Raw genomic sequence first — 57,671 nt, forward strand, 5'->3', positions numbered from 1 at the left:
TGAAATTTCTGATGATGCTCTTTTCGCACAAGCAGTAAGTGAGTTAGAGGGATACGATTTTGTATTGTCTGATGCTACTTCCTATCCTAACGATTCGGGTACTAAACAAAAAATAGGGTTTGTGTATAAAACTGCTACCGTTACACCCAAAAAAACAAAGGCATTATTAAAAACTATTCATCCGTATTACAATGGAGGGGATACTTCTTATTTAACCGATTATCCTGCTGAAGCAGATCGTTTTTATGCGAGTGGGCGACTCCCATTTTTGATGACTGCCGATGTAACGGTTAACGGTGCTTCCGAAGAAATAAATATTATAGCTTTACACGCTCGCGCTAACAGTAGTAATGGTCCGCAGTTGCGTTACGATATGCGTAAGTATGATATGGAGGTGCTTAAAGATTCGTTGGATGTTATGTTTCCAGATACAAATCTTATTTTAGCGGGCGATTATAATGACGATTTAGATGAAACAGTAGCAGATGGAATTAATACAACGGTTTCTTCTTTTGAAGCCTTTATTAATGATCCTGATGAATATTTTTTAGCTACCTTATCTCTCAGCGAAGCAGGCTACAGGTCGTATGCATTTAGAGAAAATATGATAGATCATATTTCGCTTTCTAATGAGCTCCAAGATAATTTTATTGAAAATTCAGCAGCCGTACATTATGAATTTTACGATAGTGATTATACAAATACCGTTTCCGATCATTTTCCTGTTTCAGTAAGATTAATGCTCGAAGAAGTGGCTCCACTTGTTGTTGAGGAACTTGTAACAACTAATATTACGTGTGCCGAAGCAGATAATGGAACTGCTGTTGTTACGGTAAGTGGTGGAGTAGCACCCTATGAATATTTGTGGAGTAATGGAGAAACTTCCGACAGTGTATCAAATTTAATTCCTGGAGATTATAATGTTATTGTTTATGATGCTAATGAGAATTCAATAACCGAATATTTTACAATATTAGAACCAGAAGCTATCGAAATAACAATGCCAGAGCTTGATAAAATGTATGTAGGTTATGGAGAAAGTAACTGTATTACTATTGCTCCTGAAATGATTTCGGGAGGAACAGGTAATTATTTATATGAATGGAATACAGGAGAAATATCAGAATCTATTTCTGTATGTCCCGAAGAAACTACTACCTATACATTAACAGTAACAGATGCTAACGGTTGTATACAAACTGAAACCATTACTGTAATTGTAGAAGATGTAAATTGTGGGAATAATCCATGGATTGAGAAAGTTGCTGTATGCTATAAAGGGCGCTCATTATGCGTGTCTAAATATGCGGTTCCAAATTTATTAAGGTTAGGAGCTGTTTTAGGAAGCTGTTCTGATGAACCTGATGAGATTTCAATTGCCAGTGTCTATTTAGTGCCAAATCCTGTTCGTTATGCTGCGGCTTTGGTGGTTAATAGTAATAAAAAAACTAAATTGGAACTACATGTCTACAATTTAAACGGACAGTTAAAACAACACGTTAAGAATGTTAAAGTTAATGTGGGATACAATTTAAAAACTATTAATTTTTCTAGACTTTCTAGAGGAATTTATATACTGAAAGTTTTAGAAAACGGACAAGAAGTAAAAGATATCCGAATGCTTAAAAAGTAATATTTTTATAATTTTAATAAGAGAGCTCCTTGATATTTCAAGGAGCTTTTTTTTGATACTTTTGTTAGATGATAGATGTTTTTGCGTCAAAAAAATATCGATAGATTTAATTTTTTAAAAGAATTCCAAAACTTATAAATGAAGTACGCAATAATAGATGTGGAGACCACTGGTTTGAGTGGCAGTGGAAATAAGATTACCGAAATTGCCATTGCTGTGTTTGATGGGGAAAGAGTAGTGGACGAATTTCACTCTTTAGTAAATCCACAGGCATTAATTTCTAGTCATGTTATTGGATTAACAGGAATTGATAATGCTATGGTTGCTAATGCACCAACCTTTAGTGAGATTGCTCCAGAGGTACTTAGCTATACAGAAGATAAGGTTTTTGTAGCACACAATGTTAACTTTGATTATAATGTTATAAGAAATGAGTTTAAAGAACTCGGAATTGATTTTAGTAGAAAAAAATTATGTACTGTCCGACTTTCAAAAAAAATATTTCCTGGGTTGCGCTCCTATAGTTTAGGGAAATTATGCAGTTCTTTAGAAATTCCTTTAATAAATCGTCACCGAGCAAAGGGAGATACAGATGCCACTGTTATTCTTTTTGAAAAGCTTTTAGCAAATGACAAAAATGAAGAACTTAAAAAACAATTAAATCCTAAAAATGGAGAGGTAGCACTTCCTGCTTTATTGGCAAAAGAAACCTATGATAATCTCCCGCATACACCTGGGATTTATTACTTTAGAGATAAGGACGGGAAGATTATTTATATAGGAAAAGCTATCAATATAAAAAAACGCGTTTTAGGTCATTTTTACGATAAAAAAGCAAAGGAAATTGCGTTGTGTAGAGAAACTTCGCATATAGATTTTGAAGAATCTGGTTCGGAATTAGTGGCTCTGTTAATGGAATCTGAGGCTATAAAACATTATTATCCTAAATATAATCGTGCCCAAAAACGTACCAATAAGGGGTATGGAATCTTAGCATACACAAACAGAAAAGGGATAATGCAATTGGGGTATAATAAAACAAATTTGGTGCCCAATCCTATTAGCGTGTTTTATACTGTTAATGAGTGTATTCAGTTTTTAGAATCATTAACAGAGACTTTTCAATTGTGTCCAAAATATACACAGTTAATTCCAAGTGGGAGTGTTGTAGGAAAGTGTAATCACTATAAATTATCAAATTGTAAGGGAGTTTGTGTACAAGAAGAAAGTGCTTCAGATTATAATAAAAGAGTTCTTAAAGCTATAAATTCAGTAAAAATAACTTCAAAAAGTTTTGCCGTTATTACTGCTGGAAAAACTTCAGAAGAAAAAGGAATTGTTTTAGTTGAGGATGGTATTTACAAGGGATATGGATTTTTAGATGAAAGTACTACCATTGAAGATTTTGATACTTTTAAAAATTACATTCAATTACAAAACAGCAACAGCGATGTTATGAGAATAATACAAAACCATATACTTCAACATGAAAATGCAACCATTGTTAATAAACCTGAAGTTTAAATGTTTTAGTGTTTTTAAAGATAGGTTTAGATTAAAAACTTATAAGTAAAAATAGCCTGTTTTAATCTGTTTTTTTTCTTATCTTTAGAGGAATAAAATAGATCTCCTTCATCTACAGTATTAACAGTTAATGTGTTGATATATAATAAGTTTGTAATTTTTATTTCTTCCCTTCCTACAATACAAAACTCATTTAAAATTTTTAGTTATGAAAAAAAGTATTGTACTCTCAGTTGCATTTTTGCTAGTTACTTTTATTGGTTCTGCTCAAATAAGAAATAAGAATATAAGGGATAATGTAGGTTGGCAAAAAATAGGCGAAGTAAAAGCCAATTATGGAAACGACCACGATGCCATAAATGTTGATGGTTCTTTTAACGATTTTAGAACTTTAAAATTTAATGTGGGCAATGCCGATGTTAATATGGATCGAATGGAGATTACTTATGATAGTGGTGCAAAAGAAAGAGTTCCATTGCGTTTGGAGATTAGAAAAGGAGATGATAGTAGAAATATTAACTTACCCGGAGGGAAAAGGCGAGTTCATAAAATAGAGTTTTGGTACAATACTAAAGGAATGTTTAGTGGGAAAGCCCGTATTACTGTATACGGAAAACGATAAGGGAGTTATGTTTTTAAAATTTACATTTTTTTACTTTCCTTATTTTGTTGTAGTTAAGAGAATGTTTAAAAGTTAAATATTTACTTGATGTATTATTGATGTAGCGTATTCTTTGGTTATAGCTATAGCTTTTCTGTAGTTTCGAATTTCATAAAATAAATACTTCCAGATTATGATTTTCAGTAAAATAGAAAAATTGTTTTTTTCTGTATTGAGCTTAGGGATTTTTTTTAATCTTCAAGCGCAACAAACCTTATCCAAAGAAGAATATAAAACCTATTGTAATCCTATAGACATAGATTATACTTACATGTCGCATTACCGAGGTAGGAGCGATGTTTCTTACCGTTCTGGTGCAGATCCTGCAATTGTAAATTTCAAAGGGAAATATTATCTTTTTGTAACTCGTTCTCATGGTTATTGGACTTCTGATGATATGAGTAACTGGAAATTCATCAAACCTCAAGGATGGTATTTTAATGGAAGTAATGCTCCAGCTGCAGCCGTTAGAAACGGAAAGATTTTGGTGCTAGGAGATCCGTCTGGAAGAGGTGCCGTTATAGAAACCGATAATCCAGATTTAGGAAATTGGCAAACAAACTATGCGGTAATAAATGTTCCAAACGGAGTACAAGATCCTAATATTTTTGTAGACGACGATAATAGCGTGTATTTGTACGAAGAGTCTTCTAATAAATGGCCAATTCATGGAGTAGAACTAGATACTGCCAATTATTATATTCCGAAAGGGGAGCAAAAAGATCTTTTTAATTTACAACCAGAACAGCATGGTTGGGAGCGTTTTGGTCAAGACCATAAGTCTGATATAAAACCTTTTATAGAAGGGCCTTGGATGGTAAAACATAACGATACTTATTATTTAGAATATGGGGCGCCAGGAACACAATGGAATGTTTATGCCGACGGGGTTTATACCAGTAAAAGTCCGCTAGGACCTTTTACTTATGCACCATACAATCCAATTTCTTATAAACCAGGTGGTTTTTTAAAAGGTTCTGGGCATGGAAGTACCGTACAAGATAATAACGGAAACTATTGGCATTATTCCACCATGGCGATTTCTGTGAATTTTAAATTTGAAAGACGATTGGGAATGTATCCTGCTGGCTTTGAAGACAACGGACAAATGTACGTAAATACTGCCTATGGAGACTATCCACATTATCTTCCCGGAACAGAAGTTAAAAATCATAAAGAGCGTTTTACAGGGTGGATGTTACTTTCTTATAATAAACCAGTTACTACAAATTCTCCTTTAGTTGAGGGAGAAAATAAAGTAGTTGATGAAAGTGATAAAGGGTATATGCAAGAGCAGATACATGGTTTTGAAATCGATAAAATTAATGATGAAGAAATTCGTTCTTATTGGGTTTCAGCAAAAAATAACGATTCTATTTATGTGCAAGTAGATCTGCAAAAACCAATGGATGTAAAAGCCATACAAATTAATTTTCAAGATTATAAAAGTACAGTTTTTGGCCGCCCAGATACATTAAGGCAACAATTTACAATTGAAGGATCTTTAGATGGGAAAAATTGGAAAACAATAGCAGATTATAGTAAAAATAAAAAAGACATACCGCATGCATATATTGAGTTGGCAAAAGATGCCGAAGCGAGATATATTAGATATAACCACGTGTATTGTACCAATAAATATTTGGCAATTTCTGAGTTTAGAGTTTTTGGAAAAGGTAAGGAGAAAGCTCCAAAAACACCAAATCATTTCAAAGCAGAAAGGCAAGACGACAGAAGAAACACCATGTTAACTTGGGATGCAGTAAAAGACGCAACGGGGTATGTAGTTTATTGGGGAATTGAAAAGGATAAATTAAACCTTTCCGCTCTAATGTACGATAAACCTAATTATGAGTTAAGAGCTTTAAATACAGACCAAGCTTATTATTATCAAGTTGAAGCGTTTAATGAAAACGGAATTTCTAAAAAAAGTAAAATTTTATATACTGAATAAAATACAAGACCGCTTTGCTGTAAGAAAACAGAACAAAGATAAAAGTTTATAAAGTAAAAAGTTAATGAGCTAATAAGTTAAAGAAGAGGAAGCATGTACACAAAAAACAGCGTTAATGGCTAGCGTAGCTAAAACCCTTATCCGTAGAATAGTGACCGAAAGCTCTGAGATCAGGAGTGTAGCGACGCAGAGTTTCGGTTACGGTTTTTCGACCCCGTTGTCGAAAAAAATCATTGGATAAGGCGCCTTTTTCTTTGTTTCGTTTCTTTTGGGCGAGCAAAAGAAATGAAAAGCATGAAGTCACTGGTATTTGGATTGGTATCAGAGCTAAAAAATAATCAACGCAATTTTAAACTAGAGCCTTTATATCTACTGTTTTTATATGGAAAAACCAATTCGTTTTTTTAGTTTTAAGAATGTTTTGGATTTTTACTGAATTTTATTTTGTTTACTTTCTAAAATAATGAGGAGGTCTATTTTAAAAAACTTCGCTTAGCTCTTGAAATGGATGAAGTGTAATAAATTCTATCTACTTTTATTAGACAACAATAAAATAGAAAAAGAGATAGCGAAATAGGATTGTAGAGTTACTAATACCTTTTCGCTATTTTCTTTTCACTAATTCTAGTATCTTTGATCCTTAATAAAAGTTTATTCCTTGAAAAATACTGCATACATACTTTTACTCGGGTTGTGTTTTATTATAACGAGTTGTGGAGACAAAGAAAATAAAGAAGACAATTCTGCTTCTCAAGATACAGCAGTTGCTTCTTATAAGCAGTTGCCAGAAATAAAACCCATCAGTAACGAAAAGTTGACTGAAATAAATAAATGGAAAAAATTTAAAGAGTTAAGCAACTTGATGGAGAAATTTCAAGATCAAAATAGTGGGGATCTTACCTATTTTGCTGAAGAGTTTATCCGTTTAGATACTGAAATTGAAAAAGATTCTTTATTTCCTGAAAAATTCAATGTTCCAGATGTAAAAAGTAGATTGGTTGTTTTCAAAACTTTCAGCAACCAATTCAAAACACGTTTAGATGAAAATGCTCCTATAGATTCCATAAATGTATCTAGAGAGAAGCTTTTAGTAACCTATAATGCCATCCGTCAGCAGTTATCAGAGACTTTGAAAAGTAAGATTTATCAAGATTTTATTAAAGAAAAGTAGGTCTCGTTATCAAAATAGAATTTTTTTCTTAAAGAATTGTTAATTAAAATCTAATAACTTATTAAGAATCACAATTTATTATAAATTGCAACGATTCATAACAAAACTAATTAGATATGAAATTTACTTTTAATCAGCCTGTTATCTATGGGCTTGCTTCAGTTGTATTGCTGGCTTCATGCAAAACTGAAGAAAAAAAGGAGGTTGCAACGGTAGAAAAAATACCTGGAATTAACCTTCAATATATGGACACTACTGCGAGTCCGAATAACAATTTCTTTAGATTCGTAAACGGTAAATGGTTAGATGAAACTGAGATTCCTGCGGACAAAACAACCTGGGGGAGCTTCAATGAGTTGAGAGAAAACACTGACGACGATGCGCTTTCGATATTAAATGCTGCAAAAGATAACCCTAGCTTAGATAAAAACTCAGATCAGGCAAAAGCTGTTCGTATGTTTGAATCTATTATGGATACTGCTTCTAGAGATGAGCAAGGGGTAACGCCTTTAAAGCCTTATTTAGAAAAAATTGATGCAATTTCTAATAAAACAGACCTTCAAACATATCTTACTGAAATGACTCCATCTACAGGAGCTACATTTTTTAGATTTGGAGTGGGTGCAGATGCAAAAGATAGTAACAAAAATGTTGCTTCTTTAGGTTCTGGAAGATTAGGATTGCCAGATAGAGATTATTACTTGGATCAAGACGATGAGTCTAAAGAAATCCGAGAAAAATATGTAGCTCATATTACACGGATGCTTCAGTTTGTAGGTTATGATGAGGCTGCTGCCGCAAAACAAGCAGATCAAATTTTAGCACTTGAAACTAAGTTGGCTGAAAAAATGCTTGACAAAGTGGAAAGACGTGATCCTAAAACTACATACAATCCAACTGCGGTTGCCGATTTACAGAAAATGGTTCCTTCTTTTGATTGGAAAGCTTATTTAGATGCAATTGGTGCTTCAAGTGTAGATACTATAGATGTTAGTCAGGTTGCATACACAAAATCTTTAGAAACAGTTTTTAGTTCTGGAGATGTAGAGGCTTGGAAATCATATTTGCGTTGGTCTTTGGTTAATAGTGCAGCCAATAGATTAACACAAGAAATGGATAAAGCAGATTGGGAGTTTTACAGTAAAGAGCTTAGAGGAGCAAAAGAGCAAGAGCCTTTAGAAAAAAGAGCTTTACAAACTGTAAATTGGTCTGTTGGAGAAGCATTAGGAAAACTATATGTTGATGAAAAGTTCCCACCAGAAGCAAAAGCACAAGCTAAAGAAATGATAGCTAATGTAATTAAAGCATACGAAGTACGTATAAATGCTTTGCCATGGATGGATGCTGAAACAAAGAAAAAAGCTGTTGAGAAATTGGAGAAAACAACTATTAAAGTTGGATATCCAGACGAATGGAAAGATTACAGTTCATTAGCTATTAAAACAGCTGCAGATGGAGGGTCTTATTTTCAAAACTCTTTAAATGTTTCTCAATGGGATTTTGCTGAAACCATTGATAAATTAGGAAAGCCAGTAGATAAATCAGAATGGTATATGTCGCCTCAAACTGTAAATGCTTATTACAACCCTTCTTATAATGAGATTGTATTTCCAGCAGCAATTTTACAGCCACCTTTCTTTAATTTCACAGCAGATGCTGCAGTAAATTACGGTGGGATTGGAGCAGTAATTGGACATGAAATTTCTCATGGTTTTGATGATAGCGGTGCAGATTTTGATGCCGACGGGAATTTAGTAAACTGGTGGACAGAAAAAGATTTAACACAGTTTAATGCACTTGGAGATTCTTTGGCTGCTCAATATAGCAGAATTGAAGTTTTACCAGAAGTGTTTATAAACGGGAAGTTTACTTTAGGTGAGAATATTGGTGACTTAGGGGGTGTAAATGCTGCTTATGATGGTTTACAAATGCATTTAAAAGAGCATGGTAACCCAGGAGAAATAGATGGATTTACTCCAGAACAACGCTTCTTTATGTCGTGGGCAACTGTTTGGAGAACTAAAATGCGTGATGAAGCACTTAAAAACAGAATTAAAACCGATCCACATTCGCCAGGAATGTATAGAGCTACACAGCCACTTTTAAATATTGATGCTTTTTACAAAGCGTTTGATATTAAAGAAGGAGATGGAATGTATCTTGCACCAGAAGAGCGAATCAAAATTTGGTAATTTTATAAGAGAATTTTAATTTAATTAGAGCGTCATAAATTTATGACGCTCTTTTTTTATTCTACATATTCTAAAATATCTGCTGGCTGGCAATCTAAAACTTTACAAATAGAGGCTAAAGTAGAAAACCTAATTGCCCTAGCTTTTCCAGTTTTTAATATAGATAGGTTAGCGGTAGTAATACCAATTTTTTCGGCAAGATCATTACTTTGCATTTTTCGTTTAGCAAGCATGATATCTAGGTTAACAATAATCGGCATAATTAAATTGTTAAATCGTTTTCATTTTTAATAAAACTACCTTCTTTAATTATATAAGAAATTAACAATATAAAAATTGCCGGGACTATAATTGGAAATAAAAGTCCAATAATTCGTCCTGTAAATAAGCCTAAATTATACCCGCTTCTATAGGCATTATCTTTGGCTCCCAATACTTCATATAGGTTATGGTAGGGTAACGATAATATAGTTATAATTAAAATAGCAAGACATATAAATAAGAGACCTATTGCTACTTTTTTAAGTTGCTTTCCGTTTTCTTTATTAAAAATTAAACGCTGATTAAAATCAAGAATTACATTTCTAAATATATTGATTAAATAACATAAAAAAATCATTAATAATAAAGTAATACCGAAGATTATTAACCTTGATGTAGAGGAGGTTTCTTCTGATAAGTGGATACCAAAGAATGGATTTGTCTCTACACTATCAAATTTCATGAAGAAGTGTGTTGTTTTTGCAATTATAATACTAATGATAAATAATTGAAAAGCAATCAATAAAAGATGTAGAATATTTGAAATTTTTTTCATGGAGTTAAGAGTTTATATACAACGCTAAATTATATTAAATTATTGATAATCGATAATTTATTATTTAATAATAATAAATTAAAAAGATTAATTAAGCCCTAGTAATAATAATTGCTAGGGCTTAATTAATCTTTTTAATTTCAAATATTTACTGCTTCAGCCAAGCTTCGCGGTGTTTTTCTACTCTTCTTTTTGCTTTTTCATTTAAAGAAATGGTGTAAGTTGGGTCGCTAGTTAATGTTAGCTTCGTTTCTTTTTCTACACCAAATCTGCTGTAGGTAACAGTAATAACATCGCCTACTTTTTTATCAGCAAGAACTTTTTCAACTGTATTATCATTGTTTAATTTTTTAGCGTCGATTGCTAAAATAATATCTCCAGCATCCAATCCTGCTTTATACGCTGGACTTCCTTTTTTTACATTTCGGGTAATTTCATTATTAGAGTTGGTATTAAAACCAGTATAAATTTTTTCTTCATCTTGAGAATAATCAAAACCTACACTTTCAAAAAGGGTTGCGTAATCTGGCATTTCGCTTTTATAGATATATTTATTAAAGAAATTATCGGCAAATGGCTTTCCAGCATATAAACTTAAAGTAAAATGTAAATCGTCTATTGTATATGGATTTTCTTTTTTGCCTTGTTCCTGCCAAAGTTTCTTCATATAATCGTCTAGATTGAGTCCGTTTTGACGCAGCGATAAGTCTAATGCCAATCCGAGTACACTTCCGTAGGAATAATAAGAAATAAAAGTATTTTCTCTATTTACAGGGTCTACAGAGGTTGCAGCATCTACAAAAGGCGCTTGATAGCTCATTTCAATCGGGTTAAAATAGTTGCGTGCTGGAGAGTTCCAAACATAATTAAAAGTGCTATTTATGCTTTTAGCATATTCTTCTGGAGTAATAACACCTGCTCTGCATAAAATAAGGTTGGTATAATAGCTTGTAAAACCTTCTGCAAACCATAAGCAACCACTCATGTTAGCTCTAGAAAAATCAAAAGGCTCTAAAGATTTTGGTCGCAAGCGCTCTACATTCCAAGAGTGAAAATATTCATGAGAAACAGTTCCGATATTATTTTTCATACCTCCATTTTCCAAGCCTTCAGAGTCGGTTAGAATTGTGGAGTTTCGGTGTTCCATTCCATCACCGCTAGCATTTTCAACATAGCATGCCAAGAAGGTATATTTACCATAATCATAGTCTGGAAGTTCACCAAAAACATCTTTTTCAGCCAAAACAATACGTTTAACTTTTTCAAAATATTGATCTAATAATTCATCCGAAGCCGTGTCGTGCAATACAAATTCTATGGTATAATCTTTTCCGTTAGAATTCACCGTAAAAGAGCGTATTTTATAATCGCTAATTTCTGTAGGACTATCAAAAAAATATTGAAAATTAGGAGCAGAATACGTATTGTCATTTTCTTTTTTGAGCTGTGTAGCTACTTTCCAGTTGAGGTCTTTTCTTACGTCAAAAGTAATTTTTACAGGAGATTCCAGCATTTGAGTGGCATACATAAAAGTAGCTGGCATATTTAAATGCGCATGAGACTCGTCAATCTGACTATAAGTTCCATCTCCACGATTTCCAAACAAGGTGTAATGTACAGTAGTTGCTCCTTTTGGATTTGCAATAATCCATTCATATGGGTTATTGCGAATAATCTTTAAGGTATCCCCCTCATCATTTACAGCGCTTACACCATAAACATTTTTTGCAAATTCATGCAGCGCATACCTGCCAGGAGAGCTCCTGCTCATCCTAATATGTAGAGAATCGTTAGTTGTATTTGGAAATACAGCTGTAATTTGAGCCTCATGGTGTACGGCATTCTCAAATGAAATTGTATAATTTACGGGAGTTTGAGCTTTCATTAATAAGGAAAGCATCAAAAAACTTGTGAAACAAAATGCTCTTTTCAAAGTATTTAGGTTTAATGTTAGTTTTATTGAAAGGACAAGATACCAATTTTTAATTTTTGAGCTAAAAAAGTAATCGCATTTTCTTTTTAGGGTTTGCGGTAACTTGAACGTTTATGTACTTTTACTTACTAAATGAGTTTTTATAGCTTTAAAGTCTGTTCTGAGTTGCCAAAGGGCTTGTGTTGAATTGTTTTTATAGAGTTTTCCCTAACGCCTTGAAGACTTAACCAACTTGTAAGATGTAGACATTTAGATGTTAATTTTACTTGTTCCTAAATATAACTTAAAGTAGCATTGGAATGACCAATTTTCCTAAGAAATTATCTAAAAAGCTAGCGACAAGAAAGCTTGAAAATGCATTTAGGGTTTTACCTGAAGCATCTAATTTAATAGATTTTTCATCTAATGATTATTTAGGGTTTTCTAATGCTGAGCTAATTTTTTCTGAGACACAAAACATTCTGAAAGAACGTAGCATTTATTCAAATGGAGCTACTGGATCTAGGTTAATAAGTGGAAATTCTTTGTTTTATACTGAAGTTGAAAAAGAAATTAGCACTTTTCATAATAGTGAAGAAGCGCTTGTTTTTAACTCGGGTTATGATGCCAATCTAGGGTTCTTTTCTTCTGTGCCACAGCGAGGGGATATTGTTTTGTTTGATGAGTACATTCATGCCAGTATTCGAGATGGAATTAGGTTGAGTACTGCTAAGGCTTTTAAGTTTAAGCATAACGATTTAAAAAATTTAAAAGAGCAGCTTTTGAAGTTTTCTTCGGAAGATAATGAAGTTTTTGTGGTTACTGAAGCTGTGTTTTCTATGGATGGCGATAGTCCTAATTTAGTATTGCTATCCGATATATGTGAAGCCTATCAAGCTCATTTAATTGTAGATGAAGCGCATGCCGTTGGAGTTTTTGGAACAAATGGAGAAGGATTGGTACAAAGTTTAGGGTTAGAAAATAAAGTTTTTGCTCGGATAATTACTTTTGGGAAGGCTTTTGGATGCCATGGAGCAGCTATATTAGGAGCTTCAGAATTAGTTAGTTATCTAGTCAATTTTGCAAGAAGCTTTATTTATACTACAGGTTTACCTCCGCATTCTTTAGCGGCTATAATGAGCGTTTACAAGCAATTAAAGGAAAATAATAAGCAATCTCTTTTCAGAAGTAATTCAGAAAAGCTTAAAAATAATATTGATTATTTTAAAACTACTTTTAAAGCGAATAAGAGTGCGTGTAATTTGTCTTTAAAATATATTGAAAGTGATTCTCCAATTCAATGTTTTATAATTCAGGGAAATGAAACTGTAAAATTAATTGCAGAAAAAATAAAGGGAAAAGGTTATAATGTAAAACCTATACTGTCTCCTACAGTTCCAAAAGGGGAAGAGCGATTACGGTTTTGTATTCATAGCTTTAATTCTTTTAACGAAATTTCTGAAGTTTTAAGCTTATTTTTCGCTCAATATAAAAACTGATTTTGTAATTTTAGCTATTATACTAATAATAAATACTACCCTATGAAGTCTTGTTATTTTGTAACAGGTATTTCCACAGAAGTTGGAAAGACTATTGCTTCGGCAATTATTGTAGAGGCCTTGCAAGCAGATTATTGGAAACCTATTCAATCTGGAGATTTAGACAATTCGGACACTAGAAAAGTTCATACTTTAATCTCTAATACAGAAACTAAATTTCATCCTAATAGCTATTCCTTAAAAGTGCCTATTAGTCCGCATGCTGCTGCAGCTATTGATAACGTAGAAATAGATATTACTAAAATTAAAGTACCAGAAACCAATAACAAGCTTGTTATTGAAGGAGCAGGAGGAATCTTGGTGCCTTTAAATAATAAGCATACTATTATGGATATTATCAGTCCTAAATATAAAATTATTGTAGTTTCTCGGCATTATTTAGGAAGTATAAATCATACATTACTTACCGTAAATCTTCTTAAAGAGCATGGTTTTGATGTGTCTATTTTGTTTAGTGGGAAGGAACATCCTACTACAGAAGAAATTATTCATAAAATGACTAATGTGCCTGTAATTGGACGAATTGATGAGGAAAAAGAATTTACCAAAGAGGTGATTCTAAAGTATGCCAAAAAATTTAAACCTGTATTAGAAAAACTATAGTATTTATGCTGTACATTTACTCGCTAAATGAAATTTAAATACTAAGATGTTGGTGTTGATTGCTTTTTAGAGTAACCTTCTTATGTCTTGCGGCTTTTCCCTGAACTAGTATTATTTCAAGCAATAAACATATTATAAGGCGAAAAGGATGTTTACAGTTCTACAAATTCAAGACGCACACTCAAAGGTAGAGAGTGGAGCAGATTTTCCAAAGTATATTCAGGATATTAAAGCGCTTGGAGTAGAGGCGTTTGAAACCTTTGTAGCAGATAGTCATACCGATTATTTTGGTAAAAACAATTATAAAACTAGTTCTTTAGCTGTTTATGATACTCTAAATATTTCAGAAGAAAGTAATAAAGAACGCTTTATTGCATGTATAAAAGCGCATCAAAAAGGAGCAACAGATTATGTTACTTTTTGTAAAGATTGTGCTGATAATGGTATTGAAAAATGGATTGTGGACCTCGGGAAAATGACTTGTATTTACTACGATAAAAAAGGAAATGAAATTCTTGTTGAAAATATTCCGAGTGTCTAAAAAGTGTATTCTTTTCATTTTAAAATATTGTTGTCCGATAAAAGTTAACGGAATTTATTGGACTCCACTTATATCAAGGTTTAAATGAGGTATTCAAAATAAGATCCCTTGCTATTAATAAAATGAATGAAAAGAATATTTTAGTAATGTTATTTCTTTAAACTACTTATTTTATGATAGTTAATATTTAGTCTTTGCTCTTTTTTCTTATAGCGAAGCGGTCTTGTATTTTTTCTCGGACAACAATATTTTAAAATATAAAAGAATCCGCATCTTTGTAGTGTAATTGTTGATATACAAAAACACTATTTATGACACTTTCAGAAAGAGATAAAAAGCATCTTTGGCATCCTTTAACCCAACATAAATTACACCCAGAATCTATTGCGATTACGCATGCAAAAGGAGCTGTTTTGTATAGTGAAGAGGGAAAAGAATATATAGACGGAATAGCTTCTTGGTACACCTCTGCATATGGACATTGCCATCCATATATTGTTGAGCGAGTAAAAAAGCAAGTGGAAACACTAGATCAAGTTGTTTTTGCAGGACTTACACATGAGCCTGCAGTTAAGCTTTCTGAGGAATTAATAAAGATACTTCCAGGTAACCAAAATAAATTATTTTTTTCTGATAGTGGTTCTACCTCTGTAGAAGTAGCTATAAAAATGTCATTGCAATATCATTTTAATAGAGGGGAGAAACGCAATGTATTAATAGCCTTTGAAGAAGGTTTTCATGGAGATACTTTCGGCGCTATGTCGGTTTCTGGTTTATCGGTTTATAATGGTCCGTTTGAAGAGTTTTTTCTTTCCGTAGAGAGGATTCCAGTACCAAATGGACAGAATAATCAAGAGGTATTAAAGCAATTACAAACTATTATTGCTGAAAATAAGGTAGCTAGTTTTATATACGAACCTTTAGTGCAAGGAGCTGCAGCTATGAAAATGCACGATGCAGAAGGGTTAGAACTACTAATAAAAGAATGTAAAAATAGTGAGGTTATTACTATTGCCGACGAAGTGATGACTGGTTTTGGGAAAACTGGAAAAAACTTTGCCTCACTTCATTTAGAAACATATCCAGATATTATTTGCATGAGTAAAGCGCTTACGGCTGGAATGGTGCCAATGGCTATTACAAGTTGTACCGAAGAAGTGTATCAGGCATTTTATAGTGACGATATTGGGAAAGGCCTATTTCACGGGCATACCTATAGCGCCAATCCAATTGCTTGTGCTGCAGCACTTGCAGGAATAGAATTACTCCAAACCGAAGAAATGCAAGCTAACATTCAGCGAGTTATAAAACTGCACGAAAATTTTGATAAGTACATTAAAAATCATCCTAAAATAGCGAGCACTAGACAGTGTGGGATTATTTATGCAATAGATTTGAATGTAGAAATGGAACGTTATGGAAATCTGCGAGATAAATTGTTGAATTTCTTTTTAGATAACGAATTGTTTATGAGGCCTTTGGGTTCTACGCTCTATATTTCTGCGGCTTATGTAATTACCGATAAACAATTGCAGAAAATTTATGATAAGATTGAGTTTTTGATTGAAAAAATACTATAAATTAGCATTAGAAACATAAACTTATTAGCGTATCATTCAATGATTCATCCGCATACCGAGCTGCGATTTATTTCTGATGAAATAGGTCATGGCGTTGTGGCTACAAAATTGATTCCAAAAGGAACAATTACATGGGTTCAAGACCAATTAGATTTGGTGCTTACTCCAGACCAAGTTGCTAACATGAGCAACGATTATCAACAAATTATTGATTATTTTACCTTTAGAAACAATAAAGGAGAGTATGTACTTTGCTGGGATATGGCAAAATATGTAAATCACAGTTTTAAAAGTAATTGCTTAACTACCCCTTATGATTTTGAAATAGCAATCCGAGATATTTTCCTGGAGAAGAGCTAACAGACGATTATGGGTATTTAAATATAGCAAAACCTTTTAAGGCTAAAGACGAGGGAACCCGCCGTAAAACTGTATATCCCGACGATTTACTTAAATATCATTCGGTTTGGGATAAACATTTAAAAGAAGCTTTTCAGGATATTAGTTCGGTAAATCAACCGCTAAAAACATTTTTAAATCCTAAAATGAAGCGTAAAGTAGAAAAAATAGATAAGGGAGAAGCTGTGTTAGATTCTATCCTTACTTGTTATTACGCAGATAAATAGTATTAGCATTAAGGAGAGGTCTAAAAAGTAATTCATAGTAGTCAAATTGATTTCGTCGAATAGTTGTCAAACTGAGCTTGTCGAAGTTTCAAACAACTAACCCTCAGTAAAATCCTTCGACAAGCTCAGTTTGACATTTAGAGTTTAGATACTTTTTAGACCTCTTTATTATGTTTTATACTTTGTAAGGAGCGCAACCTTTTTCTTATCACTATCTTTGTTGTCTTTATATAGTATACATTAAAATTTAGCTATAATGAGTGATAAAGCTCCTTCAAAACAAGAGCAACCGAACAATCCATTACATGGAGTTAAGTTGGTAGATATTCTGGAAGAATTAGTAGCTACCTATGGCTGGAAGGAAATGTCTGAGCGCGTAAATATTAATTGCTTTAAAAGTGATCCTTCCATAAAATCAAGTCTTAAATTTTTACGAAGAACGCCATGGGCCAGAGAAAAAGTAGAACAAATGTATTTGTATATGAATGGAAGGAAAAAGTAGGTTACTCGAGAATCGAGATTTGAAGGCTCCTTACTGAAATATTTTTAGTTTTTCCTTTTAGTACCCCGTAAGCATGCTCCGAGGGAGTTTGCTTTTATAAATTATTAAGAAGTAAAAGTCAATTTCTATGTAAACTTTAGCTTAATTTACCCTGAAATTAAGGTTTTATTCAGAGTTTATTCTCTCCATCTGATTTAAATAAAAAGCCAAGGATTCTATATAAAGTCCTCGGCTTTTAGCAACGGCAAAAATATGATGGATTATTTTATTACATGCGGTTTCTCATTCATTTAGTTTTTTCTAGTGGCTCGTCCTGTTTTACAGGATAGAAAGTTTTAAATTGACTGATGTATTGTTTTTCAGATCCCTTTGTAAATGGAATCATGTAAAAACTGTAGGTGTGTGTTTTATCACCTTTTATTAAATATTCATCTTGTGGTTTAGCACCCCAAGAATCATCTCCTGCCACCCCACGTTGTGCCATATCTATATTTAATTGAACAAGGTCTTTTTCTACAATGTCAGTGGTGTGTTTACTGATATTTACTTGTGGCATTCCATCACTATAAGTGTCATCATTTACAAAGTGTTCTTCAGAGTTCTTTTTTTCTTGATTGTATGAGATTCCTGAAGTAGCATCAAAATCTTTATTTAGCATATGTAAAGCGCTTATCCCAATATTTTTTTCATTTTCTTCAGAAGAAACAATTAGTAATCCTTCCTGACTTTCAGCAGTCAGAGCTACCCAACGAATCTCTGTTTTATAACCGTTTTCTTGCGGACGGATATAAGGTACATATTGAGCTTTTACAGTTGATTTGTACAGATCTACAAAAGCTGAGGCATTTCTATCTTGATAATTTTCCCACGGACCACGTCCAAAATAAGTCAATTGTTCATACTTTTTTGGGAGCTGCATCTGCATTCCAACTCTTGGAATATCTGCACTATAAGTCGTTTTATTTAACTTGTTATCTATCTTTACTACACCGTTTCCATATATTGTATAGGTAGTTTCAAGTGTAGTATTTACGCCAGGTAATGCGTATACAACCATTACTTTATAAGAGTTATCTTCAATCTTTTTTTCTTTAAAAGAACTCACATTTGCATGAAGTGAAGCGCGTTTCCACTCTATATTTTTTTCGTGCATCCTATTTCCAAAGTCATTATCGGTAGGAGCTCTCCAAAAGTTTGGTTTTGGTCCATTTCCATCTTTTATCAGTTCATTGCCTTTGTATATATACGAAGAAATAATTCCATCTTTTTTGTTGAATTTTAATTCAAAATCATCATTATAAAGGGAGAGTATCTCTTTGGTGTCATTTTTATTTATTGCTTTATTATTTTTAAAAGCGGTAGAATTCCATTTAATTTTATTGTCTAATCTTATCTGTTCATGTGCAACTTCATGCCCTTTTTTTAGTATGCCGTTGTCCCAATTCAGTTTTGCTGAAACTTCAACAAAATATTCAGTATTTGGTTGGAATTGAATTCCGTCTAAAGGAATACGTATTAATTTTCCAGTATGTGGAGCTATGTTTAACTGATCCATAGAAATTGTTTTCAGAATTTCCCCATCAGCTTTGACATTTGCTGTAATAGCAAACCAATCGAGGCCTATAAAATCATACAAGTTCTCCACCAAAATTCTAACAGCATTATCTCTATTAATCCCCTTGTATTTAAAATTGATAAATTCGTGTGCTTTTTTAACTTCATGTAGGGCAGGTTGCGGAGTTCTATCAGGAAAAATAATTCCGTTATTTAAAAAGCTGTTATCTGTAGGCATATTTTCACCAAAGTCTCCTCCATATGCATAAAATTTCTGTCCTCCTTCATTAACTTTCCAAATAGACTGATCTACCCAATCCCATATAAAACCTCCTTGGAGATTATCGTGTTGTTCAATAACGTCCCAATAATCTTGAAAATTTCCGGTACTATTGCCCATGGAATGTGCGTATTCGCTAGGTATAAAAGGCCTATCGGTTAATGAAGTTCCAACTGCTTCAAAAGTTGCAGGAGAGGGGTATTGAGGAACAATAATATCTGTATTGGTATCCATATCAAATAAATTACCGTCTTCAGGTTTATAAGCTCTTTCGTATTGCACGGGACGCTTCTGCGGATCGAGATTTTTAATCTCCTCATAAGCTTTGAAAAAATTAACTCCATTCCCAGCTTCATTTCCCATTGACCAAATGATAACCGAAGGATGGTTTTTATCACGAGCAACCATTCTTAACATTCTGTCTATATGTGCTTTTTCCCATTCAGGTTTTTTTGCAAGCGAATGCTCTCCGTAATACATTCCATGAGATTCTATATTAGCCTCATCAACCACATAAATTCCATAGCGATCGCACAGCTCATAAAACTTTTCTGATTGTGGATAATGGCTTAGACGCACTGCATTAATATTATTTTCTTTCCAAAGTTTAATATCTTTTAGAATTTGTTCTTCACTCACTACATGTCCAGTTTCTGGGTTATGTTCTTGTGTGTTTACTCCTTTTAAGGTAATTGTTTGTCCATTCAGTTTTAATAATCCACCAGATATTTCAACAGTTCTGAAGCCAACATCATTAGAAATTACTTCAAGAAGATCGCCTCTTTTTTCTTTAGTAGAAACAATCACTTTGTATAGATTTGGAGTCTCTGCAGTCCAAAGCATTGCTCCTATTACATAAGCCGAAAAATCTACTGCGACATCTTTTTGAGGTTCAAGAGTGAACTCTTGTATATCATTAGCTACCAAAACATCATTTTGGTCAAATATTTTATAGGCTATTTCTAGTTTTTTTCTCTTGGTCGCTTTATTTTCTATTGCTACAGTTAAATCAAGAACACCATCGCTGTAACTTTGATCTGTAGTAGCCGTTATTTCAACATCTTTAATACGAGTTTTAGGCTGTGCATAGAGATATACACTTCTTTCAATTCCGCTTATTCTCCAAAAATCCTGACATTCTAGATAAGAACCGTCCGTCCATCTAAATATTTGCAGAGCAATAGTGTTTTTGCCAGAATGTAGGTATTTAGAAATATTAAATTCGGCTGGTAATTTACTTCCTTGAGAATAACCTACGTATTTGCCGTTTATCCAAACAAAACCACCAGATTTCATGGCTCCAATATGAAGGAATACTTCTTTATTGCTCCAATTTTGGTCGATTACAAATTCTCTTCTATAGGATCCTACGGGATTGTAATCATGAGGAACTTTCCCTGGGTTAGCAGGGTAGACCCCGTCTATAAATGTTATTTCTTTAGAAATTGGAGCTTTATAGTCTGCAAATTCGTATTGGTGATTTACATAGATAGGTGTTCCAAATCCTTCGATTTCCCAATTAGCGGGCACTTTTATGTTAGCCCAGTTATCTACACTAGTTGTTGGATCTATAAAATTTTGTGGTCTGTCTGTAGGTTTTTTTACCCATTTAAATTTCCATGTACCATCTAAAGAAAGATAATTTTTAGAAGTTTTCCAGTTGTTATTCTTTGCATTTTCTTCTGAAGAAAAAGAATAAAAAGTTGCATGCGCATCTTCTTTATTTTCTGAAATAACCTTAGGGTTCTCTATATAATATTCCAGACTGTTAGGAATTTCCTGAGAAAAAGAAAAAGTATAGTTTAGCAGGAATATAATTCCTATGAATTTTAATTGCTTCATTTATAATTTGTTTTAGTATTATATCTTTTCCTGAAAAAAAATCATTCAAAAGAAAAAATAGGATTTGGGGTATGTGCTATTTTCATGATGGAGTCCATTTGTTTTACAATCTCTGGATGTTGATCGGCAATATTTTTAGACTCCGAAGGATCTTTAGCTAAATTATATAATTCAATAGGCTCCTCTCTGTTTTTATTTACTTCCAAACGTATAGCTTTCCATTGATTTTTACGCACTGCTTGCTTTCCTCCGCCTTCAAAAAACTCCCAATAGAGATATTTATGGGTTTTTTGTGTTCCTTTACCAAATAACTCATTCACAAATGAAATTCCATTACTTTTTGCAGATGGAGCTTTCACTCCAGATAACTCTGTAAGTGTTGGCGTAATATCCCAAAAAGCTGCTATATGGTTACTGGTCTGTCCTGCTTTAATTTTTTCTGGCCAACTAGCTATAAAAGGTTCGCGGATACCGCCTTCATAGAGGTCTCTCTTTACACCTTTATATATACTACTGCTTTTAAAAAATTCCACATCTTCTATAGTTCTGCCCCCTTCTATATGAGTGCCGTTATCACTGGTGAAAACCACTAAAGTATTCTCATCAAAACCTTTGCTTTTTATTACTTCCATTACACGACCTATATATGCGTCCATACTGGTTACTAAAGCAGCATAGGCAGCTTTAGGGTATTTTTGCTTTCCGTAATGTCTTCCAGATGGCCATGCCTTCTCTGGCATAAATATACTTTGCCCTTGATCGTTTTTGTATAATTTTAAATACTTATTGGGTACAACCAATTCTGCATGAGGAACCGTAAAAGAGAGGTATAGGAAAAAGGGATTTTCTTTTGTTTGATTTTCAATGAAACCTACAGCTTTATCAGTAAAAATTTCATTTGCGTAACTATTTGGTGGGGTAGCAATCTGTGCCATCTCTCCTTTTTTAATAGTCCATAATGAATCAGGTTGTTGAAAATGAGCATCTACATGATGTAAATGTCCTGTGAAATAATCCCAGCCTTTTTTCTCCGGAGACCCCTCTGTTGTTTCTGTACCTAATCCCCATTTCCCAAACATAGCTGTAGTATAGCCTCTTTTTTTGAGTATTTGAGAAATTATAGTGTCTTTAGTTCTTAGTGGGAACTCTCCATTTCCGCGTATGTAGCTTATTCCAGTATGTTGCCCTGTCATTAAACTAGCCCTAGAAGGAGCACAAACAGTGCTTCCAGCATAGAAATTGGTAAACTTCATTCCTGTAGAAGCTAATTTATCTATGTTTGGAGTTTGAATATACTGTTGTCCATAACATCCTAAATCTCCAATTCCCATATCATCAGCAATAATAAAAACAATATTTGGTTTTTGAGAATGATTAGATATTGTTACTGTTTCATTTTTCTTATTGTCTTTTCCTTTACATGAAGCAGAAAATAATAATCCTGTAAAAACCAATATTAGAAAGTAATATCGTAATTCCATTATTTGTATTTGATTCTTATACTGTTTAAAAACTTTATTTAACCCATATTAAATGAGGTTTAATGTCTGAAAAAATCTTAAGCTACTATGTAATAAAACTTTAAGCTTGATAAGTCTACTTTATAAAGTTACTTACCAAACTTAAAGTTAATGTATCAAAAAATTCTATTATTTAATACCCCTTGGTTTCTTGAGCTTCTTTTAGGTTTGGATTTCTATCTATAGCTGTTTGAGGGTATGGAAATCTTATAAATCTAGGCTCCCATCTTCTTTCCTGAGCCAAACTGTTGTCAATACTATATATAGAGTTCATTACCTCACTACTTATTCCCCATCTACGGATATCATCCCATCTAAATCCTTCTCCTGCTAATTCAATACGTCTTTCATTTCTTATAAGCGCTCTCAAAGCAGGTTTTGAATTTACCACATTCCTGTCAATTACTGGCATTCCTGCTCTTTTTCTTATTAAATCAATTGCATCATAAATGGTTGCGTCAGGTCCAGAGGCTTCGTTTTTAGCTTCTGCATATGTTAGCAGAATCTCCGCATAACGAATAACGGGAAAGTTTTGTGGTCCTTTCCATTGCCCACTTTGAGCACTTTCACTAGGATCGGTCATTTTACGGTAGTTGTATCCTGTTTTAGAAATATTGCTTCCTCCTTTATTCCAAGAAAATATCAATTCTGGAACTAAAGAATTCCATGGCGCTCCTGGAAATAATATAGATGCATACAAGCGTGTGTCTCTGTTTCTAAATTCATCTAAATATGCTTCGTCATAAGCTCCAGCATTATATCGAGCTGCTCTTTCACCAGGAGAAGGTGCTGTAAATTCATTTCCCTGCTGTGTCCAATATGCATTCACCATGGATTGAGTAGGAGTAATAGAGCTCCATCCTCCACCAGCATTGTCGGCAAGGTATAAGGTATTAATTCCACTGGAATATTCATACGCACTCTCAGGGATATACTCAACTTCCATAATTACTTCTGAATTATTTTCGTTTTGCTCCCAAAAAAGTTGCTCATAACTTCTTAAGCCTTTATAAAACTTTTCTTTTTCTTGATCAGAAGCAAAATCAACTAAGAAGGAATAATCATCAATCATATCTTCCTCAGTTATTGAGGCGAGTTCAAAAAGTTGATACCCAAGTCCCATTATCTCATGAGCGCTTGATGCAGCTTCACTCCATTCTTTATTAAATAAATGTATGCGAGCTTTAAGTGCTAAAGCAGCACCTTTTGATACTCTACTCTTATATACATTTTCTACAGGAAGGTTTGCAATAGCATCAGTTAATTCACTTTTTGCAAACTCCATTACTTCGACTTCAGACGTAGGGGCAATAGCTACTTCTTCTCCTTCTAATGAAAAGTTCTTTATTAAAGGAACTGCACCAAATTTCTTAGCCAAATTATAATATGCCCATGCCCTTAAAACTCTTACTTCACTTTTGTATTGTGTCTTAATGGTTTCGGCTAAAGGTGCTTTGTCTACATTGTCCAAAAAGTAATTAAACCTTCGAATTCCGCTGTAACTATAACCATCGTTCATATCTGCATTAATAGTTCCAGCACTTATAATTGTGGCATTACTTTCCCATGGGTATTGGCAATAAGAATTATCTGTATAGCCATCTACATATGCTTCATAAACGCTTGCTTCCACATATTGATAGCATCCATTTAAAGCCAACTCTACATCTGATTCCGATTTCCAAAAGGTCTCACTAGAGATCTGATCTTGAGGTACTCGGTCTAAAAAATCATCACTGCAACTCCCAAGGATTGTAACCATCAAAATTGGCAGTATTTTATATTTTTTTATTAGTTTCATCTCTTAAATATTTTCAATTAAAAATTAACGTTTAGTCCAAACGAGTATACTTTTATAACGGGATAACTCCCTCTTGAGGAAGAAAACTCCGGATCAAAATCGTCCAATCTGTCATCGCTTCTAGTAGTAAAGAGATTTGTTCCAGATATATAAAAGCGTATTTTATCTACGCCAAATTTTTGAGTAGCTTCTGTTGGGATTGTATATCCTAGCACCAGATTTTTAATTCTGAAATAAGAAGCATTGTACAGCCAAAAAGAAGATAATCTTTGGTTGTGCTGGTTTTCTCCGCTAGGCAATAATCTAGGGTAGGCAGCATTTGGATTTGGATTGTCTATTGTCCATCTTTTTAAATGATATTCTTTTGCGCCAGCTCCATTAAAGAAAGCTTGAGAAGCTTCGCTATCTAAATAAACCATCACATCTGCAACTCCCTGTCCTTGTACTGTTAAATCAAAACCTTTGTAAGAAGCATTGAAATTCATTCCATAAGTGAAATATGGAACATCATTTCCAACAATAGTTCTGTCCTCTCCGTCTATTACTCCATCTTCATTAATATCTTTATATCTAATGTCTCCAGGGCTAGTAGCTGCGTCTTGAGTAGCATGTGCGTCTATCTCGGCCTGATCTACAAATAAACCATCTGCTTCATACATATAAAAAGAACCGATAGCTTCGCCTACTCTGTTGATCCAATAGCTATTTATCTGATCGTCCATTCCATTAAGATCTGTTACTTCATTCCAGATTTTAGAGAAGTTTCCTGTTAAGCTATATTTAAAGTCTTTGATTTCACCACGGTAAGTCAGCATAAATTCTAGCCCTTTATTAGATACTTCTCCTGCATTTGCCGAAATAATATTCCCGTCATCTCCTTCCTCGAGGCCTAACTCTAAAGGTTGAGGTACTTCTAACAAAATGTCTTCTGTTACTTTGTTAAACACGTCCACTTGAACACTCAAAGCATTACGAAAGAATCCAGCATCCAAACCTATATTGCTCATTACCACGGTTTCCCAGCCTAAATTTGGATTAGCCTGCTTATAAGGCCATACTCCATCTACTCTGGTATTTCCCATAATAGTAGCCGTACCTGTTCCTAAAGCATCATAATAATCATAATAACCAACGTTATTTACATTTCCTAGTTCTCCCCAAGAAGCTCTCAACTTTAAATTGTTTAACCAAGTTAAATTTTCCATAAAAGATTCTTGTGAAATCCTCCAAGCGGCTGAAAAAGAAGGGAAAACTCCTGATCTGTTATCTGAGCTAAATCTTGAAGATTGATCATGCCGAATATTAGCTTCAAACAAATATTTATCGTTATAGCTATAATTAATTCTTCCAAATTCCGACATAAAAGCTTCTTCTTCAACCAAACCTGCATTACCTAAATTTTCTGCTGCATTAGAACCTCCGTTAATGGCTCCCAACTCATTGGAAGGGAATTCTTTTCTTGATGCTTCTAAGTACTTATATGTTGAAGCTTCATATTGAAACCCTGCCATTGCTTTTAAATAGTGCTTTCCAAAATCTCTTTCATAGGTTGCAAAGCCCTGTAGCATAAGGGTGTTGTTTTTATTCCAACGTACCGTCATATTATTTGGGGTTACAGCTGTAGAATTTATAGGTTCTTTGGTGACAAAGTTAACAACTGGTGCTACTTCATTGTTAAAAGTGTTTTCTTCATGGGTGAACGATTTATAAGACCCAATTCCTCTTAAATTGAAATGATCTGTTATGTTTAATGTAGCATTAACAGAACCAATAAATGTTTCTCTTTGTCTGTTTTGTCTTCCATATTCTGCAATCTTACGCAACGGATTATTCTCTGCCAATACACTACTTACTTTTCCTCCAGTAACACTCCCCCAACTACCATCAGAATGGTTTGCCACAGTTAGAGGTGTCATTCTGTTTAAATCGGTAATAGAAAAATTACCTGCTCTTTCAATGTCTTCTCTTATATAAGAAATGTTAGTTCCCAATGTGAAAATATCTCCAAAGTCTCTTTCTGTATTAGCTCGAAAACTATAACGTTCCAATTCTGTATCTGGTACCAATGAGCTTTGATCAAAAAATGTTCCACTCACAAAGTAACGTGTATCACCGCCTCCTGAAACACTAAAGTTGTGTTCGGTCATTGGAGCTGATGAACGGTAAACCAAATCATACCAATCATTATCAGGATATAAATCTGGCTGAATCCCATTTTTTATAATAGCTAGTTCTTCTTCTGAATAAATAGCAGTTTTTCCTGCATTTATATTGGCTTCATTTAACAAATTAGCATAATCTTCAGATCCAAGTATTTTAGGTAAAACTGTAGGAGTCTGCACTCCGTAATAAGTGTTGTAGCTAAATCTAGCCTTGCCATCAGTACCTTTTTTGGTGGTTACCAAAAGCACCCCAAATGCTGCTCTTGAACCGTAAATTGAAGCCGCTGCTGCATCCTTAAGTACGCTAATGCTTTCAACATCCGAAGGGTTTATACGTTGAAAGTCGGATGCACTAACAGGAATACCATCCACTACGTATAATGGAGAAGAGGCTCCTAAGTTTCCTCTACCTCGGATATTAATTGAGCCAAGATCACTCCCTACATTTCCTGGTCTTGAGATAACTGTTAATCCGGGGCTAACTCCTTGCAATGCATTGGTAAGTGAAGTAGTACTCTTCCCTTCAATTTCATTAGTTTTAATCTGACTTACAGAGCCTGTTAAATTTTCTTTTTTCTGAGTTCCGTAACCTACCACTACAACCTCATCCAATTCTGAGGCTGAAATTTTAAGCTTTACATTAATAACATCTTGTGTGTTGATTAATATTTTCTCTTCCTTATAACCGATGTATGTAATTAGGAGTGATTCTCCTGGGTCTACATCAATGTTAAATTTTCCGTCAAAATCTGTTACAACTCCTTTAGTTGTTCCATGCACCGATACATTTGCTCCGGGGATCGGTACTCCGGTTTCAAAATCAGTTACTGTTCCATTTAGTTGCTTTTCCTGACCATAAGAAAACCAAGTAAAAAAAGTAACTAATACAATTAGAATGTTCTTCATAATTACAAATTAGTTTTGATGATTTTAGTTAGATTTGTATAAAAATCTTTGTTGTTATTTGATAAAAGTATAAAATACTTTCATTATCGCAAAATAAATAAGTATTTTTTATTTCAAAACCTTTCTTTTTGTAATTTATTTTTATTATTATTTTCGTTTTATTCAATCTTTCTCATTTGTAAGTAGTTATATACAATTATTACGCAAAAAGAATTTTTTTAAAGTATAAAAGAAAGTAAACGAATTTATTTAGTTTCGAATAGAGTAAATGAAATAGGGTGTTGGATGCTATAAAAACAAATAGCTCAAGCAACGTTATTTATAAAGAATAATTTTAGTCTCTTACAGAGAGATTAATCAATTTGGAACTATTTATTCAGGCAATAGTGCGTTATATTTTCGATATTAACTAAATATACTCAGCAGTTAATTTTTTATAACTCATTGCATTTTCTCATTTTTCAGTATTAAATAGTAGCTTTGCATTTGATAATGTAGATGAATTACCAATGGATAAAAAAATTGCAATTACTGCACTTTCTTCAATTTCTGCACTTGGAAGTGTTACTCAAGAAATTTGGAACAATTACCTTAATAAAAATCATTTTTTAAAAGAACACGACTTTAATTCTCAAAAGGCTTTAGTAGCTTCTTTGTCGGACGAAAGTAAAGACAAAATAGAGGCTTTAAGAGTCTCGGATATTAAATATAAGAGTTTAGATAATTCTGTTTTGTATGCTATGTTAACTGCACGTGATGCGGTAAAGCAAGCAGGATGGGAAACTGGAGATGACTTCGGAATTAATATTGGTTCCTCACGTGGAGCAACTGCTTTATTTGAAAAATACCATGAGGAATATTTAAAAGAAGGGAAATCTAGTACGCTTGCTTCTCCTACAACTACTTTAGGTAATATATCTTCTTGGTTGGCGCACGACTTACAATCTGAGGGGCCAGAACTTTCGCATTCTATTACTTGTTCTACTGCTTTGCATGCGCTTGTAAATGGTGTGGCATGGTTAAAAAGTGGGATGAGTACTAAGTTTTTGGTAGGCGGGAGTGAAGCGAGTTTAACCCCTTTTACTATTGCTCAAATGAAGGCTTTAAAGATTTATGCTGAAAACAATGGAGATACGTATCCATGTAAGGCATTAGATTTTAATAAAAATCGAAATACAATGGCTTTAGGAGAAGGTGCTTCGGTTATTTGTATGGAAACAGATACTAGTAAAAAGGTCTTGGCTTATGTTGAAGGAGTAGGATATGCTACGGAAGTACTTAAACACAATATTTCTATTTCTGATGATGCTGAGTGTTTTCAGAAATCGATGAAAATGGCATTAAAAAATACTAATTTAGAGGAAGTAGATGTTGTAGTGATGCATGCGCCAGGAACTATTAAAGGAGATAGTACCGAGGTAAAAGCAATAGAAAAAGTGTTTGGAAACGTAATGCCTGCTTTAACAACCAATAAATGGAAAATAGGCCATACCTTTGGAGCTTCTGGTTTATTGAGCTTAGAGCTAGGTGTTTTAATGATGCAACATCAAAAATTTATTGAAGTTCCATATATTGAACATACAGTAAAACCAAAACAAATAAAAAAAGTTTTAGTTAATGCCGTTGGTTTTGGAGGCAATGCAGTAAGTGTATTGTTGTCTCTTTAACTATGTTTTTAAAAGAAATTGAAATTTTTTTATACAAGAGAAAATTGTGTTTGAAGGGAAGTTAACCAAATGGAATTACTATTTTTGAATTTTAAAATGAAGTTGGCTTAGGGATTGAGAGGTATGTTTGAGCTCTTCCTGATTTTTTATCAGGGAAGCGAGTAACGAAAGCCCGACCAGACTTTTTTGTCTGGGAAGCCCCGAAATATTAGTTTTTATGAGCGAAATAAGACATAATTGGACGCAAGAAGAGATTTTAGAAATTTATAATAAGCCTTTGATGGAGCTGCTTTATGAGGCGGCAACCATCCATAGGTTGCACCACGACCCGAATACGGTGCAGGTGTCTACGTTACTTTCTATTAAAACAGGGGGGTGTCCAGAAGATTGCGGGTATTGTCCACAAGCAGCACGTTATCATACCGATATTGAGGGGAACGATTTAATGACGGTGCCACATGTAAAAGCGCAGGCATTGCGTGCAAAAGCGGCAGGAAGTTCTCGTGTTTGTATGGGAGCAGCGTGGAGAAATGTAAAAGATGGTCCAGAATTTGACCAAGTTTTAGAGATGGTTCGTACCATTAATAAATTGGAAATGGAGGTTTGCTGTACGCTCGGAATGATTACAGAAAACCAAGCACAACGTTTGGCAGAAGCAGGTTTATATGCTTATAATCATAATTTAGATACTTCTGAAGAATATTATAAAGAGGTAATTTCTACCCGTGGTTTTGAAGACCGATTAGAAACCATTGATAATGTTAGAAAAACTAATGTTACTGTTTGTAGTGGTGGAATTATTGGAATGGGAGAAAAAGTAGAAGATCGTGCCGGAATGTTGGTGGCACTTTCTACGTTGAGTCCGCAACCAGAATCGGTGCCAATTAATGCGTTGGTAGCTGTAGAAGGGACACCAATGGCTGAGGAAAAACCAGTAGAAATTTGGGACATGATTCGTATGGTGGCAACTACACGTATTGTAATGCCACAAACGCAAGTACGTTTATCGGCAGGAAGAACTCAAATGAGTAGAGAAGGACAAGCCATGTGTTTCTTTGCTGGTGCAAATTCTATTTTTGCAGGAGATAAATTATTAACAACTCCAAATCCAGATGTAAATGAGGATATGGAAATGTTTAAAATGTTGGGGTTAAATGCGCAGAAGCCTTTTGTTAAAAAAGCACAACCAGAATCTGTTGACGCAGAAAAATCTCAGTACAAGCCCTTAGGAGAAAAGCCAAAATGGACGCGTCCAGGACATTCTATAGAAAGAAACGAATTGGCAAAAGAACAAGGAAAAACAGCCAAAATAGTATAGTCTAATTTATATAAAAGAACACCGTTTTTAAGGTTTAAACCATCACAATTGTTTGTAATTATAGTAGTTTATAGCCTATAATTGCAAACAATTTGTACTTTTATATAGTTTATTACAAGTTATTTTTATGAACTTAAGAGAGATTCCTCGTTTAAAAACGATTTCTAAGGACGACTTTATTAAGCAGTATGTAAAACCTCAAAAGCCTGTTGTAATAGAGCAATTAACTCAAGATTGGCCAGCGTATAAAAAGTGGCATCTTAACTATATAAATGAGGTTGCAGGCGATAAAATTGTTCCTTTGTATGATGACAGACCTGTAACGCATGAAGATGGTTTTAATGAGCCTCATGCAAAAATGAAAATGAGTGAGTATATTAACTTACTAGAATCAAAACCTACCAATTACCGTATTTTTCTTTATAATTTAATGAAAGAAGTACCATCATTGCAAACCGATTTTAAGTGGCCAGCTATTGGTTTGAAGTTATTTAAACAACTGCCAATGCTTTTCTTTGGAGGGGAAAATAGTAAGGTGTTTATGCATTTTGATATAGATTACTCTAATATTCTTCATTTTCATTTTCATGGGAAAAAGCAGTGTATTATTTTCCCACCTAGCCAGTCAAAATATATGTATAAAGTACCGCATTCTTTGATTTCTCGAGAGGATATTGATTTTGATAATCCAGATTACAAAAAATGGCCAGCTTTAAAAAATGCAGAGGGGTATATAACTCATTTAAACCATGGAGAGATGTTGTATATGCCAGAAGGATATTGGCATTATATGAAATATGAGACGCCTGGTTTTTCTATGAGTTTACGGTCATACCCTAGAAAAGTAACGAGTCTTTTTAAAGCTACCTACAATGTGTTTGTTATGAGAAATTATGATAATTTAATGCGTAAATGGAAAGGACAAGCTTGGATTGATAAAAAAAATGAACGTGCTATTATAGATACTCATAAAGAACTTGGAATAGAATCATAGAAACGGTTTAAGCTTTTTCTGCTTCCTGAAAAGAGCTCTATTTAATCAATCTCACTTTATCTCTTTTAAACAAAATAAATTCAAATAAGTTCTTGATATGAATTATTACGCCTTAACATATAAAACCGCTGATAACTATTTAGAAGAGCGACCAAAATACAGAGCTGAACATTTAAAATTAGCTACTGAATTTGTGGAAAAAGGATATTTAGTTTTAGGAGGTGCTATGGAGAACCCTGCCGATGAGGCTTTGTTAATTTTTAAGGCTGAAAGTGATAAAATAGCCATCTCTTTTGCTGAAAACGACCCATATGTTAAAAACGGACTTGTAAAATTGTGGAGCGTTAGAAAATGGAATGTGGTTGTAAATAGTTTTGAGAAATAGGGGGTAGGTCTAAACTTATTAATCAATAAGCTCATTTACTTTATCGTATACTAAATGCGATTCCCAGCCACGGTATAATAAGTAATCTGCTATTTTTTTCTTTTTTTTAAAACGGTCCTTTTCTGTAATTTGATTAGCCCTTTTTTCTGCTAAGGCATGTAAAGTTTTATAGTAATCTTCTTCTGAAATTTCCTTCAAAGCTGTTTGAATATTGAATCTCGAAATTTCTCGAAACTTAAGCTCGCGAACAATTCTGTTTTTTCCCCATTTTTTTATGTTGAATTTTCCCCGAGCAAAACTTTTGGCAAAGCGTTCTTCATTTAAAAAATTATGCGCTATGAGGTGTGCAATAATAGTGTCTATTGCTAAGGGAATCATTTTCATATCTCTTAACTTATTTACTACTTCTTTATGACAACGGTCTTGGTAGGCGCAGTAACTCTCTAGTTTGCGTTTGGCTTCTTCAACGGTATACGACTTGACGTTATTCATGGTGTAAAGGAACAAAAAAACATAAACTTACTTCTAGAAAAATTAGGATATTGAAGCAACAATTAACTCACAAGTGATGATTAGTTACAATAAATCACAATTAAACACATCGAGACCAGAGTATAAAGCAATGATAATAGGCTTTTGTTTGTTTTTATTTATTCCTATTATATTTTTTTCATTTTTGATTATTAATATGGAGTTTGAAGAACATATAATTTATGGGGAAATAGCTGATTTTAAAATTATAAGTGATAGTCTAGTAGATACAAGTACTCATGGAGGTGATAATAGTGTCACTCATTTATATAATATAGAAGGCTTAGATAAAATATTTTTGAAATCTGAAATAGTATTAATAGCTATTTAGATGAAAAGAATGAATTAAATTTTGTGAGCAATGTAAAAGGAGATACTGTAACTGTTAAAAGTATAGGTGAGAAGTCGGCCAAAATATTACAATGGAAAGATATAGAATTGAGTACTCCTTTAAATTTTTGGTGTAACTTTTGGCTGTTTATTTTAATACTCCTAAGGCTCTCTTTTTTCTTATGTAAAACCATTTATTTAACAATAAAAATCTAATTACCCTTTTGAGTGCCAGCTTTAAAGCTCGTGCCAAGTATGAGTAAGAAGCAAGAAAAAGTAAAAAACACTCCCTATAATCCCCTCAAGGGGTAGTTATGCGGAGCAGAGCATGGTGTAAAAAAGGAGTCCGAATTAATCCCCCCTTGGAAGGGGGCTAGGGGGATGTAAAACCCACGATGGTGCGCAATTGTATCGCGTTCCAAGGGGATTACCACACGTAAGGATTTGTGCGGCTAGGGTATTTGGGAATTATGTAATGGGCACGAGCGACACTTGAGCTACCATGGGGGAGGTAGATAACTAAAAGAATTTACTTATATTTAGTTTTACTAATTTAACTAACCAATTTTGAAACAACTTAAAGAACGCTATTTATCGTTAGACGTATTTAGAGGACTTACTCTTTTTTTAATGATAATTGTTAATACTCCTGGCTCTTGGAGTTTTATTTATAAACCATTACACCATGCACCTTGGAACGGATTTACGCTAACCGATTTAGTTTTTCCTACCTTTTTATTTGTCGTAGGAAATGCAATGAGTTTTAGTCTTAAAAAGTTTGAAGAAATAGGAAATACAGCATTTCTTAAAAAAGTTTTTAAGCGTACTTTCCTTATCTTTTTAATAGGATTTCTATTGTATTGGTTTCCATTTTTTAAAGATGGAGCATTAAAACCAATCTCCGAAACTAGAATATTTGGGGTATTACAACGCATAGCGTTATGTTATTGTTTTGCAGCGCTCATACTTCATTATTGGAAACCAAAAGGAGTATTAATATTTAGTGTAATTGCCTTAGTTGGATACCATATAATTTTATTATTATTTGGAGATCTTACTATGCAAGGAAATGCTGCTATAAAAGCAGATTTATGGCTAATAGGCTCTTCTCATATGTATAAAGGCGAAGGTTTTCCGTTTGATCCCGAAGGAGTTTTAAGCACATTACCTGCTATTGTAAATGTAATTGCTGGATATTTTGCTGGTGTTTTTCTTCAGCAAAAAGGAAAAACATATGAAGCTATTGCAAAACTAACTATGGTAGGTGGGGTATTAATTTTTCTTGCCCTAGGGTGGGATTTGTTATTGCCTATCAATAAAAAGCTCTGGACAAGTTCTTATGTTTTATTAACTGTGGGAATTGATGTTATGGTGCTCTCTATTTTAGTGTTTGTTATTGAAATTTTGAAGAAGCGGAGTTGGACCTATTTTTTTGAGGTATTCGGTAAAAATCCTTTGTTTATTTATATTCTTTCAGGGGTATTTGCAACCTTATTATTCACTTTTTCTATAGGAGAAACTTCGGCTTATGGATGGATTGCTGAGAACGTATTTATGTCGTGGATGGGCAATCTATTTGGCTCTTTAATGTTTGCATTGGTTTTTACAATGATCCTTTGGTTAATTGCTTATTATATGGATAAGAAGAAAATTTATATTAAGGTTTAAGTAAATGTAGCTGTTTAAAAAGCAATTAAACGGTATGTGTTATTCTAAACTTGACGAAGGATAGGGGTTTGAGGGATTTTTAGAAGTTTGATAACTATAATTTACTTTTTAGACAGCCATACATTATTCTTCCCGCTGGTGCGCGATTGTATCGCGTTCCACAAGGTATTATGACAAATCACATGCGTTTTTAGGAGCAATAAAGGATAACTACCACGCGAAAGGATTTGTGCGGAAACGGAGGTATTACTCGTAATAGAAGAAACGGTGGCTGAAATGAGGAAAAAGTGAAATAAACACCCTTACACCCCTATAATCCCCTCAAGGGGATAGTTATGCGGAGCACGAGTAAATTCCCCTTTGAAGAGGTTAGTAGATGCGGAAACCCAAATCAAATTCCCCCTTTAAAGTGGGCTAGGGGGATGTCAGAATACACAAATAGTAAACAAGACTAGGGAAATACTATAACAATATAACACCTCCGCTGGTGCGCGATTGTATCGCGTTCCACAAAATAATAATAGTAGTAATAAATATAAAACTACCGCATTTGGATATATTTATTAAATTCCAAATGCGGTAGTTTTATATTACTTATTCTCCCAATCTATTTTTTTAGAGAAATACATAATGGCAGCTAGAATTACAAATAATCCAATGCTTCCTACTAACAGTGCATAATCTTCTAATTGAATAATTACATATATAAATCCATATAAAGCAAATAGGGATATTCCGATTAAGCCCGCAAACTTGTTGCTTTTTAAGATGGATTTAGAATATAATGAAACCAAGGCCAATACAGCAAGTGTTGCAATAACATACGCTTTTAAAAAGGAGCTATGTTCAGAAATAGATATCAGCAGGGTGTAATACATAACCAGTGCCAGTCCAATCATTACATATTGAAAAGGATGGATGTATACTTTACTAACTAATTGAATGAGTAGAAATACTAGAAATGTGAGTCCAATTACCAAGAATCCATATTTTGAGGCACGTTCACTTTTAGCATATTCATTTACAGGTATAATAAGGTTTGCACCAAATGCAAAGGGAGTTAAATCTGGCAGCGAGTTGTAAAAAGTTTGCTCAAATTGCCTGTTTATTTGCAACACTTTCCATGAAGCTTTAAATCCATCTTTTGAGATTTCTCTAGAACCATCTTCGGGTAAAAACATTCCGTCAAAGCTTGGAGATGCCCAGTTGGACGCTATGGAGGCTTTGGTTGTTTTCCCTATTGGAATAAACTTTACTGCCTCACTTCCATTAATTTTAAGTTCGAATTTAAAATTTATTGCTTTCTGGTTCATCATAGAAAAATTATCAATAGAACTACTTTCAATAGTGTTTAGTGCCGAATTGTTATAAATTGGAGCCATAGAAAACTTCTCATTTCCTAACTCTGTCTCTACGGTATTTCGGATTCCTTTTAAATTTGATGTCTGAATAATAACAGTAGCTTTATTCCAAAGAATGTTCTCTGGTTGAAGAGCTTCCAATTCAAAATTAATAATAGGGAATTTTCCTTCCACAGTTATATCTGAGGTAAAAACAACCGACTTATAGATGCTTCTATTAAGAGGCTTAGTTTTTACTTTGGAATCAATATTTAACGTTTCCGGAAAAAAATAAGCGTAGCGAGTATATTCTTCCTTTTTAATATCATACAAATTGGTTTCGCTGTTTAAAGATTTAACTTCTTTTATTTCTTTATAAGGAACCTTGAGAATAGGTCCAGATATTATAATTTCATTTCCCCATTTATTGTTAATCTCACTTACTACTTCTTCTTGCCTATGTTTGCGTTCTTTGATGAGGTCTTGTACAAATGCTAGCGGAATAAGTAAAATTAGAATTAACATCCCTACCGTAAACATTTTTGCAGTTATAGATTCTTGTATCCAGGTGACTAATTTGCTTCTTTTTTGTTCCATTTTTGTTGTATTTAAAGTACTTTGAATTTCAAAGTATATGATTAAAAAAATATTAATTGATTAATTTTTCTAGCGCTTCTATATGTTTTTTAAATTCTAGTTTTCCAATTTTAGTGGCTTTATAATTGGTATGAGGTTTCCTGCCAATAAAAGTTTTTTCTACGGAAATATATTCGGCTTTTTCAAGTGCTTTTAAATGACTCGCTAGGTTTCCGTCTGTTACATTTAAGAGTTCTTTTAAACGATTAAAATCGGCTGCTTCATTTACTGCTAAAACAGACATGATGCCTAAACGTACCCGGTGGTCAAATAATTTATTTATGTTATCTATGATTCCCAATGTGATGCTTTTTTTTCTTCAACAAACATAATACTTCCGTAAATGATATGAAAAAGCCCAAATCCAATCATCCAAAACCAAAAACCATAACCAGGAAATGCAGCGCAAATAAGTCCTAAAATAATTTCAGCAATTCCTAAGTATTTTATATTTCCAATAGTATATTTTGATGCGTTAACAAGCGCCAGTCCATAAAAAATAAGCATAAGAGATGCTGTGAGACCGTAATGTTGACTATTTAATTTTAAAATGATATAAATACCACCAGTTACTAGTGGTATTAAAAAGTTTATAACTAATCTATAAGTAGTAATATCCCAAATTTTTGCATTGTGCTTTTTGGCTTTTCTAGAAGTTAAAAAAATAGCAGTAGCAATACTCAATACTAATACTAGTAACGCTATTAAAATTATTTCAAAAAACTTTGTGCTCCCATAATTCAATTGCTCGTGTGGTTTTGGGAAAAGATAGTAATAGGTAAATAGTCCGCCAATAATAGCGTAACAACCTGCAAAAATTCCTGAAACACCACTGAGAGAGATAAATCTTGATGAGCGATTCATCATATCTTTAATGTGTCCTATATCTTTTAAATAATTATCGTTTTTCATTTTAAAGTACTTTGTAAAACAAAGTAAATGTAAATTTTTATATTTTCAAAATACTAATCTTAAAAAAATGATTTTTAAATCCCTCATTGAGGGTTTTAATCCCCGAAGTTCTATGTCGAAATGGATTAAATTATTTTCCTTTAAATATCTCGTAGGCTTGCTTCAAGGTAGTTGATTTATTGTTGTTCGATAAAAGTTAACGAAGTTTATTGGACTTCATTTGTATCAAGGTTCAAAATGAGGTTTTCAAAATAGACCCTTTCCTATTAATAAAATGAATAAAAAGAGGGTTTTAGTAACATTTTTTTTAAAACACTTATTTTGTGGTAGTTAAGGCTTGGTTTTTGTTTTTTTTCTTGTAGCTAAGCGGTCTTGTATTTTTACTCAGACATTAATGTTATTAAATCTTAAACTAAGGCTTCAATATTTTTATTATATTCGGAAGGTTTAATTTTTATAAACCAATTATCAACCACAAAATTACCGCCAACTAATGCCTTTATTAATTGTTCTTTTAGGAATCCTTCTGCTCTTTTTATTAATAGCCAAGTTTAAACTCAACGCTTTCTTATCATTTATAATTGTCTCTTTATTTGTAGGAATAGCTGGGGGAATGGATATATTAGTTGTTGTAGATTCTATTCAAAAAGGGATAGGAAATACCCTTGGTTTTTTAGTACTTATTTTAGGGCTCGGAGCTATGCTCGGAAAATTAGTTGCCGATAGTGGAGCAGCACAGCAAATAACAGCCAAACTCATAGATAAATTCGGAAAGAAAAACATTCAATGGGCAGTTGTACTTACAGGATTTATTGTGGGAATACCAATGTTTTATTCTGTTGGCTTCGTTATTTTAATTCCGCTAGTTTTTACGGTGGCTATAGCTACGCAGATGCCACTTTTATATGTAGGTTTACCCATGTTAGCATCTTTATCGGTTACTCACGGGTATTTACCGCCGCATCCTGCACCAACAGCCATTGCCGATCAATTTAATGCAGATATTGGAAAAACATTAGTCTACGGAATAATAGTTGCAATTCCTGCTATTATTGTAGCTGGTCCATTACTTTCTAGAACTAAACTCATCAAAAAAATAAATGCAACTCCATTAAAAGAGTTCTATAATCCAGTTGTTTTAGAGGAAAATCAGATGCCGAGTATGAGTATCAGTATTTTTACGGCATTACTCCCTGTAATTTTAATTGGGATTTCAACAATTGCAAATCATTTTTTAGCGGAAGACTTGTTGGTCGCTAAAATTTTTAGCTTTATAGGAAACCCAGTTATTGCAATGCTTATAGCAGTTTTAACAGCTATTTATACGCTGGGACTTTCTAGAGGGAAAAAAATGCCTGAAGTAATGGATTCACTTACCGCTTCTATTTCTAGTATTACAATGGTGCTTTTAATAATTGCGGGTGCTGGGGCTTTAAAACAAATTTTAGTAGATAGTGGTGTGAGCGATTATATTGCCGATTTAATAAAGGATTCTAGTTTGTCACCTTTACTTTTGGCATGGCTTATTGCAACTGTAATTCGTGTTTGTGTAGGTTCTGCAACCGTAGCAGGACTCACAACAGCTGGGATTGTGTCTACTTTAGCACAAGCAGATGGCGTGAATGCAGAATTAATGGTGTTGGCTATTGGATCGGGGAGTTTAATGCTCTCCCATGTTAACGATAGTGGTTTTTGGCTCTTCAAAGAATATTTTAATTTATCTGTAAAAGAAACACTTTCTACATGGACGGTTATGGAAACTACAGTTGGAATAATGGGGCTTCTAGGTGTTTTACTATTAAATATGTTTGTTTAATAAAATAATTAATGTTAGAAGAAAAATACAAGACTGCTTCGCTACAAGGAAAATGACCAAATTTTAACTATCATAAAATAAATAGCTTATAAAAATATCGTTATTAAAATCTATTTTCTGTAGATGCTTTTTAATAGTAAGAGGCTATTTTGGAAGCCTTTTTTAAATTATGAAACAAGTGGAGTTTAATAAATTCTGTCTACTTTTATTAGATAATAATGAAAAAAAATAAAATATGAATCTAAGAATTTTAGTACTATTTTTTCTAGCAAGTACTAGTATAAACGCTCAGCAGTTTCAAGATGATAAAGATAAAATGCAGTGGTTTGGAGATGCTAAGTTGGGTGTTTTTATTCATTGGGGTTTGTATTCTGTAAATGGAATTGACGAATCATGGTCTTTTTATAATGGCTATATTTCTCATGAAGATTATTTAAAACAAACTAGCGGATTTACAGCTAGCAAATACAATCCAGAGGAATGGGTAGATCTCATTAAAGAGTCTGGAGCTAAATATTCTGTTATTACCTCTAAGCATCATGACGGATTTGCACTCTGGAATTCTCGTTATGGCGATTTTGATGCGGTAAAAAGTGCAGCAGCTAAAAAAGATGTTCTAACTCCTTTTGTTACAGCTTTACGTAATAACAATCTAAAGGTTGGAATTTATTACTCACTTCCAGATTGGTCATATCAAGATTATACACATTTTACACGAGATAGCATACGGTATAAAATTGGGGAGGAGTCTAAGAGATGGGATAAGTTTTTAAGATTTTACCAAGGACAATTAAAAGAATTGTCGGATAATTATAATCCAGATTTATACTGGTTTGATGGCGATTGGGAGCATTCTTCGGAAGAATGGGAAGCTCCAAAAGTGCGACAAATGTTATTAGATAAAAATCCAAATACCATTTTAAATTCGAGATTAAAAGGACACGGAGATTATGCAACTCCAGAGCAAGGAATGCCAATTACTAGACCAAAAGATGAATACTGGGAGTTATGCATGACGATGAATAATTCTTGGGGGTATCAAAAAAATGATCATGATTATAAATCACTAAACCAAATTATAGGCATTTTCACAGATGTTATTGGAAATGGTGGTAATTTATTGTTAGATATCGGTCCAAAGGCAGATGGTTCTATTCCAAAAGAACAAGTTGCCATTTTAAAAGGTTTGGGGAGATGGACTTCTAAACATAAAGAAGCTATTTATGGAACAGTGGCTGGAATACCAAAAGAGCATTTTTATGGCGCTTCAACCTTATCAAAGGAGGGAAATATTTTATATCTTTTTGTAAAAGGAAATCCAGAAGGAGAAGTTGTTGTAAGAGGATTAAAAAATGACATAAATAGGATATGGGTAGTAGGAGAAGGCACTAAGCTTTCTCATAAAGTTGTTGGAAGTGTGTATTGGAGCGAATATCCAGGAATAAAATACATTCAAGTTCCAGATACAGTTTTAGATGAAAATATGACTGTTTTAGCGTTGCTTTTGGACGGAAAAGTAGATTTGTATCGAGAAGATGGCGCTGTAATTGAAAGCAATTAATAAGTTTCTAAAAGAAAAGAGTTTGTTTGCTGAACTTATCAAACATATATTAATGAGCATTAATGTCCGAGAAAAATACAAGAGCGCTTCGCTATAAGAAAAAAGAGCAAAGACTAAATATTAACTATCATAAAATAAGTAGTTTAAAGAAATAACATTACTAAAATCAATTGTTTAACTTAAATTTATTTGTGTGAAAAAGCCTTCAGAAAAAATAAAAGAATTAGGATTAATACTGCCTCCAGCACCAAAACCAGCAGGAGTATATCGCCCAGTTTTGGTAGTAGATAATTTCTTGTATGTATCTGGACAAGGACCTGTAAATACCGATGGAAGTTTGATGTTTGGAAGAGTAGGGGATGATGTAAATTTAGAAGATGGATATGCTGCTGCTAGGCAAGTAGCACTCACAATGCTTTCTACTATTCAAACTCATTTTGGAGATATTGATAAAATAAAACGAGTGGTAAAGGTATTGGGGATGGTAAATTGTACCCCAGATTTTAGAAAACATCCTTTAGTAATAAATGGATTTAGCGAATTAATGGCGGAAATTTTTGGAGCAGAACACGGAATTGGAGTTCGTAGTGCAGTAGGAATGATGCTTCCCGATAATATTCCTGCAGAAATAGAAGCAATGTTCGAACTTCATAAATAACGTAAGTTAGACATAAGAATTATGAAAATATAAGAGAACTGGCCTATTTAAAAAGCATTGAAAATCAAGGAAGCCGTATGGGACTATAGATAAAAAGCTGTTTGAGTGTAGCGAGTTCTTTTTATCTGTGGAGGGTGTTTCCGTAGATTTTCTCATGCTTTTTAAATCAGTCTTGACTTTTTTGTTTCGTTTTTGTGTCAAGACAAAAATGAAAATTGACTTAGGTGATTGAAAATAATATGGTTAAATATACGCTATGTTGATATATAGAACTCACGTTAAATAGAAAATATGAATTGGTACGAAATTTTAAATATTGATACAATTGCTACACCAGCGCTACTAGTATTTCCAGAGCGGATAAAATTAAACATTCAAAGAATGCTTGAGATTTCAGGAGATGTAAATCGACTAAGACCTCATACAAAAACGCATAAAACTGCAGAGGTAATAAAATTGCAACAAGAGGTAGGAATTAATAAATTTAAGTGTGCTACTATTGCTGAAGCAGAGTTATTGGCAAAATGTGGTGCCAAAGAAATTCTTCTGGCAATGCAACCTGTTGCTGAAAATATAAATCGCTTTTTTAAACTGAAGGAAACCTATCCAAACTCTTATTTTTCAACACTTGTAGATAATGATTTAATACTTGAGCAAATTAATAAATTGGCAGGTGAAAAAAGTATGAAAGTCGGTCTTTGGATGGATGTAAATGTTGGGATGAATAGAACAGGCATTGTGCCAGATGAGAAAGCTTTTAAGTTATTTAAATCGCTCATAGCTTCAGAGAATATTATTGCAGAAGGCTTCCATGTATACGATGGACATTTACGAAACCCCAATTTTAATCAACGTAAAAAAGATTGCGATACTGCTTTTGAAAAAGTTTTATTGCTAAAAGCTAAGTTGGAGAAAGAGAGTTTCAATGTAAAACATATTATAGCGGGAGGTTCTCCTTCTTTTCCAGTACATGCGTTAAGGGATGATGTCGATTTGAGTCCTGGTACAACCTTGCTTTGGGACGCTGGCTATGGAGATTTGTTTCCAGAAATGAAAATGCTTCATGCGGCAGTTTTGGTTACTCGAATAATTAGTAAACCTTCTGAGGGGATTTTGTGTTTAGATTTAGGACATAAATCGCTTGCCTCAGAGATGCCTTTTCCAAGAGTAAAGTTTTTAAAACCAAACGACTTTGAGCAAGTAAGTCAGAGTGAAGAGCATTTTGTGGTTAAAACTAAAACTCCTGAAAAATATAATATAGGTGATGTTTTTTATGCTGTACCGATGCACATTTGTCCTACCGTTGCAAAATACCAAGAGCTTAAGGTGGTAAAAAATAACGCTGTTGTAGGAACTTGGGACGTAGTGGCTAGAAATCAGAAAATAACTATTTAGTAGGATATAGAAAGGATTATATTTCAACACTCAACACTCAACACTCAACACTCAACACTCAACACTCAACATTCAACATTCAACATTCAAAATAAAAAAAAATATGTTTATACTTGATGCGCACCTAGATCTTTCCATGAATGCTATAGATTGGAATAGAGACTTACGATGGACAGTTGAAGAAATCCGTGCTTATGAAAAAGGTATGACCGATTTGCCTGGGAGATCCGCAAATACAGTGTCTTTGGATGCTATGCGAAAAGGGAATGTTGGGGTGTGTGTAGCCACGCAAATAGCACGTTATGTAAAAAAAGACAATCCCTTACCAGGTTGGAATTCTCCACAACAAGCATGGGCACAAACCCAAGCGCAATTAGCTTGGTATTTGGAGATGGAAGCTCTAGGAGAGATGAAGCAGATTAGAAATGTGAATGAGCTAGACTCACATTTGGAGTACTGGAATCATTCGGATGATTGTAATAAAGCGATTGGTTTTATTCTAAGTTTAGAGGGAGCCGATTCTATAGTTTCTATGGAGCATTTACATAAAGCGCATGCATATGGATTGAGAGCTATTGGTCCTGCGCATTACGGACCAGGAACTTATGCTTTTGGGACAGATTCTGTAGGAGGAATAGGTGAGAAAGGAAAGGAATTGCTTAGAGAAATTGAAAAACTAAACTTAATCTTAGACGCCACACATTTATGCGACCAAAGTTTTTGGGAAGCTTTGGATGTTTATAATGGTGCCATTTGGGCAAGTCATAATAATTGTAGATCCTTAGTAGATCATAACAGGCAATTTTCTGATGAGCAAATTAAAGAATTGCTTAAAAGAAATGCTGTAATTGGAGTAGTAATGGATGCTTGGATGATGGTTCCTAATTGGGTGCGAGGGAAATCTACTCCTAAAAGTATGGATGCTTCTTTGAAGCAAGTGGTAGATAATATCGATCATATTTGTCAGCTTGCAGGAAATACTTCTCAAGTAGGAATAGGCTCCGATTTAGATGGCGGTTTTGGATTAGAGCAAAGCCCACATGATATAGATACAATAGCCGATTTACAAAAAATTCCAGAATTACTAAAAGCACGTGGATATTCAGAAAAGGATATTCAAGGAATTATGCATGGAAATTTCTTGAAGTTTATAAGAAGGGTTTGGAGTTAAAACAACTAGCCTTTCTCAAACAGAGAAAGGCTAGTTGTTTATAGGTAATTGTTTATGCCTCTTTCAGGCTTTTCATATCAATAACAAATCGGTATTTTACATCCGATTTTACTACCCTATCAAAAGCTGTATTGATATTTTGGATGTCTATCATCTCAACATCGGAAACAATATTATGCGTTCCACAGAAATCTAACATCTCTTGAGTTTCTTTAATACCACCAATCATTGAGCCAGCTACACGTTTTCTACCCATTACTAATGCACCACCATGAACAGGATCTATTGGCTCAATGGCACCAACTAATACCATAGTTCCATCTCTTTTTAATAGCCCTAGGTATGGATTAATATCATGGCCAACAGGGATAGTATTTAATAAAAAGTCAAAACTAGCTGTATGCTCTTGCATTTGGGTGTTGTCTTTAGAGATTAATACATCATCAGCCCCCAAAGATTTTGCATCAGTTGCTTTTTCTGGAGAAGTGGTAATCATAATAACTTCTGCGCCTAAAGCATGAGCAAATTTTATTCCCATATGTCCAAGTCCTCCTAAGCCAATAACGCCAACTTTGTCTCCTTTTTTAACATTCCATTCTCGTAGTGGTGACCATGTTGTAATTCCAGCACAAAGAAGTGGTGCAGCAGCTTTTGTATCTATATTTTCTGGTACTTTCAATACAAAATCTTCTCTAACAGTTACTTGTTCAGAATAACCTCCAAAGGTATGCCCGCCCAAATCTTTATCTTTTCCATTGTAAGTTAGTATTGCTCCATTTTCGCAATATTGTTCTAGATCTTCTTTACAAGAGTTACACTCTTTGCAAGAATCAACCAAGCAGCCTACTCCTACTAAATCTCCTACTTTAAATTTTGTTACTTTGGATCCAATTTCTGTAACTCTACCAATAATTTCGTGACCAGGAACTACAGGATATTTTGAGTTTTTCCAATCGTTTCGTACTTGGTGGATATCACTATGGCAAACCCCGCAAAAATCTATTTCAATTTTTACGTCATTCTCTTTTGTATTTCTACGTTCTATTTTATGGGGAATTAAATCTGCATCGTTTGACAATGCCGCATATGCTTTTACCTGACTCATAACTAAATTTAATTTTGTTAGTAAGAGCAAGTTATTTAATAGTTTATAGAATAATATTAACACATGTTAATTTAAGAATCAACAAAAGTTAAATCTCTCATTGAGGGTTTTATTTCCCAAAGCTTGTCCAGAGTTTACCGAAGAGCTCTACATCGAAATGGATTACATTATTTTCCATTGAATACCTCGTAGGCTTGTTTCGAGGGAATTTATTTTATTAAACATCAACTTAACAGCCTGAATTTTAGTGGAGTAAATAAAAAAACCACGCTTACAAATAGTTATTTGAATGGCGTGGTTTTAGAAAAATATTTTAAAATTTTAAATTATTACCGTCTTTATCTTTAAAGCGGTATTCTAGATATGTGTAAGCATCTCTTGGTAAAATCTTGACCCATTTTTTATGTTCTAAAAACCATTTAAAACGTACGGATGGAAATCCTTTTGTTAAATAAGCAGCAATAAATGGGTGTGTATTAAGTACAATTCCATTTTTACTGTTCTTGCTTTGCATGATGCGTTCTAGATCGAAAGTAATTTTGTTTATTAAAACAATTGGGGCTTCAATTTCACCACCATTTCCGTTCGGGTTTTCCTCACGGGTTTTAATATTCATTTCTGGTCTTACGCGTTGTCTTGTAATTTGTATGAGGCCAAACTTACTTGGAGGTAGGATTTTGTGTTTGGCTCTATCGTCTCGCATTTCTTCTCTTAAATGGTCGAATAGTTGTCTTCGATTGTCGGCATTTGCCATATCTATAAAATCAACAACAATAATGCCTCCCATATCTCGTAATCTTAATTGGCGTGCTACTTCAGAAGCAGCAATTAGATTAACCTCTAAGGCGGTGTCTTCTTGAGACTTTGCTTTGTTAGAACGATTTCCGCTATTTACATCTATAACATGTAATGCTTCGGTGTGTTCTATAACCAAATACGCCCCTTTACTGGAGGATACGGTTCGTCCAAAAGAAGTTTTTATTTGTCTCTCAACTCCATATTTTTCATAAATAGGAATATTTGATTCATACAATTTTACAATAGATTCTTTCTCTGGTGCAATTTCATGCAAGTAATCTTTAATTTGAAAATAAAGCGTTTCGTCATCTACATAAATTCCAGTAAAATCATCGTTAAATACATCTCTTAAAATAGAGGCTGCCCGATTCATTTCACTTAAAACTTTAGATGGATAATTTGCCTTATAAATTTTTTTGCACAACGCTGTCCATTTTGCTAACAGGTTGTTTAAATCTTTGTCTAGTTCGGCGACTTTTTTGCCTTCTGCCACTGTTCGCACAATCACTCCAAACCCTTTTGGGCGGATGCTTTGTACAAGCCTTTTTAAACGATCTTTTTCTTCTTTACTTTCTATTTTTTGAGAAACAGAAACTCGATCAGAAAAAGGAACCAATACCAAATACCTTCCGGCTATAGATAGCTCAGAACTAATTCGGGGTCCTTTTGTAGAAATAGGCTCTTTTACAATTTGTACTAGTATAGATTGATTGGCTTTTAAAACGTTGTTTATTACGCCATTCTTGTCTATATCTTTTTCAAATGGGAAGTCTTTTAAAGAGAAATCTTTTAATTTACCTGTGCTTACACGTTTTATGAATTTCAACAAGGAGCTTAATTGTGGACCTAAATCGTGGTAATGCAAAAATGCATCTTTTTCGTATCCTACATTTACAAAAGCTGCATTTAAACCAGTAACTGGTTTTCTTACTTTTGCAAGCATAATGTCACCCACGGAGAAGTCGCTACTTTCTTCTTCCTTGTGTAATTCAACAAGTTTTCCATCCTTTAATATGGCAAAATCAACGTCAGAGGAACTAGATCTTACAATTAATTCTTTATTCACTCTGAATGAATTTTTATCTGTTTTGATATTTTAATTCCCTCACAGAGGGTTTAATTTTCCGACGCTTTCCGCGGAAAAGTATTATAAATAAACAAAATTGCTTAGTATTATACCCTTAATAGGAATTAAAATTGCAAAACTGATGGATTAAACAATAAAATTTGTTTCATCTAAAAAAAATGAAATAAATTTTTACTACAGGTTTTTTTGAATAAACCCAACGAAATTTACCCTAGCGTTCTTGCTAAGATTAAATTTCTTTTTCAATGAACGTTTGTATAATGAGTATACAATCACATAAAAAAGAAAAAGTAGTTATCTAACTACTTTTTCTTGTGACGGTTAGCTCTTCTTCTTTTCTTACGCTTATGCGTAGCTACCTTATGTCTTTTTCTTTTTTTACCGCTTGGCATCGACTTTAATTTTTTATATTAATACTTATTTTACTTCTACGCTAGTTTTAACACCCTCTACAAATACTTTTGCGGGTTTGAAAGCTGGGATATTGTGAGCAGGAATCTTAATAGTTGTGTTTTTAGAAATGTTTCTTCCTGTTTTTTCTGCTCTAGTTTTGATAATGAAACTACCAAAACCTCTTAGGTAAACATTATCACCGCTTTCTAATGAGTTTTTCACCTCTTCCATAAAGGATTCAACAGTTGCCTGTACATCTCCCTTTTCCATGCCAAGTTTCTCTGAAATCTTAGCTACAATGTCTGCTTTAGTCATTTTTTTATATTTGTTTACAGTGTTATAAATTTAGGGGATGCAAATATATAAATTAATTACCCAATAAATAAACTGTAAATAATTAAAATTTAACTAAATAAAGCTATTATTTTTGTACACGATAAAGAAACATATGGATTTTAAAGGCGTTATCATGCATTGGTATGATAAAAATAAAAGGATTTTACCATGGAGAACAACCAAAAATCCGTACAATATATGGCTTTCTGAAATCATGCTTCAGCAGACTAGAGTGGAACAAGGACTCCCTTATTACCTAAAGTTTACCGAAAAGTATCCTACAGTTTTTGATCTTGCACAGGCTTCGGAAGAAGAAGTTTTGAAATTGTGGCAAGGACTTGGCTACTATTCTAGAGCTAGAAACTTACATACAACAGCTAAAAAAGTTGCTTTCGAATTTGATGGAAACTTTCCTGATAACTATAAGGAGTTAAAACAACTAAAGGGAGTGGGAGATTATACGGCTAGTGCTATTGCCTCTATTTGTTATAACGAAGTAACGCCTGTTGTAGACGGGAATGTATATAGGGTTCTAGCTAGATTTTATGGGATAGATCTACCAATTAATAGTACCGAAGGGGTTAAATATTTTAAATCTTTGGCAGAAGAATTAATAGATACTCAAGACCCAGGCACTTACAACCAAGCATTAATGGAGTTTGGAGCAAAGCAATGTAAACCTCAATCTCCAGATTGTAGTATTTGTGAGCTTCAGTCTAAATGTGTTGCTTTTAATAAGAACGAAATTTCTTTACTTCCTGTTAAATTAAAAAAGACGAAGGTTAAAAAGAGATATTTTAATTATTTAATTATTACGGATGATAAAAAAACAGTCCTTCAGCAGCGAACAAAGAAGGATATATGGCTTAATTTATATGAATTCCCTTTGATTGAAACTTCTTCAGCAATAAAAATAGACAATTTAATAAAGCACGAAGACTTTTTAAAACACACAAAAGGCTACACTTTTGATGTGAACTTGTATAATGGGGAGTCTAAAGTTCATAAATTATCACATCAACATATATATACTCAGTTTTGGATTGTAACTTTGCAGAGCGAATTAAAAAACGGGATTTCTGTAGATAATGTAAGAGATTATCCTGTACCTGTGCTAATTGCAAATTTTGTTGAAGAGTTTGGGTTTAATAGTTAGTGCGTTTTAATTGCAAACAAATACTTTTAAAGTTGAAGTTGCAATTTGAAGGACATCTTGTAAATTACCATTTTTTTGCAATGAAAATTTAGTAATTTTTAATACATTTATAAATTAACGAAATAGATTTTAAGAAATAATATTATGAGTGGAACGTTAAATAAAGTAATGCTGATTGGTCACTTAGGAGACGACGTGAAAATGAATTATTTTGAAGGAGGCAATTGTATTGGACGTTTCCCGCTAGCAACCAATGAAACGTATACAAACAGACAAACAGGAGAGCGTGTTTCTAATACCGAATGGCATACTGTTGTAGTACGTAATAAAGCTGCCGAAGTTTGTGAAAAATATTTAAGCAAAGGTGATAAAGTTTATATTGAAGGGCGCTTAAAAACAAGACAGTGGCAGGGAGAAGATGGAAATATGAGATATACCACAGAAGTACAGGCAACAGATTTTACTTTCTTATCTAATAAAGGAGAAAGTGCAGGAGGGGCTCAGCAAAATGCTTCTTCGCCTAGTCAAAATCAAAGTAGCAATAACCAAAATACAGAATCGCCTCAGCAGCATCATCAAGCATCGGAACAATCGCCATTATCTCCAGATGCAGATGACGATTTACCATTTTAACCAAGTTTAATCAAAACAAAAACCTTTGGACCCAGAGCCCTCGAGTTTATTTTCAATTTTATTATTTATTGACACAACTTCAATTATTAAATTGATAGTTTTAGTTGTATTACTTGCTTGTTCTGCTCTTATTTCTGGAGCAGAAGTAGCCTTTTTTTCACTTTCTCAAACAGATGTTAACGACGTCCAAGACAAAAAAACTACCGTAGGAAACATAATTGTAAAGCTACTAGACAAACCAAAAAAGTTATTAGCAACTATTTTGGTTGCCAATAATTTTATAAATATTGCCATTGTATTATTGTTTAGTTCTCTCGGAAATTTTTTCTTCGGAGGCTTAGAGGGAAGAATTTTAGGAATTATAGAAGTGCGTTTTATTGTGGAAGTAGTTGTTGCTACTTTTTTAATTTTGCTCTTTGGAGAAATTCTTCCAAAAGTATATGCAAATAGAAACAAGCTCAAATTTGCTTATTTTATGGCATATCCCTTGAATGTTTTAGATACACTTTTCTATCCTTTAAGTATGCCAATGCGCTCCATAACCATCTTTTTACAAGATAAATTAGGAAAACAGCGTACCAATATTTCAATAGATCAACTTTCTCATGCATTAGAACTTACCTCGGAGGAAGATACAACAATAGAAGAACAGAAAATCTTACAAGGAATTGTTTCTTTCGGAAATACGGATACACGACAAGTAATGCAGCCTCGAATAGATGTTTTTGCATTAAATGAAGAGATGAAGTTTCAGGAAATTGTGGATGAGATTATTAAGAATGGCTATTCTAGAATTCCAGTTTTTAAAGATAATATGGACAATGTAACTGGAGTTTTATATGTAAAAGATTTATTGCCATATCTAGATAAAAAGAATTTTGATTGGACTTCTTTAAAAAGAGAGCCTTATTTTGTCCCTGAAAATAAAAAATTAGACGATTTATTGAAGGAGTTCCAAGAGATGAAAAAGCATTTAGCTATTGTTGTGGATGAATATGGAGGAACTTCTGGTTTGGTAACTTTAGAAGATATTATTGAAGAAATTGTAGGAGATATTAGTGATGAATTTGATGATGAAGATCTTGTTTATTCTAAATTAGATGAAAAAAACTTTGTCTTTGAAGGAAAAACAGCATTAAAAGACTTTTATAGAGTTATTGATATTGAAGATGAAAGTATTTTTGAAGAAAAGAAAGGAGAATCTGAAACCATAGCAGGATTTGTTTTGGAAATAGCGGGAAGCTTCCCAAAAAAAGGAGAAAATATTGTTTTCAATAATATTACCTTTAAAATTGAAGCGTTAGATAAAAAGCGAATCAAACAAATAAAAGTTACACTTCATTGAAAAAAACAATCTTTATAAACATACTTATTTTAAGCGTAGTTTTATATTCATGTGGAAATGATCCAGTTCCAAAACCTAATGGAATGCTTCGTTTGGAATATCCTACTGCTTCTTATGTTTCAGTAGAGAAGAAAGTATGTCCTTATATTTTTCAAGTGAATAAAGAAACAACGGTAAAGACCTCTAACAATTGTTCCATGACGGTTGATTATCCGCAAATGAATGCGAGTATCTATATTACGTATAAGCCCGTTAAGAACAATTTGGACAAATTATTACGAGATGCTCAAAAACTTACTTATGAGCATGTAGCTAAGGCCGATAATATCCAAGAACAGCCATTTGTAAATCCAGATAATAAGGTCTATGGAATGTTTTATTTGGTAACAGGCAATGCGGCTTCGGCTTCTCAATTTTATGTAACCGATAGCACTTCTCACTTTCTAACAGGGTCATTATATTTTAACACCAAACCTAATTACGACTCGGTACTTCCAGCCGCTAAATACTTAGAAGAAGATATTAGAAAGATTATGGAAAGCCTAAAGTGGCAAAATTAACTACCTAAATAATATATTATGTTGCGTATACTAATTTTAATAGTATTGATTCTTCCATGGTTTTCATGGTCGCAGGCTGCGGATATCGACAAGGAGTATTTCTCTGTTGCTTATGTGAGATTACCTTCTCATCCTATTTTAAATGAAAACGAACGAACTTATAATGTTTCAAGTACAATAGACGAAACCGTAGGGAATTTAATTTCTGAAACAGCTATTTCTAATGATATCCAAATACAAGGGTTTAGAAGAGAAGAAGTAGCTCCTAAAGTACATGTAAAGTTAAATTTATCGAGTTTTTTAATCGATCCCCAATCGTTTTCTATTGACAGTAAGCTTATAGAGGTAAAAGACGATGATGGGAATGTTGTGCGGTCATATTATGTATACCGTTATTTGTTTAGTTACAAAGTAAGAGGAGGGTATATGGTTGAAAATCCGTTTGAACTTAAAATGGAAAATAACCTAGACAGAGTGGAGAAATACGCTTCAGATTATTTTAACAGTAAACAAGAGGCTTACGCACATTACGATGTAAATAAAGAGGAGATAAAAGAAGAAATACTTTATAATTTTGTGGAGTATGTTAGTTATAGAATAGATGATATAATAAACTCGGCTTTTGGATATAGACCCTATAAAACGAATGCTTATTTATGGATATTAGATTCAAGAAATAATCCGCTTACAGAGCCTCAGAAAACAGAATTTAGCAAGGTAAAAGCGATAATGAGTGGAATAAACCATGAAGCTCCAATTGAAGAAACTAGAGAAGCATTATCTCCAATAGTTGAAGCGTTTGAACAAATGGCTAATCAAATAGAAGGAGATTCTAGAAGAGAGCGAAAGGTAAAATTTGCTTGTTTATATAATTGCGCTATTCTATCATACTATATGGACATCCCTAGTCAAGCCATAAAATATGCTGAAATGATTTTTCCACTTAAGTATAGCGATACAGATGCAGAAGAGTTAATAAATACCGCCAGTGATTTAGATAAAATACTAGCCGCAAATATGGTAGATAGTAGAAGAATGGTAGTTCCAATAGATGAGAAATTTAATGAGGTAGAAGTTGAAGAAGTAAGTAGTTTTGCATATTTGGTTACCGTTGAGAACGATACATTAATCGCAAATATGAATTATCAAGATCTTGCAATGGTAGGAGCAGAAGCAAAGGTATATTTACCCGATGAGAACGGAAATTTAAAGCTAAATATATTTAATGCAGCAGATTTAAAAGAATTAGTTTTTGATGAGAACAACATATATGTTCAGAAGGAATTTATTTCATACAAAAACAACCCTCGGGCTAAGTTGCCAGAAAAATATTTGGTACGAAAAGAATTTGAAACAGAAGAGCTTTCTATGTATGCATTTCTAGACGATGAGGTTGTTTTCTTTATAAAAGATGAAGAGGTAGGTTATTCTAACCGTTCGTATAAATTTTTGATGGGGTTTAAAAATGAGTTAAAAAAGTTTACAGGTTCTTGTTCTAAAGTAAATGAGTTGATAGATAAGAACTATTATAAAAACAATACAGCAAGCTTACGCAGTTTTATAGAAGATGTTGTGTATTGTGAATAGAATAAAAAAAGAGGTCTAAAAAGTAATATATAGTTGTCAAAGGAGCTTGTCGAACTGAGCTTGTCGAAGTTTCAAACAACTAACCCTCAGTAGAATCCTTCGACAAGCTCCTTTTGACATATAAAATTTAGATATTTTTTAGACCTCTTTTACCTTATAAGTACATTGTATTTAAATCGATAGTAGTGTCTATTCAGATTTAAAAACTTTAACCTGATTTTTTACACTATAATAAATATCATCGGTAGCATAATCTACATCGTAAATTGGTCTTAGATTATCAACAGTTATTTTATCTAGTTCTTCTCCTGTTTCTTTATCTACTTTTATTAATAAGCGTTCACCATTTTCTCCTTTAGCAAAAAGAATAGCATATTTGTTTGTTTCTTGTAGGGCATTGTGTCTTTCCTTAGCAAAAAGCATTGCTGCAGCGGTAGCTATATAGCCTGCATCGCCAATTGCTTTAGCTTTATCACCAAAAACTGCCGAAGTAGAACTTCTACTTACTATATTTCCTTCAGAATCTCTGTAGTAAGTATTTGTAGTAGAAGTTGCACCAGCAACAGCAAAGCCAATATTTGCAAGTCCTAGCCCTATATTTTTTAGTACACGACCTGTTTCTCCAGGTTGCTTGTATTGGTTATGAAATATAACTTTTCCACTTTTATCAACTCCAACAACTTCATTTAACCCTGTTATTGTTACATTATTAGGAAAAATTTCTAGACTTGTTAAATCTTTTTCATTTTTAAGTTTTAATTCTGCATAAGGCTCGGGTTTTTCAGTACTGTTTTCATCAAATCGGTAGAGCTCTTCATCGTTGTATATAATAAAGTTTCCAGAGTTTTCATTGTATTCAGCAAATGTTGGTCGCTTTTCGTTCAACTTTAAATTTTTTCTCCATATTTTTTCACCTGTTTTATAATTTACCATATTTGCGTAGGTGGCAGTTATGTATAAAACACGACCGTTTTTAGTTTTTTCAAGAAAATAAATAGGATCCTCTTCATCATCACATATTTTCACATCTTTTTTCCACATTTTCTCACCTTCTTTATTAATAAGCATCATTTCATCATCATACACATACAAGAAATCGGTACCAATGGGAACAACACTCTTAATTCCTTTTCCTTTAGGATCTTTTTTCCATACTTTTTCACCAGTTGTATAATCGTAGAAATTGAATCCTTTCTGATGTGCTAAAAGCATTTTATCTTGCCAATCTTCAAAAAGAACAACATATTTGGTAGTTAGTTTTTTATCCCATATTTGGGTGCCATTTTCTGCATTATACAGCATTACTTCGTTTTTGTTGGAAATTATTCCTTTACTTTCTATAGTTACTACTTTTGCTCCGTCTAATGATCTTTTGAAATCAATAATATCACCAGAGTCTACTTTCCATAATAATTCTCCTGTTTGCTTATCTAGCACGAAGAATTGTTTTTTAATTAAAGAAAAAACTTTATCGTTGGTATAATCCATTTTGTCTAGATCTCCAATTTTATTCATTCCAGCTATTTTACTCATGGTTTGTAACCATTCTGCATAGGTTTCAGAAACAACGGTTTGCCATTCGAACTTTTGTTCTGGAATATTGTATTTAGCAATTATGAGTTCTTTGCCTTTAACACCTCTTAGTAAAAAGGCATTTTCATCAAAAAGATATTCCGCTTGGAAATACTCTGCTTCGCCTTCAGCAGAAAAAAGTATTTGCCCATCATAACTATTAATAACAAAGAGTCTTCCGTCAAAAAATTTCTCAACAAAGGGAGTGGATTCAATAACATTAAACTTGGTATAATCAATCCCTCCAGTAGTTAAAAATTCAGCTGCCATATCGACTCCTGTACGTTGAGGGGCTGGTTTCTCCCAAATAATTTTTTCTTGTTCGGGGTCGTAAGCATATACCTTGGCGCCATCTGAAATTACAGTAATGCCGTTGAAAGGTACAACTAGAAGGTCGTCTACTGTGTTTTCAAAATCTAAAGTTTTAGACGCTTCTCTCTGTGAAAAGCTAAGCTGCGTTGCAAGAAAGCAGCATAACATAAGTACTATTTTTTTCATTTTATTTACATAATTTGATAGCTCTAAATATAGAAAAAAGTAATCATATAAAAGTAAATAGATAATTTTAGTTAGAATATTTTTTATGTGTTTTACGTAAGAGATACTTAGAAGAGGATATTAGAAAGATTATGGGAATAGTTCATTGGAAATAAGATATTCCTTCTCCAAGAATAACTTATTAGTGCTTTCAAATTCTCAAATTATAGCTTGAAAAAATAATTAAGTAGGGTAAATCTTAATGTTTAATCAAAAATTTACTACTTATTGATGTTAAATTATGATTTTATATTTGTAGGAGGTATCTTTATAAAGGTCTAATTATAAATATAATATATATGTCTATCTCAAAAACATATCCGAGATTTCTCCTTACAACACTACTTTTTTTGTCTTTTGTAACAAGCACGCTAACTGCTCAAGATTCTGTGGATATAATCACCATGCTAAATGGAGATATTAAAAAGGGGAAGGTAATAAGTGTAAATTCCGATGCTATAAAGTTTACTTATGTTGGGGAAAGTTTGGAATATGAGATTTCCAAAGAGGAAATAAATCAAATTCAATTTTCCAGTGGTAGGGTAGAAGTTGTGAATGAGCCAAAGCAAGCTTCTAGTTTGATAGCAAATAATTCATCTTCAGGAAGTACTAAAAATAAAGTGGCTGTGTTACCTTTTTCTATTGTATCTAATGATGATGCCATAAAACCTGATGTTTTTGGGGTGCAAGTACAAAACGATTGTGCAAATATTTTGCGAGAAGAGAGTGCGTTTGCTGTAACTATTCAAGACCCAATGACTACAAATGCATTATTGGCTAAAAAAGGAATTGATGCAACGGCTATAGCTACACTTCTACCAACTGAATTAGCTTCTATACTTGGAGTGGAATATGTTATGTATGGCGCAACTGAAGTTATAAATGAAGGAACAAGAACTTATGGTAGTGATGTAGTTTCTTACAAGGATAAAGAAAAGGAGAAAGATAGAAAAAATACAGAGAATAAAGGGGTAGCAATAGCTTCATCTAATTCTTCAACAACAATAAGCTACGATGTAAAATTAGATTTAAAAATCTTTAATGATAAAGGGGAAAATATATATGCAGAGTCTAGACATCCTTTTGGATTGGGGATTGATGCGTATCACTCAGGGTTAAAGTATATGATTAAACGTTGCCCTTTTGGTAGTAAGTATAAAAAATAATTAAAAAATGCCTTCAAAACTTAATTTTGAAGGCATTTTATTTGATTAAGATGTCAAAAATTACTTTTCATTTAACAATAACTCAGCATTTTCAATACTGGTATTGATTTCTTGTTTTAAGGCTTTTACGTTTTCTTCTTCTTCTTTTAATAATTCCTTTTTTTCTTCGGAGAGTTCTTTTCCGTTAAGGATTTCTTCATGGTCAAAACGTTCTCCAAAACTCTGCATCCAATCCATCATTGATTTATGTGCTGCTTGGAGGTCTTTTTTTGCCGCTTCATATTGCATTCCAGTTTCTGTGGAATCTACTTTTACATTTAACGCGCCAATTAATTTAGTTATGGTATTCATTTTAGGCATCAAACTATCGTGTACAGCCATTACCATTTCCATTTTAGAAGGCTCTGAACTTTGTTTTTTCTCTTGCTTGCAACCAATTACGCTAAATGAGATTGCTAAAATTATTAATAGTAATTTTTTCATTTTTAATGATTTTTTATTTTCAATAGACTTTCAAATATTCTATAGTTGGGTTTGTAGTTTTTTCTTGTTAAAACTTCCAATAAGAGCAAAAATACAGATTAATATAACACTTAATCCAAATAGAGGGAGTAGAATACAAAGAATTCCAACCAGAATAACAACACCATAACTTGCTTTAAAAGATGCTGGAACTTTTGGAATTCCCCAATCTCCTTTGCGTTTTCGTAAAGCATAGGAGATTAATGCGGAAAGACTCATTAGGAATAAAACTGCCCCTGCAAAAATCATTAAAATCCAATTCCACTTTCCAAATTGCCCTTGATGAAAAGCCATCAACCACATTCTGCCGCGCATTAAAATTCCAACATCTTCCCAATTGTGTTGCAATACTTGTGCTCCAGTATGCGGATTAAAATGAATCATTTTTTGGTCATTTTGATTTGCATAATATGTGTTGGAAACACTGTAAACCCCGTTTTTCCCTTTTGGAAAACTTATTTTTACCTCCCCAGGAAGGTTTAGCAGTTTTGCTTTTACTACCATTTCATCTAAGGAAATTATAGGAGCGTTTTCAGGGTTGTTATTTACACTAAACTTATTCCAAGTGGAAGGGTAACCCGTGTTGGTTTGCTCTTGAACCCATTTAAATCCAGCTCCCCAAATATCTGTCCAAGGTAATCCTCCAGCTAGAATTATTAGGAATAAAATAGACATCCAAAATCCAGTAATAGCATGGGTGTCTCTAAAAAAAGTACGTTTACCTAGATTTGTTCTCGGAATAAAATAACCTTTTATTTTCCAACCACGTTCTGGCCACCAAATAAATAAACCAGTAAGGATTAAAACTACCATCCAGCAGGCAATTAATTCAACTACTTTAGTTCCATATTTCCCCATGAGAAGCTCTCCATGAAGTTTTCTTACTTTATACATAAACGATTTTTGGGGCAATATTTCTCCAGAAACGTCTCCTTTATACGGATTTACAAATAAACTGCTAGCATGTCCAAACATTCCAGAAGTAAATTCGGTTGCTTGAGTTTCTTCAGAAGAAAGAATCATCCCGTTAGGCTTTTTCACCGCATTTTCTTTGGCTATTTCCCATTGCTTTTGGTAAGAAATTACCTTCCCTTGTGCTGCTACTTCTTTTACGGGTTTATAAATGGGAGCTTCGTATTGTGCTTTAAATAG

At 33.3% G+C, this 57,671-nt stretch carries 46 protein-coding genes (2 of these 46 cut by a window edge); 29 read left to right on the top strand and 17 right to left on the bottom strand.

Annotation, left to right across the window (positions count from 1 at the left end):
* The 6 genes from AC13CQ_RS17005 to AC13CQ_RS17030 all read left to right on the top strand — a co-directional run.
* Positions 1–1,633: the 3' end of an endonuclease/exonuclease/phosphatase family protein gene (locus AC13CQ_RS17005; RefSeq protein ID WP_474506902.1), read on the top strand. Its footprint begins 3,023 nt before the window's first position; only the last 1,633 of its 4,656 coding nucleotides appear in the window; the start codon falls outside the window, past its left edge; it ends in the stop codon at positions 1,631–1,633.
* 138 nt (positions 1,634–1,771) lie between these two features.
* The gene (locus tag AC13CQ_RS17010; RefSeq protein ID WP_474507536.1) at positions 1,772–3,157 is read left to right on the top strand and encodes an exonuclease domain-containing protein; all 1,386 of its coding nucleotides are present in this window, start codon (positions 1,772–1,774) and stop codon (positions 3,155–3,157) included.
* Positions 3,158–3,365: 208 nt separating this feature from the next.
* Positions 3,366–3,779, top strand: coding sequence for a hypothetical protein (locus AC13CQ_RS17015; RefSeq protein ID WP_008611880.1), 414 nt, complete (start codon positions 3,366–3,368; stop codon positions 3,777–3,779).
* A 172-nt stretch (positions 3,780–3,951) separates the two neighbouring features.
* Positions 3,952–5,772, top strand: coding sequence for a family 43 glycosylhydrolase (locus tag AC13CQ_RS17020; RefSeq protein WP_474507535.1), 1,821 nt, complete (start codon positions 3,952–3,954; stop codon positions 5,770–5,772).
* 658 nt (positions 5,773–6,430) lie between these two features.
* Positions 6,431–6,943 carry a hypothetical protein gene (locus AC13CQ_RS17025; RefSeq protein WP_008611882.1) on the top strand — a complete coding sequence of 171 codons (513 nt, stop codon included), beginning with the start codon at positions 6,431–6,433 and terminating at the stop codon, positions 6,941–6,943.
* 116 nt (positions 6,944–7,059) lie between these two features.
* Positions 7,060–9,135, top strand: coding sequence for a M13 family metallopeptidase (locus tag AC13CQ_RS17030; RefSeq protein WP_474507534.1), 2,076 nt, complete (start codon positions 7,060–7,062; stop codon positions 9,133–9,135).
* A 56-nt stretch (positions 9,136–9,191) separates the two neighbouring features.
* On the opposite strand, the gene AC13CQ_RS17035 is transcribed toward AC13CQ_RS17030, so the two are convergent.
* From AC13CQ_RS17035 to AC13CQ_RS17045, 3 genes are all read right to left on the bottom strand, one after another.
* The gene (locus AC13CQ_RS17035; protein ID WP_335587184.1) at positions 9,192–9,395 is read right to left on the bottom strand and encodes a helix-turn-helix domain-containing protein; all 204 of its coding nucleotides are present in this window, start codon (positions 9,393–9,395) and stop codon (positions 9,192–9,194) included.
* Positions 9,396–9,397: 2 nt separating this feature from the next.
* Positions 9,398–9,952, bottom strand: a complete 555-nt coding sequence (locus AC13CQ_RS17040; RefSeq protein WP_335587185.1) for a DUF2975 domain-containing protein — start codon at positions 9,950–9,952, stop codon at positions 9,398–9,400.
* A gap of 148 nt (positions 9,953–10,100) precedes the next feature.
* Complete coding sequence (locus tag AC13CQ_RS17045; RefSeq protein WP_474507580.1) at positions 10,101–11,852, bottom strand: M61 family metallopeptidase; 1,752 nt, start codon at positions 11,850–11,852, stop codon at positions 10,101–10,103.
* A gap of 332 nt (positions 11,853–12,184) precedes the next feature.
* Here AC13CQ_RS17045 and AC13CQ_RS17050 point away from each other — a divergent pair, with 332 nt between their 5' ends.
* The 6 genes from AC13CQ_RS17050 (at position 12,185) to AC13CQ_RS17075 (ending at position 17,275) form a co-directional block, all read left to right on the top strand.
* On the top strand, positions 12,185–13,363 hold the full coding sequence (locus AC13CQ_RS17050) for an aminotransferase class I/II-fold pyridoxal phosphate-dependent enzyme (protein WP_474507578.1): 1,179 nt from the start codon (positions 12,185–12,187) through the stop codon (positions 13,361–13,363).
* A 42-nt stretch (positions 13,364–13,405) separates the two neighbouring features.
* On the top strand, positions 13,406–14,026 hold the full coding sequence (gene bioD, locus AC13CQ_RS17055; RefSeq protein WP_008611886.1) for a dethiobiotin synthase: 621 nt from the start codon (positions 13,406–13,408) through the stop codon (positions 14,024–14,026).
* 148 nt (positions 14,027–14,174) lie between these two features.
* Entirely contained in the window at positions 14,175–14,567 is a 393-nt protein-coding gene (locus AC13CQ_RS17060; protein ID WP_474507579.1) for a DUF1398 domain-containing protein, read from the top strand.
* Between the two features lie 311 nt (positions 14,568–14,878).
* The gene (gene bioA, locus AC13CQ_RS17065; RefSeq protein WP_474507240.1) at positions 14,879–16,147 is read left to right on the top strand and encodes an adenosylmethionine--8-amino-7-oxononanoate transaminase; all 1,269 of its coding nucleotides are present in this window, start codon (positions 14,879–14,881) and stop codon (positions 16,145–16,147) included.
* 39 nt (positions 16,148–16,186) lie between these two features.
* The gene (locus AC13CQ_RS17070; protein WP_474507241.1) at positions 16,187–16,507 is read left to right on the top strand and encodes an SET domain-containing protein; all 321 of its coding nucleotides are present in this window, start codon (positions 16,187–16,189) and stop codon (positions 16,505–16,507) included.
* 522 nt (positions 16,508–17,029) lie between these two features.
* The gene (locus tag AC13CQ_RS17075; protein ID WP_008611891.1) at positions 17,030–17,275 is read left to right on the top strand and encodes a VF530 family protein; all 246 of its coding nucleotides are present in this window, start codon (positions 17,030–17,032) and stop codon (positions 17,273–17,275) included.
* A gap of 286 nt (positions 17,276–17,561) precedes the next feature.
* Here AC13CQ_RS17075 and AC13CQ_RS17080 read toward each other — a convergent pair whose 3' ends face one another.
* The 4 genes from AC13CQ_RS17080 to AC13CQ_RS17095 all read right to left on the bottom strand — a co-directional run bounded on the left by AC13CQ_RS17080 (position 17,562) and on the right by AC13CQ_RS17095 (position 27,340).
* The gene (locus AC13CQ_RS17080) at positions 17,562–20,951 is read right to left on the bottom strand and encodes a glycoside hydrolase family 2 TIM barrel-domain containing protein (RefSeq protein WP_008611892.1); all 3,390 of its coding nucleotides are present in this window, start codon (positions 20,949–20,951) and stop codon (positions 17,562–17,564) included.
* Between the two features lie 41 nt (positions 20,952–20,992).
* Positions 20,993–22,432 carry an arylsulfatase gene (locus tag AC13CQ_RS17085; RefSeq protein ID WP_008611893.1) on the bottom strand — a complete coding sequence of 480 codons (1,440 nt, stop codon included), beginning with the start codon at positions 22,430–22,432 and terminating at the stop codon, positions 20,993–20,995.
* A 172-nt stretch (positions 22,433–22,604) separates the two neighbouring features.
* Positions 22,605–24,272 carry a RagB/SusD family nutrient uptake outer membrane protein gene (locus AC13CQ_RS17090; RefSeq protein WP_474507242.1) on the bottom strand — a complete coding sequence of 556 codons (1,668 nt, stop codon included), beginning with the start codon at positions 24,270–24,272 and terminating at the stop codon, positions 22,605–22,607.
* 17 nt (positions 24,273–24,289) lie between these two features.
* Positions 24,290–27,340 carry a SusC/RagA family TonB-linked outer membrane protein gene (locus AC13CQ_RS17095; protein WP_474507243.1) on the bottom strand — a complete coding sequence of 1,017 codons (3,051 nt, stop codon included), beginning with the start codon at positions 27,338–27,340 and terminating at the stop codon, positions 24,290–24,292.
* 509 nt (positions 27,341–27,849) lie between these two features.
* Between AC13CQ_RS17095 and AC13CQ_RS17100 the strand changes: the two genes are divergently transcribed.
* From AC13CQ_RS17100 to AC13CQ_RS17115, 4 genes are all read left to right on the top strand, one after another.
* Positions 27,850–29,007 carry a beta-ketoacyl synthase N-terminal-like domain-containing protein gene (locus AC13CQ_RS17100; RefSeq protein WP_008611895.1) on the top strand — a complete coding sequence of 386 codons (1,158 nt, stop codon included), beginning with the start codon at positions 27,850–27,852 and terminating at the stop codon, positions 29,005–29,007.
* 217 nt (positions 29,008–29,224) lie between these two features.
* On the top strand, positions 29,225–30,325 hold the full coding sequence (bioB, locus tag AC13CQ_RS17105; protein WP_008611896.1) for a biotin synthase BioB: 1,101 nt from the start codon (positions 29,225–29,227) through the stop codon (positions 30,323–30,325).
* Between the two features lie 127 nt (positions 30,326–30,452).
* Complete coding sequence (locus AC13CQ_RS17110) at positions 30,453–31,319, top strand: cupin-like domain-containing protein (protein WP_008611897.1); 867 nt, start codon at positions 30,453–30,455, stop codon at positions 31,317–31,319.
* A gap of 97 nt (positions 31,320–31,416) precedes the next feature.
* Complete coding sequence (locus AC13CQ_RS17115) at positions 31,417–31,704, top strand: YciI-like protein (protein WP_008611898.1); 288 nt, start codon at positions 31,417–31,419, stop codon at positions 31,702–31,704.
* An 18-nt stretch (positions 31,705–31,722) separates the two neighbouring features.
* On the opposite strand, the gene AC13CQ_RS17120 is transcribed toward AC13CQ_RS17115, so the two are convergent.
* Positions 31,723–32,196, bottom strand: a complete 474-nt coding sequence (locus AC13CQ_RS17120; RefSeq protein WP_008611899.1) for a regulatory protein RecX — start codon at positions 32,194–32,196, stop codon at positions 31,723–31,725.
* Between the two features lie 76 nt (positions 32,197–32,272).
* Between AC13CQ_RS17120 and AC13CQ_RS17125 the strand changes: the two genes are divergently transcribed.
* Together AC13CQ_RS17125 and AC13CQ_RS17130 are read left to right on the top strand one after the other, a co-directional pair.
* Complete coding sequence (locus AC13CQ_RS17125; protein ID WP_474507244.1) at positions 32,273–32,566, top strand: hypothetical protein; 294 nt, start codon at positions 32,273–32,275, stop codon at positions 32,564–32,566.
* 566 nt (positions 32,567–33,132) lie between these two features.
* A complete protein-coding gene (locus AC13CQ_RS17130; protein ID WP_474507245.1) occupies positions 33,133–34,233 on the top strand; it encodes an acyltransferase family protein in 1,101 nt (366 codons plus the stop codon).
* A 590-nt stretch (positions 34,234–34,823) separates the two neighbouring features.
* Here AC13CQ_RS17130 and creD read toward each other — a convergent pair.
* From creD to AC13CQ_RS17145, 3 genes are read right to left on the bottom strand one after another with little or no spacing between them, the layout of a single operon-like run.
* Positions 34,824–36,170: a cell envelope integrity protein CreD gene (gene creD / locus AC13CQ_RS17135; RefSeq protein ID WP_474507246.1), complete on the bottom strand. Its 1,347-nt coding sequence runs from the start codon at positions 36,168–36,170 to the stop codon at positions 34,824–34,826.
* A 52-nt stretch (positions 36,171–36,222) separates the two neighbouring features.
* Positions 36,223–36,510: a winged helix-turn-helix domain-containing protein gene (locus tag AC13CQ_RS17140; protein ID WP_008611903.1), complete on the bottom strand. Its 288-nt coding sequence runs from the start codon at positions 36,508–36,510 to the stop codon at positions 36,223–36,225.
* Positions 36,498–37,121 (bottom strand): hypothetical protein, encoded by a 624-nt coding sequence (locus tag AC13CQ_RS17145; protein ID WP_474507247.1) that lies wholly within the window; start codon positions 37,119–37,121, stop codon positions 36,498–36,500. The genes AC13CQ_RS17140 and AC13CQ_RS17145 overlap by 13 nt, the downstream gene beginning before the upstream one ends.
* A gap of 493 nt (positions 37,122–37,614) precedes the next feature.
* Here AC13CQ_RS17145 and AC13CQ_RS17150 point away from each other — a divergent pair, with 493 nt between their 5' ends.
* From AC13CQ_RS17150 to AC13CQ_RS17170, 5 genes are all read left to right on the top strand, one after another.
* Positions 37,615–38,937: a gluconate:H+ symporter gene (locus AC13CQ_RS17150; RefSeq protein ID WP_456868203.1), complete on the top strand. Its 1,323-nt coding sequence runs from the start codon at positions 37,615–37,617 to the stop codon at positions 38,935–38,937.
* A 235-nt stretch (positions 38,938–39,172) separates the two neighbouring features.
* Entirely contained in the window at positions 39,173–40,498 is a 1,326-nt protein-coding gene (locus tag AC13CQ_RS17155; RefSeq protein WP_335587201.1) for an alpha-L-fucosidase, read from the top strand.
* 193 nt (positions 40,499–40,691) lie between these two features.
* Complete coding sequence (locus tag AC13CQ_RS17160) at positions 40,692–41,156, top strand: RidA family protein (RefSeq protein ID WP_008611907.1); 465 nt, start codon at positions 40,692–40,694, stop codon at positions 41,154–41,156.
* A 291-nt stretch (positions 41,157–41,447) separates the two neighbouring features.
* On the top strand, positions 41,448–42,551 hold the full coding sequence (locus tag AC13CQ_RS17165; protein ID WP_474506549.1) for a D-TA family PLP-dependent enzyme: 1,104 nt from the start codon (positions 41,448–41,450) through the stop codon (positions 42,549–42,551).
* A gap of 103 nt (positions 42,552–42,654) precedes the next feature.
* A complete protein-coding gene (locus AC13CQ_RS17170; RefSeq protein ID WP_474506548.1) occupies positions 42,655–43,722 on the top strand; it encodes a dipeptidase in 1,068 nt (355 codons plus the stop codon).
* A 52-nt stretch (positions 43,723–43,774) separates the two neighbouring features.
* Here the strand turns inward: AC13CQ_RS17170 and AC13CQ_RS17175 are convergent, their stop codons facing one another.
* The 3 genes from AC13CQ_RS17175 to AC13CQ_RS17185 all read right to left on the bottom strand — a co-directional run bounded on the left by AC13CQ_RS17175 (position 43,775) and on the right by AC13CQ_RS17185 (position 47,450).
* Positions 43,775–44,827: an NAD(P)-dependent alcohol dehydrogenase gene (locus AC13CQ_RS17175; RefSeq protein WP_474506547.1), complete on the bottom strand. Its 1,053-nt coding sequence runs from the start codon at positions 44,825–44,827 to the stop codon at positions 43,775–43,777.
* Between the two features lie 313 nt (positions 44,828–45,140).
* Positions 45,141–46,691: an Rne/Rng family ribonuclease gene (locus AC13CQ_RS17180; RefSeq protein WP_474507639.1), complete on the bottom strand. Its 1,551-nt coding sequence runs from the start codon at positions 46,689–46,691 to the stop codon at positions 45,141–45,143.
* Positions 46,692–47,129: 438 nt separating this feature from the next.
* Positions 47,130–47,450 (bottom strand): HU family DNA-binding protein, encoded by a 321-nt coding sequence (locus AC13CQ_RS17185; protein ID WP_280985323.1) that lies wholly within the window; start codon positions 47,448–47,450, stop codon positions 47,130–47,132.
* A 103-nt stretch (positions 47,451–47,553) separates the two neighbouring features.
* Here AC13CQ_RS17185 and mutY point away from each other — a divergent pair, with 103 nt between their 5' ends.
* From mutY to AC13CQ_RS17210, 5 genes are all read left to right on the top strand, one after another.
* A complete protein-coding gene (gene mutY, locus AC13CQ_RS17190) occupies positions 47,554–48,597 on the top strand; it encodes an A/G-specific adenine glycosylase (protein ID WP_474507646.1) in 1,044 nt (347 codons plus the stop codon).
* Between the two features lie 144 nt (positions 48,598–48,741).
* Entirely contained in the window at positions 48,742–49,230 is a 489-nt protein-coding gene (locus AC13CQ_RS17195; protein WP_008611921.1) for a single-stranded DNA-binding protein, read from the top strand.
* Between the two features lie 25 nt (positions 49,231–49,255).
* Entirely contained in the window at positions 49,256–50,575 is a 1,320-nt protein-coding gene (locus AC13CQ_RS17200) for a gliding motility-associated protein GldE (RefSeq protein WP_474506546.1), read from the top strand.
* Positions 50,572–51,135 carry a gliding motility lipoprotein GldD gene (gene gldD, locus AC13CQ_RS17205; protein ID WP_474507640.1) on the top strand — a complete coding sequence of 188 codons (564 nt, stop codon included), beginning with the start codon at positions 50,572–50,574 and terminating at the stop codon, positions 51,133–51,135. Before AC13CQ_RS17200 ends, gldD begins: the two co-directional genes overlap by 4 nt.
* Before the next feature lie 18 nt (positions 51,136–51,153).
* On the top strand, positions 51,154–52,722 hold the full coding sequence (locus tag AC13CQ_RS17210; protein ID WP_474506545.1) for a hypothetical protein: 1,569 nt from the start codon (positions 51,154–51,156) through the stop codon (positions 52,720–52,722).
* A gap of 189 nt (positions 52,723–52,911) precedes the next feature.
* On the opposite strand, the gene AC13CQ_RS17215 is transcribed toward AC13CQ_RS17210, so the two are convergent.
* The gene (locus tag AC13CQ_RS17215; protein ID WP_337901700.1) at positions 52,912–54,792 is read right to left on the bottom strand and encodes a hypothetical protein; all 1,881 of its coding nucleotides are present in this window, start codon (positions 54,790–54,792) and stop codon (positions 52,912–52,914) included.
* Positions 54,793–55,130: 338 nt separating this feature from the next.
* Between AC13CQ_RS17215 and AC13CQ_RS17220 the strand changes: the two genes are divergently transcribed.
* Positions 55,131–55,997, top strand: a complete 867-nt coding sequence (locus tag AC13CQ_RS17220) for a hypothetical protein (protein ID WP_456868209.1) — start codon at positions 55,131–55,133, stop codon at positions 55,995–55,997.
* Positions 55,998–56,057: 60 nt separating this feature from the next.
* Here AC13CQ_RS17220 and AC13CQ_RS17225 read toward each other — a convergent pair whose 3' ends face one another.
* Together AC13CQ_RS17225 and AC13CQ_RS17230 are read right to left on the bottom strand one after the other, a co-directional pair.
* Positions 56,058–56,480: a hypothetical protein gene (locus tag AC13CQ_RS17225; RefSeq protein ID WP_474506544.1), complete on the bottom strand. Its 423-nt coding sequence runs from the start codon at positions 56,478–56,480 to the stop codon at positions 56,058–56,060.
* A 39-nt stretch (positions 56,481–56,519) separates the two neighbouring features.
* Positions 56,520–57,671 carry the 3' portion of a PepSY-associated TM helix domain-containing protein gene (locus AC13CQ_RS17230; RefSeq protein ID WP_482882974.1) on the bottom strand. The gene runs 108 nt beyond the window's last position, so 1,152 of the gene's 1,260 nt are visible here — the last part of the coding sequence; its start codon lies off the right edge, out of view — the gene reads right to left on this strand; its stop codon occupies positions 56,520–56,522.

Source organism: Galbibacter sp. L-19 (assembly GCF_056857615.1).

What these genes read in the sequence shown, in the direction of transcription:
- AC13CQ_RS17010 (WP_474507536.1), top strand. Translation starts at nt 1,772, where the DNA reads ATGAAGTACGCAATAATAGATGTGGAGACCACTGGTTTGAGTGGCAGT.
- AC13CQ_RS17015 (WP_008611880.1), top strand. Translation starts at nt 3,366, where the DNA reads ATGAAAAAAAGTATTGTACTCTCAGTTGCATTTTTGCTAGTTACTTTT.
- AC13CQ_RS17020 (WP_474507535.1), top strand. Translation starts at nt 3,952, where the DNA reads ATGATTTTCAGTAAAATAGAAAAATTGTTTTTTTCTGTATTGAGCTTA.
- AC13CQ_RS17030 (WP_474507534.1), top strand. Translation starts at nt 7,060, where the DNA reads ATGAAATTTACTTTTAATCAGCCTGTTATCTATGGGCTTGCTTCAGTT.
- AC13CQ_RS17035 (WP_335587184.1), bottom strand. Translation starts at nt 9,395, where the DNA reads ATGCCGATTATTGTTAACCTAGATATCATGCTTGCTAAACGAAAAATG.
- AC13CQ_RS17040 (WP_335587185.1), bottom strand. Translation starts at nt 9,952, where the DNA reads ATGAAAAAAATTTCAAATATTCTACATCTTTTATTGATTGCTTTTCAA.
- AC13CQ_RS17045 (WP_474507580.1), bottom strand. Translation starts at nt 11,852, where the DNA reads ATGCTTTCCTTATTAATGAAAGCTCAAACTCCCGTAAATTATACAATT.
- AC13CQ_RS17050 (WP_474507578.1), top strand. Translation starts at nt 12,185, where the DNA reads ATGACCAATTTTCCTAAGAAATTATCTAAAAAGCTAGCGACAAGAAAG.
- bioD (WP_008611886.1), top strand. Translation starts at nt 13,406, where the DNA reads ATGAAGTCTTGTTATTTTGTAACAGGTATTTCCACAGAAGTTGGAAAG.
- AC13CQ_RS17060 (WP_474507579.1), top strand. Translation starts at nt 14,175, where the DNA reads ATGTTTACAGTTCTACAAATTCAAGACGCACACTCAAAGGTAGAGAGT.
- bioA (WP_474507240.1), top strand. Translation starts at nt 14,879, where the DNA reads ATGACACTTTCAGAAAGAGATAAAAAGCATCTTTGGCATCCTTTAACC.
- AC13CQ_RS17070 (WP_474507241.1), top strand. Translation starts at nt 16,187, where the DNA reads ATGATTCATCCGCATACCGAGCTGCGATTTATTTCTGATGAAATAGGT.
- AC13CQ_RS17075 (WP_008611891.1), top strand. Translation starts at nt 17,030, where the DNA reads ATGAGTGATAAAGCTCCTTCAAAACAAGAGCAACCGAACAATCCATTA.
- AC13CQ_RS17080 (WP_008611892.1), bottom strand. Translation starts at nt 20,951, where the DNA reads ATGAAGCAATTAAAATTCATAGGAATTATATTCCTGCTAAACTATACT.
- AC13CQ_RS17085 (WP_008611893.1), bottom strand. Translation starts at nt 22,432, where the DNA reads ATGGAATTACGATATTACTTTCTAATATTGGTTTTTACAGGATTATTA.
- AC13CQ_RS17090 (WP_474507242.1), bottom strand. Translation starts at nt 24,272, where the DNA reads ATGAAACTAATAAAAAAATATAAAATACTGCCAATTTTGATGGTTACA.
- AC13CQ_RS17095 (WP_474507243.1), bottom strand. Translation starts at nt 27,340, where the DNA reads ATGAAGAACATTCTAATTGTATTAGTTACTTTTTTTACTTGGTTTTCT.
- AC13CQ_RS17100 (WP_008611895.1), top strand. Translation starts at nt 27,850, where the DNA reads ATGGATAAAAAAATTGCAATTACTGCACTTTCTTCAATTTCTGCACTT.
- bioB (WP_008611896.1), top strand. Translation starts at nt 29,225, where the DNA reads ATGAGCGAAATAAGACATAATTGGACGCAAGAAGAGATTTTAGAAATT.
- AC13CQ_RS17110 (WP_008611897.1), top strand. Translation starts at nt 30,453, where the DNA reads ATGAACTTAAGAGAGATTCCTCGTTTAAAAACGATTTCTAAGGACGAC.
- AC13CQ_RS17115 (WP_008611898.1), top strand. Translation starts at nt 31,417, where the DNA reads ATGAATTATTACGCCTTAACATATAAAACCGCTGATAACTATTTAGAA.
- AC13CQ_RS17120 (WP_008611899.1), bottom strand. Translation starts at nt 32,196, where the DNA reads ATGAATAACGTCAAGTCGTATACCGTTGAAGAAGCCAAACGCAAACTA.
- AC13CQ_RS17125 (WP_474507244.1), top strand. Translation starts at nt 32,273, where the DNA reads ATGATTAGTTACAATAAATCACAATTAAACACATCGAGACCAGAGTAT.
- creD (WP_474507246.1), bottom strand. Translation starts at nt 36,170, where the DNA reads ATGGAACAAAAAAGAAGCAAATTAGTCACCTGGATACAAGAATCTATA.
- AC13CQ_RS17145 (WP_474507247.1), bottom strand. Translation starts at nt 37,121, where the DNA reads ATGAAAAACGATAATTATTTAAAAGATATAGGACACATTAAAGATATG.
- AC13CQ_RS17150 (WP_456868203.1), top strand. Translation starts at nt 37,615, where the DNA reads ATGCCTTTATTAATTGTTCTTTTAGGAATCCTTCTGCTCTTTTTATTA.
- AC13CQ_RS17155 (WP_335587201.1), top strand. Translation starts at nt 39,173, where the DNA reads ATGAATCTAAGAATTTTAGTACTATTTTTTCTAGCAAGTACTAGTATA.
- AC13CQ_RS17165 (WP_474506549.1), top strand. Translation starts at nt 41,448, where the DNA reads ATGAATTGGTACGAAATTTTAAATATTGATACAATTGCTACACCAGCG.
- AC13CQ_RS17170 (WP_474506548.1), top strand. Translation starts at nt 42,655, where the DNA reads ATGTTTATACTTGATGCGCACCTAGATCTTTCCATGAATGCTATAGAT.
- AC13CQ_RS17175 (WP_474506547.1), bottom strand. Translation starts at nt 44,827, where the DNA reads ATGAGTCAGGTAAAAGCATATGCGGCATTGTCAAACGATGCAGATTTA.
- mutY (WP_474507646.1), top strand. Translation starts at nt 47,554, where the DNA reads ATGGATTTTAAAGGCGTTATCATGCATTGGTATGATAAAAATAAAAGG.
- AC13CQ_RS17195 (WP_008611921.1), top strand. Translation starts at nt 48,742, where the DNA reads ATGAGTGGAACGTTAAATAAAGTAATGCTGATTGGTCACTTAGGAGAC.
- AC13CQ_RS17210 (WP_474506545.1), top strand. Translation starts at nt 51,154, where the DNA reads ATGTTGCGTATACTAATTTTAATAGTATTGATTCTTCCATGGTTTTCA.
- AC13CQ_RS17215 (WP_337901700.1), bottom strand. Translation starts at nt 54,792, where the DNA reads ATGAAAAAAATAGTACTTATGTTATGCTGCTTTCTTGCAACGCAGCTT.
- AC13CQ_RS17220 (WP_456868209.1), top strand. Translation starts at nt 55,131, where the DNA reads ATGTCTATCTCAAAAACATATCCGAGATTTCTCCTTACAACACTACTT.
- AC13CQ_RS17225 (WP_474506544.1), bottom strand. Translation starts at nt 56,480, where the DNA reads ATGAAAAAATTACTATTAATAATTTTAGCAATCTCATTTAGCGTAATT.